Origin of the sequence: Planococcus lenghuensis (assembly GCF_001999905.1) — a bacterium.
GTDB lineage: Bacteria > Bacillota > Bacilli > Bacillales_A > Planococcaceae > Indiicoccus > Indiicoccus lenghuensis.
In genome coordinates, this window is sequence record NZ_CP019640.1 from 208,587 (window position 1) to 262,531 (window position 53,945).

General features: G+C 48.4%; 65 protein-coding genes, 1 pseudogene and 1 riboswitch (2 of these 67 cut by a window edge). Of the genes and pseudogenes, 42 read left to right on the forward strand and 24 right to left on the reverse strand.

The window, feature by feature from the left end; translation table 11 throughout:
* From B0X71_RS01165 to B0X71_RS01175, 3 genes are all read left to right on the forward strand, one after another.
* Positions 1-125: the final stretch of a TraR/DksA C4-type zinc finger protein gene (locus B0X71_RS01165; RefSeq protein WP_077587734.1), read on the forward strand. 418 nt of this gene lie to the left of the window's left edge; 125 of the gene's 543 nt are visible here — the last part of the coding sequence; the start codon falls outside the window, past its left edge; the stop codon is at positions 123-125.
* 36 nt (positions 126-161) lie between these two features.
* Positions 162-506, forward strand: coding sequence for a nuclear transport factor 2 family protein (locus B0X71_RS01170; RefSeq protein WP_077587735.1), 345 nt, complete (start codon positions 162-164; stop codon positions 504-506).
* Between the two features lie 69 nt (positions 507-575).
* A complete protein-coding gene (locus B0X71_RS01175) occupies positions 576-974 on the forward strand; it encodes a thiol-disulfide oxidoreductase DCC family protein (protein WP_077587736.1) in 399 nt (132 codons plus the stop codon).
* Positions 975-1,101: 127 nt separating this feature from the next.
* Here the strand turns inward: B0X71_RS01175 and B0X71_RS01180 are convergent, their stop codons facing one another.
* Positions 1,102-2,304, reverse strand: coding sequence for a DUF3238 domain-containing protein (locus B0X71_RS01180; RefSeq protein ID WP_077587737.1), 1,203 nt, complete (start codon positions 2,302-2,304; stop codon positions 1,102-1,104).
* A gap of 142 nt (positions 2,305-2,446) precedes the next feature.
* Here B0X71_RS01180 and B0X71_RS01185 point away from each other — a divergent pair, with 142 nt between their 5' ends.
* Complete coding sequence (locus B0X71_RS01185) at positions 2,447-2,794, forward strand: hypothetical protein (RefSeq protein WP_077587738.1); 348 nt, start codon at positions 2,447-2,449, stop codon at positions 2,792-2,794.
* A gap of 15 nt (positions 2,795-2,809) precedes the next feature.
* Positions 2,810-3,028, forward strand: coding sequence for a hypothetical protein (locus B0X71_RS01190; protein WP_077587739.1), 219 nt, complete (start codon positions 2,810-2,812; stop codon positions 3,026-3,028).
* Between the two features lie 59 nt (positions 3,029-3,087).
* Here B0X71_RS01190 and B0X71_RS01195 read toward each other — a convergent pair whose 3' ends face one another.
* Entirely contained in the window at positions 3,088-3,585 is a 498-nt protein-coding gene (locus tag B0X71_RS01195; RefSeq protein ID WP_077587740.1) for a metallophosphoesterase family protein, read from the reverse strand.
* Between the two features lie 11 nt (positions 3,586-3,596).
* A complete protein-coding gene (locus tag B0X71_RS01200) occupies positions 3,597-5,660 on the reverse strand; it encodes a penicillin-binding transpeptidase domain-containing protein (RefSeq protein WP_077587741.1) in 2,064 nt (687 codons plus the stop codon).
* Between the two features lie 147 nt (positions 5,661-5,807).
* Here B0X71_RS01200 and B0X71_RS01205 point away from each other — a divergent pair, with 147 nt between their 5' ends.
* A complete protein-coding gene (locus B0X71_RS01205; RefSeq protein WP_077587742.1) occupies positions 5,808-6,095 on the forward strand; it encodes a hypothetical protein in 288 nt (95 codons plus the stop codon).
* A gap of 43 nt (positions 6,096-6,138) precedes the next feature.
* On the opposite strand, the gene B0X71_RS01210 is transcribed toward B0X71_RS01205, so the two are convergent.
* Complete coding sequence (locus B0X71_RS01210; protein ID WP_077587743.1) at positions 6,139-8,505, reverse strand: M14 family zinc carboxypeptidase; 2,367 nt, start codon at positions 8,503-8,505, stop codon at positions 6,139-6,141.
* A gap of 237 nt (positions 8,506-8,742) precedes the next feature.
* On the opposite strand from B0X71_RS01210, the gene B0X71_RS01215 reads away from it, so the two are divergent.
* Positions 8,743-9,183, forward strand: a complete 441-nt coding sequence (locus B0X71_RS01215) for a DUF2269 family protein (protein ID WP_077590850.1) — start codon at positions 8,743-8,745, stop codon at positions 9,181-9,183.
* A 50-nt stretch (positions 9,184-9,233) separates the two neighbouring features.
* Here B0X71_RS01215 and B0X71_RS01220 read toward each other — a convergent pair whose 3' ends face one another.
* On the reverse strand, positions 9,234-10,088 hold the full coding sequence (locus B0X71_RS01220) for a dimethylarginine dimethylaminohydrolase family protein (protein WP_077587744.1): 855 nt from the start codon (positions 10,086-10,088) through the stop codon (positions 9,234-9,236).
* Positions 10,089-10,206: 118 nt separating this feature from the next.
* Between B0X71_RS01220 and B0X71_RS01225 the strand changes: the two genes are divergently transcribed.
* Together B0X71_RS01225 and B0X71_RS01230 are read left to right on the forward strand one after the other, a co-directional pair.
* Entirely contained in the window at positions 10,207-10,638 is a 432-nt protein-coding gene (locus B0X71_RS01225) for a GNAT family N-acetyltransferase (protein ID WP_077587745.1), read from the forward strand.
* Positions 10,635-11,332, forward strand: a pseudogene (locus B0X71_RS01230) (Type 1 glutamine amidotransferase-like domain-containing protein). The gene B0X71_RS01225 and the pseudogene B0X71_RS01230 overlap by 4 nt, the downstream one beginning before the upstream one ends.
* A 26-nt stretch (positions 11,333-11,358) precedes the next feature.
* On the opposite strand, the gene B0X71_RS01235 reads toward B0X71_RS01230, so the two are convergent.
* Positions 11,359-11,739 carry a nucleotide excision repair endonuclease gene (locus tag B0X71_RS01235; RefSeq protein WP_077587746.1) on the reverse strand — a complete coding sequence of 127 codons (381 nt, stop codon included), beginning with the start codon at positions 11,737-11,739 and terminating at the stop codon, positions 11,359-11,361.
* 91 nt (positions 11,740-11,830) lie between these two features.
* Here B0X71_RS01235 and B0X71_RS01240 point away from each other — a divergent pair, with 91 nt between their 5' ends.
* Together B0X71_RS01240 and B0X71_RS01245 are read left to right on the forward strand one after the other, a co-directional pair.
* Positions 11,831-12,109, forward strand: a complete 279-nt coding sequence (locus B0X71_RS01240; protein ID WP_077587747.1) for a DUF6509 family protein — start codon at positions 11,831-11,833, stop codon at positions 12,107-12,109.
* Between the two features lie 143 nt (positions 12,110-12,252).
* Complete coding sequence (locus B0X71_RS01245; protein WP_077587748.1) at positions 12,253-12,495, forward strand: hypothetical protein; 243 nt, start codon at positions 12,253-12,255, stop codon at positions 12,493-12,495.
* Between the two features lie 55 nt (positions 12,496-12,550).
* Here the strand turns inward: B0X71_RS01245 and B0X71_RS01250 are convergent, their stop codons facing one another.
* Positions 12,551-12,901 (reverse strand): hypothetical protein, encoded by a 351-nt coding sequence (locus B0X71_RS01250; RefSeq protein ID WP_077587749.1) that lies wholly within the window; start codon positions 12,899-12,901, stop codon positions 12,551-12,553.
* A 201-nt stretch (positions 12,902-13,102) separates the two neighbouring features.
* Between B0X71_RS01250 and B0X71_RS21710 the strand changes: the two genes are divergently transcribed.
* A complete protein-coding gene (locus B0X71_RS21710) occupies positions 13,103-13,264 on the forward strand; it encodes a phosphotransferase-like protein (RefSeq protein ID WP_156889767.1) in 162 nt (53 codons plus the stop codon).
* 5 nt (positions 13,265-13,269) lie between these two features.
* Here the strand turns inward: B0X71_RS21710 and B0X71_RS01255 are convergent, their stop codons facing one another.
* Positions 13,270-14,268: an LLM class flavin-dependent oxidoreductase gene (locus B0X71_RS01255; protein ID WP_077587750.1), complete on the reverse strand. Its 999-nt coding sequence runs from the start codon at positions 14,266-14,268 to the stop codon at positions 13,270-13,272.
* Positions 14,269-14,493: 225 nt separating this feature from the next.
* Here B0X71_RS01255 and B0X71_RS01260 point away from each other — a divergent pair, with 225 nt between their 5' ends.
* Together B0X71_RS01260 and B0X71_RS01265 are read left to right on the forward strand one after the other, a co-directional pair.
* Positions 14,494-14,715 (forward strand): hypothetical protein, encoded by a 222-nt coding sequence (locus B0X71_RS01260; RefSeq protein WP_156889768.1) that lies wholly within the window; start codon positions 14,494-14,496, stop codon positions 14,713-14,715.
* Positions 14,716-14,845: 130 nt separating this feature from the next.
* A complete protein-coding gene (locus B0X71_RS01265) occupies positions 14,846-15,754 on the forward strand; it encodes an NAD(P)/FAD-dependent oxidoreductase (protein WP_077587752.1) in 909 nt (302 codons plus the stop codon).
* 76 nt (positions 15,755-15,830) lie between these two features.
* Here the strand turns inward: B0X71_RS01265 and B0X71_RS01270 are convergent, their stop codons facing one another.
* The gene (locus tag B0X71_RS01270) at positions 15,831-16,553 is read right to left on the reverse strand and encodes a YwaF family protein (RefSeq protein WP_077587753.1); all 723 of its coding nucleotides are present in this window, start codon (positions 16,551-16,553) and stop codon (positions 15,831-15,833) included.
* Between the two features lie 66 nt (positions 16,554-16,619).
* A complete protein-coding gene (locus tag B0X71_RS01275) occupies positions 16,620-17,390 on the reverse strand; it encodes a YwaF family protein (protein ID WP_077587754.1) in 771 nt (256 codons plus the stop codon).
* 174 nt (positions 17,391-17,564) lie between these two features.
* Between B0X71_RS01275 and B0X71_RS01280 the strand changes: the two genes are divergently transcribed.
* The gene (locus tag B0X71_RS01280) at positions 17,565-17,861 is read left to right on the forward strand and encodes a hypothetical protein (protein ID WP_077587755.1); all 297 of its coding nucleotides are present in this window, start codon (positions 17,565-17,567) and stop codon (positions 17,859-17,861) included.
* A gap of 45 nt (positions 17,862-17,906) precedes the next feature.
* Here B0X71_RS01280 and B0X71_RS01285 read toward each other — a convergent pair whose 3' ends face one another.
* The 3 genes from B0X71_RS01285 to B0X71_RS01295 all read right to left on the reverse strand — a co-directional run bounded on the left by B0X71_RS01285 (position 17,907) and on the right by B0X71_RS01295 (position 20,397).
* The gene (locus B0X71_RS01285) at positions 17,907-18,470 is read right to left on the reverse strand and encodes a 5' nucleotidase, NT5C type (RefSeq protein WP_077587756.1); all 564 of its coding nucleotides are present in this window, start codon (positions 18,468-18,470) and stop codon (positions 17,907-17,909) included.
* A 14-nt stretch (positions 18,471-18,484) separates the two neighbouring features.
* Entirely contained in the window at positions 18,485-19,246 is a 762-nt protein-coding gene (locus B0X71_RS01290; protein WP_077587757.1) for a GTP cyclohydrolase II, read from the reverse strand.
* A gap of 95 nt (positions 19,247-19,341) precedes the next feature.
* Complete coding sequence (locus B0X71_RS01295; RefSeq protein WP_156889769.1) at positions 19,342-20,397, reverse strand: saccharopine dehydrogenase family protein; 1,056 nt, start codon at positions 20,395-20,397, stop codon at positions 19,342-19,344.
* Between the two features lie 123 nt (positions 20,398-20,520).
* Here B0X71_RS01295 and B0X71_RS01300 point away from each other — a divergent pair, with 123 nt between their 5' ends.
* Together B0X71_RS01300 and B0X71_RS01305 are read left to right on the forward strand one after the other, a co-directional pair.
* Positions 20,521-21,090: a GNAT family N-acetyltransferase gene (locus tag B0X71_RS01300; protein ID WP_077587759.1), complete on the forward strand. Its 570-nt coding sequence runs from the start codon at positions 20,521-20,523 to the stop codon at positions 21,088-21,090.
* 120 nt (positions 21,091-21,210) lie between these two features.
* Complete coding sequence (locus B0X71_RS01305) at positions 21,211-21,564, forward strand: GNAT family N-acetyltransferase (RefSeq protein WP_077587760.1); 354 nt, start codon at positions 21,211-21,213, stop codon at positions 21,562-21,564.
* On the opposite strand, the gene B0X71_RS01310 is transcribed toward B0X71_RS01305, so the two are convergent.
* Complete coding sequence (locus B0X71_RS01310; protein WP_077587761.1) at positions 21,557-22,243, reverse strand: hypothetical protein; 687 nt, start codon at positions 22,241-22,243, stop codon at positions 21,557-21,559. The two genes, B0X71_RS01305 and B0X71_RS01310, sit on opposite strands and share 8 nt — an antisense overlap.
* 313 nt (positions 22,244-22,556) lie before the next feature.
* Between B0X71_RS01310 and B0X71_RS01315 the strand changes: the two genes are divergently transcribed.
* Both B0X71_RS01315 and B0X71_RS01320 read left to right on the forward strand, forming a co-directional pair.
* Positions 22,557-24,227 carry an ABC transporter substrate-binding protein gene (locus tag B0X71_RS01315; RefSeq protein WP_077587762.1) on the forward strand — a complete coding sequence of 557 codons (1,671 nt, stop codon included), beginning with the start codon at positions 22,557-22,559 and terminating at the stop codon, positions 24,225-24,227.
* A 17-nt stretch (positions 24,228-24,244) separates the two neighbouring features.
* Positions 24,245-25,324, forward strand: a complete 1,080-nt coding sequence (locus tag B0X71_RS01320; RefSeq protein WP_077587763.1) for a M42 family metallopeptidase — start codon at positions 24,245-24,247, stop codon at positions 25,322-25,324.
* 244 nt (positions 25,325-25,568) lie between these two features.
* Here the strand turns inward: B0X71_RS01320 and B0X71_RS01325 are convergent, their stop codons facing one another.
* The gene (locus B0X71_RS01325; protein ID WP_077587764.1) at positions 25,569-26,393 is read right to left on the reverse strand and encodes an aldo/keto reductase; all 825 of its coding nucleotides are present in this window, start codon (positions 26,391-26,393) and stop codon (positions 25,569-25,571) included.
* A gap of 112 nt (positions 26,394-26,505) precedes the next feature.
* Between B0X71_RS01325 and B0X71_RS01330 the strand changes: the two genes are divergently transcribed.
* Together B0X71_RS01330 and B0X71_RS01335 are read left to right on the forward strand one after the other, a co-directional pair.
* Positions 26,506-27,915 (forward strand): protoporphyrinogen oxidase, encoded by a 1,410-nt coding sequence (locus B0X71_RS01330; RefSeq protein WP_077587765.1) that lies wholly within the window; start codon positions 26,506-26,508, stop codon positions 27,913-27,915.
* Between the two features lie 98 nt (positions 27,916-28,013).
* On the forward strand, positions 28,014-28,406 hold the full coding sequence (locus B0X71_RS01335) for a hotdog fold thioesterase (protein ID WP_077587766.1): 393 nt from the start codon (positions 28,014-28,016) through the stop codon (positions 28,404-28,406).
* Positions 28,407-28,533: 127 nt separating this feature from the next.
* Here the strand turns inward: B0X71_RS01335 and B0X71_RS01340 are convergent, their stop codons facing one another.
* Positions 28,534-28,968, reverse strand: a complete 435-nt coding sequence (locus B0X71_RS01340) for a gamma carbonic anhydrase family protein (RefSeq protein ID WP_232336751.1) — start codon at positions 28,966-28,968, stop codon at positions 28,534-28,536.
* Between the two features lie 297 nt (positions 28,969-29,265).
* Between B0X71_RS01340 and B0X71_RS01345 the strand changes: the two genes are divergently transcribed.
* Entirely contained in the window at positions 29,266-30,930 is a 1,665-nt protein-coding gene (locus tag B0X71_RS01345) for a formate--tetrahydrofolate ligase (protein WP_077590851.1), read from the forward strand.
* Between the two features lie 72 nt (positions 30,931-31,002).
* Here the strand turns inward: B0X71_RS01345 and B0X71_RS01350 are convergent, their stop codons facing one another.
* Positions 31,003-31,866 (reverse strand): GAF domain-containing protein, encoded by an 864-nt coding sequence (locus tag B0X71_RS01350; RefSeq protein WP_077587768.1) that lies wholly within the window; start codon positions 31,864-31,866, stop codon positions 31,003-31,005.
* Between the two features lie 170 nt (positions 31,867-32,036).
* Between B0X71_RS01350 and B0X71_RS01355 the strand changes: the two genes are divergently transcribed.
* The 7 genes from B0X71_RS01355 (at position 32,037) to B0X71_RS01385 (ending at position 37,474) form a co-directional block, all read left to right on the forward strand.
* A complete protein-coding gene (locus B0X71_RS01355) occupies positions 32,037-32,417 on the forward strand; it encodes a CidA/LrgA family protein (RefSeq protein ID WP_077587769.1) in 381 nt (126 codons plus the stop codon).
* Complete coding sequence (locus B0X71_RS01360; protein ID WP_232336752.1) at positions 32,414-33,112, forward strand: LrgB family protein; 699 nt, start codon at positions 32,414-32,416, stop codon at positions 33,110-33,112. Before B0X71_RS01355 ends, B0X71_RS01360 begins: the two co-directional genes overlap by 4 nt.
* Before the next feature lie 24 nt (positions 33,113-33,136).
* Complete coding sequence (locus B0X71_RS01365; RefSeq protein WP_077587770.1) at positions 33,137-34,135, forward strand: LLM class flavin-dependent oxidoreductase; 999 nt, start codon at positions 33,137-33,139, stop codon at positions 34,133-34,135.
* 140 nt (positions 34,136-34,275) lie between these two features.
* Positions 34,276-34,848 (forward strand): GNAT family N-acetyltransferase, encoded by a 573-nt coding sequence (locus tag B0X71_RS01370; RefSeq protein ID WP_077587771.1) that lies wholly within the window; start codon positions 34,276-34,278, stop codon positions 34,846-34,848.
* Between the two features lie 6 nt (positions 34,849-34,854).
* The gene (locus B0X71_RS01375) at positions 34,855-35,436 is read left to right on the forward strand and encodes a protein-L-isoaspartate(D-aspartate) O-methyltransferase (RefSeq protein ID WP_077587772.1); all 582 of its coding nucleotides are present in this window, start codon (positions 34,855-34,857) and stop codon (positions 35,434-35,436) included.
* A 209-nt stretch (positions 35,437-35,645) separates the two neighbouring features.
* Positions 35,646-36,854: an acyl-CoA dehydrogenase family protein gene (locus B0X71_RS01380; protein ID WP_077587773.1), complete on the forward strand. Its 1,209-nt coding sequence runs from the start codon at positions 35,646-35,648 to the stop codon at positions 36,852-36,854.
* A 35-nt stretch (positions 36,855-36,889) separates the two neighbouring features.
* A complete protein-coding gene (locus tag B0X71_RS01385) occupies positions 36,890-37,474 on the forward strand; it encodes a TetR/AcrR family transcriptional regulator (protein WP_077587774.1) in 585 nt (194 codons plus the stop codon).
* Between the two features lie 48 nt (positions 37,475-37,522).
* Here the strand turns inward: B0X71_RS01385 and B0X71_RS01390 are convergent, their stop codons facing one another.
* Positions 37,523-38,554 carry a threonine aldolase family protein gene (locus B0X71_RS01390; protein WP_077587775.1) on the reverse strand — a complete coding sequence of 344 codons (1,032 nt, stop codon included), beginning with the start codon at positions 38,552-38,554 and terminating at the stop codon, positions 37,523-37,525.
* Between the two features lie 176 nt (positions 38,555-38,730).
* Between B0X71_RS01390 and B0X71_RS01395 the strand changes: the two genes are divergently transcribed.
* From B0X71_RS01395 to B0X71_RS01420, 6 genes are all read left to right on the forward strand, one after another.
* The gene (locus tag B0X71_RS01395; protein WP_077587776.1) at positions 38,731-39,894 is read left to right on the forward strand and encodes a lactate 2-monooxygenase; all 1,164 of its coding nucleotides are present in this window, start codon (positions 38,731-38,733) and stop codon (positions 39,892-39,894) included.
* Between the two features lie 13 nt (positions 39,895-39,907).
* A complete protein-coding gene (locus B0X71_RS01400; protein WP_077587777.1) occupies positions 39,908-40,330 on the forward strand; it encodes an acyl-CoA thioesterase in 423 nt (140 codons plus the stop codon).
* A 325-nt stretch (positions 40,331-40,655) separates the two neighbouring features.
* Positions 40,656-42,017, forward strand: coding sequence for a D-serine ammonia-lyase (locus B0X71_RS01405; RefSeq protein ID WP_077587778.1), 1,362 nt, complete (start codon positions 40,656-40,658; stop codon positions 42,015-42,017).
* 50 nt (positions 42,018-42,067) lie between these two features.
* A complete protein-coding gene (locus tag B0X71_RS01410) occupies positions 42,068-42,292 on the forward strand; it encodes a hypothetical protein (protein WP_077587779.1) in 225 nt (74 codons plus the stop codon).
* A 138-nt stretch (positions 42,293-42,430) separates the two neighbouring features.
* A riboswitch (purine riboswitch) is annotated at positions 42,431-42,532 on the forward strand.
* Positions 42,533-42,678: 146 nt separating this feature from the next.
* A complete protein-coding gene (locus B0X71_RS01415; RefSeq protein WP_077587780.1) occupies positions 42,679-43,266 on the forward strand; it encodes a xanthine phosphoribosyltransferase in 588 nt (195 codons plus the stop codon).
* Positions 43,263-44,594, forward strand: coding sequence for a nucleobase:cation symporter-2 family protein (locus B0X71_RS01420; RefSeq protein ID WP_077587781.1), 1,332 nt, complete (start codon positions 43,263-43,265; stop codon positions 44,592-44,594). The genes B0X71_RS01415 and B0X71_RS01420 overlap by 4 nt, the downstream gene beginning before the upstream one ends.
* Before the next feature lie 46 nt (positions 44,595-44,640).
* Here B0X71_RS01420 and B0X71_RS01425 read toward each other — a convergent pair whose 3' ends face one another.
* Both B0X71_RS01425 and B0X71_RS01430 read right to left on the reverse strand, forming a co-directional pair.
* Positions 44,641-45,789, reverse strand: a complete 1,149-nt coding sequence (locus B0X71_RS01425; protein ID WP_077587782.1) for an acyl-CoA dehydrogenase family protein — start codon at positions 45,787-45,789, stop codon at positions 44,641-44,643.
* A 104-nt stretch (positions 45,790-45,893) separates the two neighbouring features.
* Positions 45,894-46,364, reverse strand: coding sequence for a flavodoxin domain-containing protein (locus B0X71_RS01430; protein ID WP_198038664.1), 471 nt, complete (start codon positions 46,362-46,364; stop codon positions 45,894-45,896).
* Positions 46,365-46,739: 375 nt separating this feature from the next.
* On the opposite strand from B0X71_RS01430, the gene B0X71_RS01435 reads away from it, so the two are divergent.
* Complete coding sequence (locus B0X71_RS01435) at positions 46,740-47,075, forward strand: hypothetical protein (RefSeq protein WP_077587784.1); 336 nt, start codon at positions 46,740-46,742, stop codon at positions 47,073-47,075.
* 183 nt (positions 47,076-47,258) lie between these two features.
* Here the strand turns inward: B0X71_RS01435 and B0X71_RS01440 are convergent, their stop codons facing one another.
* The 4 genes from B0X71_RS01440 to B0X71_RS01455 form a co-directional block, all read right to left on the reverse strand.
* Positions 47,259-47,807 (reverse strand): cysteine hydrolase family protein, encoded by a 549-nt coding sequence (locus B0X71_RS01440; protein WP_077587785.1) that lies wholly within the window; start codon positions 47,805-47,807, stop codon positions 47,259-47,261.
* 108 nt (positions 47,808-47,915) lie between these two features.
* Positions 47,916-48,236, reverse strand: a complete 321-nt coding sequence (locus tag B0X71_RS01445; RefSeq protein WP_077587786.1) for a YflT domain-containing protein — start codon at positions 48,234-48,236, stop codon at positions 47,916-47,918.
* A 140-nt stretch (positions 48,237-48,376) separates the two neighbouring features.
* Positions 48,377-48,697 carry a YflT domain-containing protein gene (locus tag B0X71_RS01450; protein WP_077587787.1) on the reverse strand — a complete coding sequence of 107 codons (321 nt, stop codon included), beginning with the start codon at positions 48,695-48,697 and terminating at the stop codon, positions 48,377-48,379.
* 143 nt (positions 48,698-48,840) lie between these two features.
* Positions 48,841-49,158 (reverse strand): YflT domain-containing protein, encoded by a 318-nt coding sequence (locus B0X71_RS01455; RefSeq protein ID WP_077587788.1) that lies wholly within the window; start codon positions 49,156-49,158, stop codon positions 48,841-48,843.
* A gap of 158 nt (positions 49,159-49,316) precedes the next feature.
* On the opposite strand from B0X71_RS01455, the gene B0X71_RS01460 reads away from it, so the two are divergent.
* The 6 genes from B0X71_RS01460 to B0X71_RS20790 all read left to right on the forward strand — a co-directional run.
* Complete coding sequence (locus B0X71_RS01460) at positions 49,317-50,744, forward strand: PQQ-dependent sugar dehydrogenase (protein ID WP_077587789.1); 1,428 nt, start codon at positions 49,317-49,319, stop codon at positions 50,742-50,744.
* 14 nt (positions 50,745-50,758) lie between these two features.
* Positions 50,759-51,313, forward strand: coding sequence for a hypothetical protein (locus B0X71_RS01465; protein ID WP_156889771.1), 555 nt, complete (start codon positions 50,759-50,761; stop codon positions 51,311-51,313).
* 41 nt (positions 51,314-51,354) lie between these two features.
* Positions 51,355-51,912, forward strand: a complete 558-nt coding sequence (locus B0X71_RS01470; protein ID WP_077587791.1) for a hypothetical protein — start codon at positions 51,355-51,357, stop codon at positions 51,910-51,912.
* A gap of 107 nt (positions 51,913-52,019) precedes the next feature.
* Positions 52,020-52,994 carry a cation diffusion facilitator family transporter gene (locus B0X71_RS01475; RefSeq protein WP_077587792.1) on the forward strand — a complete coding sequence of 325 codons (975 nt, stop codon included), beginning with the start codon at positions 52,020-52,022 and terminating at the stop codon, positions 52,992-52,994.
* 2 nt (positions 52,995-52,996) lie between these two features.
* Positions 52,997-53,746: an MBL fold metallo-hydrolase gene (locus B0X71_RS01480; RefSeq protein WP_077587793.1), complete on the forward strand. Its 750-nt coding sequence runs from the start codon at positions 52,997-52,999 to the stop codon at positions 53,744-53,746.
* A 179-nt stretch (positions 53,747-53,925) separates the two neighbouring features.
* A protein-coding gene (locus tag B0X71_RS20790; protein ID WP_156889772.1) for a hypothetical protein crosses the window boundary here: on the forward strand, positions 53,926-53,945 show its 5' portion. Its footprint extends 151 nt past the window's final position; the window shows 20 of its 171 coding nt (coding positions 1-20); the start codon lies at positions 53,926-53,928; its stop codon lies off the right edge, out of view.

Genomic DNA, 53,945 nt, shown 5'->3' on the forward strand with positions numbered 1-53,945 from the left:
TTCGTGACTTCAATAACAGTTTTGAAGAAGTGGAAGATTTCGGTTCGTCGGATACACCGCAGGATCAGCCGAATGAAGATCAAGAGAACTTCTATGATGATAATGACACAAATCGCGATCAGTAATGCAGGAACAACAAGCAATTGACAAGGGTGGATAATATGGAATTGGAACAAGAGCTGTATGAATTGGAATGCAGTCATATTCATCCGGATATCCGGATCTCTTCTCAAAAACTGAACGAAGTGTTGGATGAAGCATTCTTTGAATTCGGCAGTTCAGGAAAGGTTTGGAAACGGGCGGATTACGAAGGCGATCATGCCTTGGAACCGGATGACATGGAAATCTCCGAATTTCAAGTGCATGCGTTAGGACCGGATGGCGCATTGACCACCTATCGCCTGTTCAATAAAACCAGCAGCCGTCACTCCCTGCGAAGTTCCATATGGCGCAGACGGGGAAACGGGTGGAAACTGTATTTCCACCAGGGAACCCCTGCGGAGTGAAAAGGTTTTGCCGGACGTGAAAACGGTTATTTATAAGGATAGGATCCTTTGGGAAAAGGAGGGGTAAGATTGAAAAATGCAGTTGTATTATTCGATGGGGATTGCAATTTCTGTGATTCCAGTGTTCAATTCATCATAAATCATGACCCGGTCGGTTATTTTAACTTCGCCTCACTGCAGAGCGAAATCGGGGAAGAGCTGTCAGAGAAATATAATATACCGGATGACGTGGATAGCCTCGTACTGATACAGGATGACCAAGCCTATGTGAAAACAGATGGGGCGCTGCGGATTGCGAATCACCTGACGGGACTGTGGAAGCTTGCTTACTACTTGAAGTCGTTTCCGCGTCCGCTGCGCGATGCCGCATACGATACATTTGCCAGAAACCGGTACAAGATTTTTGGTCAATTGCAGGCTTGTATGCTGCCACCGCCGCATGTGCGAAAGCGATTCCTGGATAAGTAATCGAGAAAAACCGCCTCTTGCAGGCGGTTTTTTATGTTGCATTGAAATCCTGGCGCAGATACAGCTTTATTGATTTTTACTTTATGAAGCGGGAGCTGCCCAACCGGCAGGCTCCCGCTGATTACTCTTATTCAAAATTCGAATACCGCCAGTATTGATTGGCAATTGTACCGGCCATGTATGCGAGCCCTTTGCTTTCAGCCCGGTGCAGCGGCATCCATTCTTCTTGCCCGCTGCGATTTAAGTAGACTTCGTGATTCGGTGCCTGATCATGTACACCCACAATGTCAAAATGTCCATTGCGGTAAAAGGTTGCCGATATATCGTAATCGATGGCAGGGGAAGCGGTGAGCGGATTGCCGACACTGTGTGTAATCGCCACCACCGCTTTCTGATCGTCTTCATCCACTTGCTCGACACCGACTTTTTCGGCTGAACCGACGCCTGCTTTCCGGAATTTCTTCCGCCAATTATAGGCAATGGATGTGCCGACGTCTTTTTTGAAGTTGTCGACCGTTGCTTCTTTGTCCAATCGGATTGTAAACTCAACCAATGTCCGGTAACGTTTACTGTGCGGATCAAATCCGCGGCCATCTCCTTTGAAAAAACGATTGGGGGAAGTCAGATTCGGATTAGCCAGTATTTCTTCCGATAGAAAAGTCTTATACCGGAAATTCCAGATCGGATATTGAATTTCCCCTTTTGGTTTTTCAGGCATATTCAGGAGCGTATCAAGCTTACCGAGCCGCTTGGTCAGCCAAAATGATTCTTCTGATGCTTCCTGCTCGGTGGAATTAGGATTTAACATACCAAACACCGATGCAACCAGCGATTTTTCCGAGCTGAACAACTCTTCTGCTGACCGTTCAAGCGGTCGTTTTGCATGGATCGTATATACATATTCGCTATGCATATCCACCGATGTATCGGTGAACTGACTTTCCTGTACAGCGTCCAGTAGCTCATTATTCCGGAAAATTTCATATGCATTAATTCCTTGGATATCACCCCAAGCAAGTGTCACTTCTCCATCTGCTATGATTGCTGTAAGTACAATTTGCCGGAGCTGGTTTTCTGTCTCTGATCCTCTTTCTTCTGTGCCAGTCTGCATTTTCAGCCGTTCAACCGGTTCTCCAGCCTCGTTAAGCCGCTCAATCGTATAAATATAGAGTTCACCTTTGCGCAGCTGGTCGTCTCTAAAAACTGTTTCTCTGCCTTCATAGAGTACGCGCTCCTCCCGGGTTATCCGGCATACGCTCCCGGTATCCGTCCATGAAAATTCAATGACGCTGTCTGACTGCTCCAATGATTCAACCTTCAACTTTTTCACTGTGAGTACCTCCGCCTTTTTTATTCTAATACCCTTTCCTTACAAGAAAATTCCGTAATATTTGTAATGAACTTAATATAAATTTCACGGGAAGCGACGAATCCTTTCTGTATAATTAAAGAGACAACTGGAGGTGTTGAAGATGGCTCATCCGTCTCAATTACTGGATCAATTAAAAAAAGAGAAACCGGAACTGGAAGTCCAACATTGGGTGTACGGCATTTTTAACACGAACTACGCCGAACCTGCAAGCGGGATTAAGGGCATCCTTACCGCGACGGGTTCTGAACTGGTCTTTTTGGGTCATGACGCATCAGGGGAAGGAAAGACAGCAATCATTCCGTTTACCGACATCCGTCGTGTAACTGCTGTGTTAAGCGGAGCTGCACAAATCACGTGTCAGACCGATGCCGGCAATCTGGAGATTTCCTACATTTCACGCGGGGATGCTGCTGCCCTGGTTGCACATTTGGAGACGCATTGCGGATAAGGGAGCAGTGAACACATGCTGAAAAAAGGGCTGTCCCGACAGGTCATGGATATGACTTATCGGACAGCCCTTCTTTGGTTTTACAGCTCGCCTTCTGTTCAGTCCGCCGGAAGCTTTACGGAAACATGCCAAGGCGCACATCAAATCCGGGCGTATTGCCCGGACCGGTTTTCTCCGGATATTTTCAAGGGAAATCCACGTTCGAAAAAGCAGGGAGAGAACACCGAATGGTGATTCTCTCCCTGCCTTTGATTCAAAGAGGAGCTTTTTGAACAGCTCCTGTTGACTAGAGTTTAATCTTTTTCATCGAAGTAGACATGCTTCAATTCCCATGTATCACCAATCTCGAGTACGCCGAATGAATAATGAGGCTGCCGCCGTTTATCAGTCGGTGAGCCAGGATTGAAGAGAAGCACATCCTTCTCTTTTCGCATAAGCGGAATGTGGGAATGACCGAACACGATGATATCCACTTCATCATCTGCGAACGCATCCAGTGCCCGCTGTTCTGTCGTCTTCTGAGTGCCATCGCCGTGAATGACGCCGACTCTCACTTGAGCGAATGTGAGTACTTTTTTTCGGCCGAATTTATCAGCTATTTCCCATGGATCCACATTGCCGGCGACGCCGTCTGTTTCAGCATAGGCCGCCAGTTCGTGATAGACATCCAGCTGTTGCCAGTCACCGGCATGAACGATGAAGTCAGCATCCTGGAGCATGACAGTCAGCGCATGGGGCAGTTTTTTTGCCCGCATCGGAATATGCGTATCCGATAGAATAACTACTTTCATGTGATCGCCTCCTAATTTGCCGTCTGTTCGAGTACATCCGTCACCAGTCCGGCCGGATAGACGCTGCCATCATTATCTTCCACTTCCTCGATCATCATGCCGATGATCGGGGAAGGCTGGTCTGCGTTATAACCGATGAAAAAACCGTTTTGCTGGCCTTCCGTCTGCAATTGGACTGTGCCGGTTTTACCTGCCACAGGCACAGCCGCCGCTTTAACGGCATCCAAAGGGCCTTCTTCCACCACATTGCGGAGACTCGTGCGGATCCGTTCTGCATTCTCTGCACTCACCAAGTTCTCTTTCCACACTTCCGGTTCTTCTTCCGCGAATAACATCGGTTCATAAATCGTTCCGTCATTGATGAACGCTTCATAAAGCGACGTCAAGTGGACAATATTCGCGAGCATTTCACCTTGCCCATAGGAGGTGTCTGCCAGCTGAATCTCTGAATCGATGGTTCCGTCATTGGTAATCTGAGAAGCCGCCAGATTCATCGGAAATGGAATCTCTTCCCCGAAACCGAAACTCGTTAAGCCTTCTGTCAACTTCTCTTCTCCCAATGCAAGTCCTTGCTGAGCAAAATAGATGTTATCAGAATAAACGAGTGCTTTATTCAAATCGATCGGATTCGGCACTTCCGGATGCACACGGGCGACTTCGTAATTGCCCCAGGAGCGATCGCGTTGCCATGTCTTGCTGTTGATCTCCACCCCTGCAGCAGGGTCGAGTGTACCGGCTTCCAGACCAATGGCTGCTGTAATCGGTTTTATAGTGGAGCCGGGAGCGTACCGGGCGGTAAACCGGTTAAACAGCGGATTCTTCGGGTTATCCTGCAATTCCTGAAAGCGGGATGATTTCATGCCGAGCACAAATTCATTCGGATCAAAGCCGGGTGAGCTGACAAGGGCCAGCGTTTCCCCGGTGGCAGGATCGATCGCTGTGCTTGCGCCTGCTTCACCGTTCATGGTGTCGTAAATGGTTTTCTGCAATTCTGCATCAATGGTCAGCTTAACTGTTTCACCATCAGCAGCGGGCTGTTCAGCGACAACAATAGTTTCTGTTTCTGCGCCAAACGTTTTTTCAATGGTGATCCGGGCTCCGGCTTCACCGCTCAGCTGTTCTTCTAGCTGAAGCTCCAGTCCTTTACGCCCGACAATATCGCTTTCGATATAACCTTCATCCGCCATTTCTGCCAGCTGCTCGGCTGTGATGCGTCCGACGTAGCCTGTCACATGGGAAAGGGCTTCACCGTAAGGATAATAACGCACGGCCGTTTCATCGAGCCCGACTCCTGGAATGGCATCAGCATCTTGAGCCTGCTGAGCCTGGGCTGCAGGCAGGGTGGTGAGCGGCACAAAAAAGTTCGGCTGAACCCAGCTTTGGTTCAGCTGTTTATCAATGTAGCTGACCGTCACGTCAAGCAATTCAGCGAGTTCTGATTTCCGGGAAGGATCCGTAAATTTCTCGGGAACGATGCCGACTTCATAGCCTGTTGAATTGGTTGCGAGCGGCTGTCCGTTCCGGTCGATGATCTCACCCCGGGCTGCTGCTTCAAGTATATCGATTTCCACGTTATCGCCTGTTTCAAGGTTCGGCAGAACAAGAGAAGGGCCCCAATCCGTGAACCAGTTTTCTTCCCCGTTCTGCTCTTCATAAAGAAGTGTGAGGGTTTCTTCAAATTCTATCGGACCGGCAAGCGTTTCCATGCTGATTTGTACCGGGAAATCCGCCAGTTCATTCTCATCCCATTCCGTACCTTCAGGCGGTTCCGTGTAAGTGATATTTATATCATGAATACCTAGATCCTCGACTAACTGCTGCTGATATTCAATGAACGTTTCTTCCCCGAATGCCTCTTTCGCATCTGCAGATAAAAATTCCTCATATAAATGCGTAAAGTCCGCTTCATTCCAATAAGTAATATATTCTGCCAGTCTTTCTTCCGGTGTCTGTCCGGCATCTGCCACGGGTTCTTCCGGTGCCGGCTGCTCTTCCGGTACAGGTTCTTCAGTCTGCTCCTGGCAACCCGCAAGAAGGAAGAGGAGCGGCGCAATGCCTGCTACACTTTTTTTCATATATACAATTCCCCCGTTCTTTTCTTTATATTGTACCCGTTCACTGGCAGTCGTAAAAATGAAATGGTTATTTTTGAGGAAAAAAGGGAAAAGAAAACTATCGAAACGATTAGCCAGAAGTTTTATCTACAGACAGGAGGAGTTATCATGAACGAAAAGTCAAATCAGGACGTTTCCAAGAACAAAAAAAAGGTGATAAAAGATGGAAAGGAAATCTGGGTGTACGAAGATCACGACATGCATAATAGCGTGAAAGCAGATCAAAAAGAAGCGCCGGATGCTGATAAAGTGGAAGGCAAAGAAGGCCTGACCGAGCTGGATGCTACGTATTACGATGAGTGGCAGTCGATGGAATACCCCCGGACGAACAAAGAAATCGACGGGCTGGACGAACTCGCAGACGATGATGAGGATATGAAAGATAAAAAGAAATAAGTGAACGGAAAAGGAGAAGCCCGCGAGCTTCTCCTTTTTTATATTACTTTGTATAAAGTGTATTCGAAATGAGACGGAACAGGTAATCTGTGTGATCGCGGAATGCCGGCTCCAGGCCGATTAATGTTACATCTTTATCGCTTTCGCGCACGATGACGGGCTGTCCGGCAGCTGTTTCATTGCCTTTCCAATGACCAGCGACGAAGAAGTCACCATCGTCGAATGACGCAAGCACTTCCGTCTCTTCTGCGCCATCATACCAAGTCGGGCGGTAGACGAATCCGATATCGTCTTGGCCGAAGCTTGCAGTTGTGCCGGAGGCTTCATAATCGACCGTCACGATGCCGTTGCTGTTCCAACCGCCAGTATTCACTGTGACATCCGTCAGGCCAAGCGCCTTCGCTGCTTGAGAACCGCCGGCGCCCGCTGCGAGGAACTTGCCGCCATTCGCGACAAAATCAGTGACGTTCTGTTTGAAGGCATCAAACTGGCCTGTATTCTGGAATCCGAATTCCTTGTTTGCAGTACTTAGGCGTGTTGAAATTAAGTTGGCTGTGCCGTTATAGATAAACGCATCATAGCCATTCAGACCAGCTTCCGCCACTTCAACTGGAGACAATTCTGTCACATCGAATCCGAGGCGCTCAAGCGCGAGTTTCATGCCGGCGTGCGACTGGACTTTACCCATACCGCCGTCTTCCAGCAATGCCACTTTAAGTGCGTTCAATGGCGTTGTGTCTGCCGGTACTTTGCCGCTTGCGATCTGGAGGCCGGATGCCTTCACAGCAGCAGAGACGGCGTTAGCCGGTGCATCCGTGTAAAACGTACCATCTGTACCGCGTGTGACTTTCACGCCTTGTGCGAGAAGGGTATTCACCAATTCCACCGCTTTTACAGAAGAATTCGGGATAACGAATGGCCCTTTTCCGGAAATGGCTCCCTGGCTGCCCGCTTCATTCACTTTCGCGGAAGGAACGGTCACTTTGCTGTTGACTGCATTGGCTTCAAAGCCCCACAATTCCGGCAGGCTCCAGGCAGAGATATCATACATAGAAGACGTATCATCAGTAATATCTTCACCATCCCATAGCATGGTGTTTGCAAGTCCCGCTTTCGCCTGATCCATATTCACGACATAAGAGCCTTTTGCATAACTGACGCCATCCACTTTGAAGGATTTGGATGCACGCACGACTTCAATGTCATTGGCCAGCAAGTGATTGACCGCTTTTTCCGTCACGGTCGGATCTTCTTCATTCACCGGCAGTACGTACGCTTCCGGGAAGAAGCCGGCTTCATGGTACGGGTGATCAAAATTGATACCGCGCTTGAAGATCTCGATCTGGTCAGCGATCATTTCTTCTTTGTTTTCCGTCGCATACTCCAATGCACCCATGATGGCGTTGTACATCCACGCTACGCCGCTTTCGTCATTCGTCGGCGCTTCAAGTGTGTGGCCGTATGCACCGTGGTACATGGCATACATTGGCGTGAAGATCGGCGGGTAATCATCCCAGCCAGCAGCGTCGTCGCGCGCCGGAATGTAAGTGCCTGTCATGCCTTCATATATCGTACCTTCATAAGCTGCTGCGTTTTCCATGATTTCGTTTTCCATTGCCTGAGCCTGTCCAAGCGCCCATTTATTATACAAATCATACTCATAGTTTGGATTATGCGGTGGGGTACAAGGCTCAATGAGGCCTTGTTTATTTGGTGCATAGTTCTTCACGTAGCCATGTGTGTCAAGGAACACCATCGGATTCCATTCCGTGATCAGGTCGACCGTCTGCTGCGTTTCCGGCTGGGATTGCGTGATGAAATCGCGGTTCAAGTCGATGCCTTCACCATTGAAGCGGGTGGCGGCAATGCGTCCGTCCGGATTCGCGTTCACATTGAAAATCAGGATATTGTTTTCAAGAATGGAAGTGGTGGTTTCGTCCGTTTGTGTTGCAAAGCGCTCGATCAATTGAAGAAGCGCATCACTTCCGATGAATTCCGTCCCGTGAATCGAACCGTTGATCATAATCGGCACTTTAAAGTCAGGGTTGTTCTGCACCCAGTCCTGAGCTTTTCCCGGGTTTTTGAACATTTGTTTTCGCAGCGCCTGAATCTTGCCGAATTTGCCGCCAGTTTCAGGGTCAGCAATCGTGACGACATAAAGTGGATGGCCGTCTGCCGAATAGCCGGTCACTTCCACTTTCACCCGGTTCGAGGACTTCGCGATTTCCTCAAGTTTCGGACCGATTGCCGAGAACTTTGCAAAATCGTAGTTTTCACTGTTAAATAAGCTGCCGTCCTGTTCCTCGAGCGCATTTATGTAATTGACTTTCGGGGACTCCGCGAGTACAGATGACCAAGGGGTAGAAGCCAGCATGCTGACTGCCAATAAACCACTTACCGTTTTCTTCATTCAGCGTTCCTCCAAAATTGTATTTTTGCATAAATATCAAGCCTATTAAATATTAATGTATATGTATGCAGGTTTCTATCATCCCATATAGCTATTTTTGTCTATTGAAGAGTAGGCTAAAAGGAATGAAAATGATTGAGCTATTATCAATTTTTGCAGAAATCGTCATATTTCTGTACCGGAGAAGGCGTGAAACTGAAGTATAATGGAGGAAAAATAGGAAAGGTTTTGCCTATTATGAACTTTCTCTACACGTTGCTGTTGTTTTTACATATTTTAAGTGCTGTATTGTCCATCGGCCCCTTTTTTGTCCTTTTTCCGGTAATCCGGCAGATGAAGACAGCGGAAAGGGAGGTGCTTGCTGGCCATCTCACTACTTTTAGGGGAGCAGTTCGTCTTGTAAAGCACGCGGGTCACATACTGGTGACGACTGGTATGCTGCTTGTATGGCTCAGTGCATGGCCATGGTACACTTCCTGGGTGGTGCTGACGCTTGCTGTGATGGTCGGTTCTGTGTTTTTCCTGGCTAATGCGTTTAAGCCGGTCCTGAAAAAATTTGAAGTGCCGGATGCAGATCAACCGGCATTGACAGCAAAGCTGACCCGGTCGGTCTGGCTGTATATCAGCCTCCTGCTGGTGATGCTGTGGCTCATGGTGGATAAACCGATGCTGTGGTAACACATAGGAAAACCGCAAGCTCTCAGTGCGCGAGAGGCTTGCGGTTTTTGTTATCCACGGATAATCGGCATTGTGCAACAGCGGAAGGACCCGCCGGATTTAATAATCTCAGAAAAATCCACTTCGATCACCTGGTAACCGTGCTGCCGTAGCCGCGCGTTGACCTCTTGGTTCTGCGGCAGGCTGAAGACACGTTTACTGCCGATTGACAGCACGTTCGTTCCGAGGGAAAACTGCTCTTTTGGGTTCACTCGGATCAGGCGGTAGCGAGCTGCCAGGAGCTGAACCATCTCCTTCGATAAGGCTTCCGGAAAAATCAGCGCCTCTTCCTCGGACAGAATGTTAAAGACACAGTCGAGATGCAAGTACTTTTCATCGAATGGGACAGGAATAATTTCATAATTTGGCAATTCATTCTGCAGCTTCCGGATCGCTTCTTTGCCTGTCCGGCTGCTGACGCCAATAAAAACAGTTCCCCGATCGACGATGACATCTCCGCCCTCTACAGGTTTTCCTGCCATGTTATGATAAATCATATTTTCTTCCTGCAGTTTTTTCTGCAATTCCTGTTCTTCGCCTTTTCGGACCATGCAAGCCATCTCACTGACAAAGACTTCACTGCCGATGGTAAACCCGATATCACGGGTAAAAACTTGTTCAGGCATGTCCGGCTGCGGCTCGAGCAGTATGGTTTCCGTACCTTGTTCCTGCAGAGCCTTAACGAAAGCCGCATGCTGCTTCATGGCCCGCTGTGTATTGATATTCTCTGCTGCGTATTTTTTTTGAACATCATTGATCACATCTGTAATTTTCATATAGCGGGGCGGACATAAAATAACGCGTTTTAAGGGGTCGTACTCGCTCCTGCAACCTGCACTTCCCGATTCTTTCATTGTTGAAGTCATAGTAACTCCTCCGGGTGTTAAGTTATTTTCTGGTACTATTCCCTTTTTGATGCTTTACTGAAACATGCCGAACAAGTAAATCGTCACAAAAGAAACAAAGATGAGTGGGGGAGATTCTATGGAAATCAGCAAGCAAGAAAATCGGCAGGATCGGGAATTTATCCGGAGTAAGGTGATCGACTATAATGCTGCAAAGTTGCCGGAGAGCATAAAGGGACCGGTTGAGGAAGTCAGTTTCATAACAAGAAATGAAGAAGGGGAAATTATAGGCGGCATCACGGGAACTGCTTTCTGGCAGCATTTGCATATCGATTTTTTATGGGTCAACCCTGAAATGCGCGGCAGGCAGATCGGTGAGAAACTGATCAGTCGAATGGAAGAGCATGCGCTGGAAAAAGGGTACCGCCTGATGGTCGTGGATACATTCAGTTTTCAGGCCCCCGGGTTCTACCGGAAGCAGGGGTTCCGGGAATTCGGCGTAATTGAGGACCATCCCGCAGGGCACAGCCAGCATTTTTTTGAAAAACGGCTGACCGAGGAGCGATTATGAAGCAGATTATCACGTTAGGAGGTGGCGGCTTTTCGATGGAGCCGGATAACCTGCTGCTCGATCGGTATATCTTAAGCCAGTCGGCTAAAATAACTCCCGAAATCTGTTTCGTGCCGACGGCGAGCGGTGATTCAGATACCTATATTTCCCGGTTTTACGAATCATTCGGGAACCTGTCTTGCAAACCTTCTCATTTGTCGCTGTTTAAGCCGCCTGTACGGGATGTGGCTTCATTCGTTCTGGAAAAAGACATTATTTATGTAGGCGGAGCAATACCAAGAACTTACTGGCCTTATGGCGGGAATGGAAACTGGACAAAGTAATGTGGCAAGCATGGGAAAAAGGGATTGTGCTGGCTGGAATCAGTGCCGGCTCGCTTTGCTGGTACGAAGCGGGAGTGACAGATTCCTATGGTGATGAACTTGATCCGCTTCAGGCACTAGGCTTTCTCCCTGGCAGTAATTGTCCGCATTATGACGGGGAGGAGTTGCGCCGGCCTCGTTACCATGAACTGATCCGGACCGGAGTGATTCAAGGAGGCATCGCAGCGGATGGCGGGGTGGCGGTCCATTATATCGGCACGGATATCCACCGGATTGTCAGTTCCCGCCCCGGCGCGAGTGCCTATGCCGTCCAGCTGGTCGATGGGCGTGTTGAAGAAGAGGCAGTGAAAACAGAGTACTTGGGCAAATAAAAAAAGACACGGGACATTCCCGCGCCTTACTGCTGCTTGTAATAGACCTTGTCGATGTTGTACTTTGCCTGTTTAGTGTTGATCAGGTAGGTTTCATAAATGTCCCGTTCCATAGCGTCATCTACGAATGAAACAGCAATGCGGTGAATTTCCTCCCGGTGATTCCGAAGCGGAGAGACATTGTCCTGTAAATGTTTTTTCACGCGCTGGCGAAGTTTTCGGGCTTTGCCGACAAACAGTAACTCGCCGCTGTGGTTGAAAAATTGAATAATGCCGCCCTTATCCCGTGGGATTTCATGAAGATCGATGAATCCTTCAATCGGCTTAATGGCAACTTCACCTTCCTGCAGGTCCTGCTTGCGCCGCATGATGGTCACATCTGCTTTTGGTGGCTGAATAGTAATCATTAATATCACGTCCTTCTAATCGTAAAGAATATGGTACCATATACAAATAATATATGCAATTTCAGGACAAATGAGAATGGAGGCGGTAATGATGGAAATTATAAATCATGAGATGACAGAATTGCGGGACCCGACAGGGATTATCGGAGACAGGTATGAATTTCTGCTGGACATTGAAGTGGATGAAGAAGATGAGCTGTATACAGATCAGGGACTGATGTTGCGGGTCATCATAGCATCGGACGGGCAAGGAGTGCGGATAATCCAGTATTTCTTTGTCGAAAAGCAAAGCGGCACAGTGCTGGGTTTTGCGCTTGAAGACGAGGAAGAACAGCAAGTGCTCACATACTGCAATCAGCAGCTGGGCTGACTGAACCATCCTTCATAAGAAATTTGAACCGTTCTATATTTTACCGTTTGAAGCATGGAAAGAATACATTACCATGGTTATCACCTAACCCGTCTTGAAGCACTATCTACTAATGGTCTGTGCCAATGAAAGGAAGAAGTGGAATGGCAGATAAAAAATGGGAAGAAAAAATGTATGAAAGCCGGGAAGAACGGGAGCAGATTGGCCGTCAGACGAATGCCCGTTCCGCGCAGGGAGAGAAGTCGGAATCAGCAGGCGGATCGGAACGCGTTCTGACTGCTTCGATAGAGCTGGAGTTATCAGATGAAGAAATCCGTAAGCGGGTCGGTTCAGGAAATTTCGACTCTGCTAAGGATGACCGGCAGTCAAACTCCATTAATAGCTGAATGCAAATGCCGGCACCGGGTAATGAAGGGGCTGGCATTTGCATTCATTTAAGATTCAGCAGCTCTCACAAGCGACATATTCGGGAGTCATGTGGAAAAGCTCCTCGGGAGACGAGGCAGCCAGCCGGACAAGTTCTGAAAACACGGCTTCTGATACGCTGAATTTAACCATATGTTCAGGCAACATTACAACTGATTCTGCTGCCTCCCGGGCTGTAACCTCCCGGATATCCACCCAGACGGATTCGGATCGCTCATAGGAACGATCGCGGCCCGAATAGCTGTATTCTTTCGTGAGCCGTACAAATGATGTAATTCGTACGGTCCCTTCTTCTTCATGTGTGCGTTTAGCGCGAGTGAAACAGTAATTGGTGTGTTCCGATACGAAAAATTCGTTTATCAGCATTCGTTCATCTCCTTGTCAATTGATAGTTACTAATGACAGATCACTGATGTGATACTAAAGAAGTGCGACTAAAAAACTATACCCGCTCTTTGGATCGTGAAACATCAATTTGGAGAAGAATGGCGAGGGGAAACAAACCGTTCAACGCGTATACAGATTTCTTGCCGCAGGAATGTCTGAGGACACACAGCCAGTGGGGAGATGTCGTATTGCCCGGCAGAAGAGCTGATACGCCGGGAGGAGGCCCGGGGAGACAGGCGGGCAGGTCTGGCTCTCACGCAGCTGGCGTTTATCTACCAGCAGCAAGAGCTTTACCATATAGCAGTAGATACTTTTTACAGCGTGTGCCCGACAAATCGTTAAAGCGCTCAGGCAAGATGAAACGCATCTGCAAGTAACCTGATGGCGGTTTTCCGATTTTCAAAGCCGGCAATGTGCGGCATGATCAATACTTCATCCGCGTTATACTGATTGATCAGCTTATCCAGCTGCGTCTTTACTGATAATGCATCACCGATCAGCACCCGGCTGCGGTTCCGGATCATTTTTTCCCGTTCCCGTTCGCTTGTCCCGCGCTGGCTGGCTGTTTCAGCTGATGGGTAATAGGGCGGAGAACTGAGTGATTCGACAAAATAGAGCCAGAGGTCGAACGCTTTTGCCAATTCTTCAGCCCGTTCATTCGTCTCTGCCACTACAACAAATACCGCGATCATGACCCGGGGTTTTGAACAGAAAGCGGAAGGGATGAAGGATTCCCGGTACTGTCCGGCAGTCTCGGGACCGATGCCCGGCCGGGCGAAATGAGCAAACGTCAATGCGGTCCCAAACTCTGCGGCCATTTCCGTGCTTGTTCCGCCAGCTCCAAGGAGCCAGATGTCAGGCACAGCGTCGATATTGGGAGAAACAATCAAGTTGCTGTATGGATGTTCTGGAGGCAATGTGCCTGATAAATAGCCGATTAAATCTGCTGTTTGCTCTCTGTGATCCGTCCGTGGCTTGCCTGCCTGCAATGCTTTGGTGGCAATCCGGTTAGCCCCGGTTCCGCTGCCGATGCCAAGATCAATCCGTCCGGGGTAGAGAGCTTGCAGCACCCGGATATTTTCAGCCACTTTGTACGGACTGTAATTCGGGAGTAAGATACCGCCGGAACCAATTCGGATCTTTGTGGTGTTTGCAGCAAGGTGCATCATAAGCATCTGCGGTGAGCTCCCGGCAACGGAGGGAATATGGTGGTGTTCCGAGACCCAAAAACGCTTATAACCGAGCGTGTCAGCAAGCTTGGCAAGCTGTGTGGTCTCGCGCAGCGCCTGATCAGGGGTGCTTTCTTCATCAATAGGCGAGTAATCCAAAATGCTGAGTGATGTCATGCTGATTCCTCCTTGCAGTTCGTTAATGGGAAGCTTATCATGATTTGCGTAAAAGTTCACCGCTGAGGTGGTTGGAGTGGAAAGACAGAAAGAGGACATACCGTTTATCCGGCAGGCTTCTGATATCAAAGAGAGCTTGAAAGGTTTTTCAGATGACAAGAAATACGAGCAGACGGCAAGTACTTGGTGCAGGTATTCAATGGACAGGAAGTGCAGAGGAGAAAAGTGGAATTTGAAACACTGAAGCAGCTTTCCTGCCTTTCTCAGTATGTCCCGCAGCCACTGGAATTCGGGGACACGTTCATGGTTTTCAGCTATTTGCCGGACAAGGACGCGGAAGAGGCGTTAAATCAGCTATCAATGGATGTACTTCAGGATCATAAGCACTTTACGGAAATCGTTCCGTCCTGGTATCCGAAAAATTACACAATCGATGCGATCAACTGATGGATCACGCCAATTGAATTTTTATTCAGCTGCGGCACTGGCGGAGCTAGAAGAAAAGGGATTTCCTGCGTTTACCAGAGACAGGCAGGCGGGAATAGCACATACATGTCGATAAAAAAGGAATGATTTTATGATATATGATTGTGCAATTATCGGCGGAGGACCTGCCGGCCTGAATGCAGCGTTAGTGCTGGGGCGATCCCGCCGGAATGTCGTGCTGTTCGATGGAGATAACGGCCGGAACCTGGTGACGCGGGAAGCCCATGGGTTTTTGACCCGGGATGGGATAAAACCGGAGGAATTGAAGCGGATTGCATCGGAGGAAATCGATAAATACGACTCAGTCAACCAAGTGAAGAAGCGGGTTGCTGCTATCAAGCGGATTTCCGATACGGATTATGAATTGATAACAGAAGATGGAGAGGTCTTTCACAGCATTAAACTGCTGTTGGCAACCGGGCTTCAGGAAGAACTGCCGGATGTGCCGAAGATTTGGGATTTCTACGGCAAGAGCCTGTACAGCTGCCCTTATTGTGATGGCTGGGAAGTGCGCGATCAGCCGCTGGCAGTCATTGCAGATAAAAGTGTATTCACAGTGGCGAAAAAATTATATACGTGGAGTCGCGATATTGTGATTTGCACCAACGGAGAAGGCGATATATCCGAAGAGGACCGGACAAGGCTGGCTGAAAAAGAGATTCGCATTATTGAACAGCCGATTGCGGATTTACAGGGCGCAGATGGCCAGCTGGAGAAAATCGTATTTGCGGATGGCACTTCGATTGATCGGCGATACGGCTTCATTACGCCATACATGAAACCGGCTTCCAATTTCGGCGAGCAGCTTGGCTGCGAAGTAAATGCGCATGGTGGAATTGTAACGGACAAGTACCGGCGGACAAGTGTATGGAATATCTATGCCGCGGGGGATGCATCTCATATTGTGCCGTCGCAGCTCATTATCGCAGCAGGTGAAGGCAGTGCTGCTGCCCTTGGAATCGACGGCGATTTGACAAACGAATACTTTGACAACGAATAACCATGAGGACAATTCCTCATGGTTATTTTTAATGATTTTCCACCTTTTGCTGGTATCCTGTGTCAGTGATAATTTTTCAGTCCGCTTTTTTAATAAACAGCCGCCAGACGCCATACTGCCCGAGAAATAAGACCAACGCTGCGGCGCTTAAATTGATATAATACCAGATTCCTGAACCGAAAAAACGTAAGGGCGTAGCAGCGGTCGGAAGCTGGGATAAATATAAATAATTGGCCTCGAACCGCGGATTGATAAAAAAGCCGATGATTGCCGCATACACCAGCAGAAATGCAAAGACGGCGAATACAGAGCGGAACGTAATGAATGAAGGTTTGCTTAATGCCAGGAAAAGACAGGCCCATGGGATGGCTGTGTGGTGTACAAAAAACTTCCAGAACCGGTAATGTTCATAGCCGTATGGGAGTTCCGGAGTGATCAGTGCCAGAAATGCCGGGATGACGCCAAAGTAAAAAGCGGCCTGCACCAGCGGCCGGCTCCAAGTGAGCAGGGCCAAAATGGCGATAACGGATGCAATTCCGCATAAGTGAAGAGGCACATGCCCGGAAAAACTCCAGATACCCACTGCTGCTGTCCAGCTCTGATAAGAGATTTCAGACACGACCAGAAGGATGAGAAGTGTCCAGCGCAGCCACTGGAATTTATGCGGTTCATTTTTAAGCCGGTTCTTCAGCAGAAAAAGGAAAACAATGCCTGCTCCTGCCACAGCCAGCACGGTTAGATGACTGGCGGAAAATGGGATGAATTCATGATCGGATGTAGCTGCCAGCCACGCTTGCATACTGTCTCCCCCGTTTTTATTTTAATGTACCATAATCATCGCGAAACAACAGAGTGGATTTGGTGGTCAGGAGACAAGAACCCGACGAAAAAAGACAGGCAGTGTTAAGCCTGTCTTTTTTGGTATTTGAGTAATGAACTTCCAGCAGCAGTACTGGCCGAGGAACATGGCCATCACGGCAATGGCGAGATTGATGGTGTACGTCCGGCCGCTGCCAAGAAAATCGAGCGGCGTGGCGGCGTTCGGCGTCTGAGACAGATACAGGTAATTCGCGCCGGTCGCCGGATTAAAACCCTTTCCAATAAAGAGCGCATAGATCGCGAGCAGGCCATATACCTTAAAGGCTGCCCGCAATGTAATGGTATGCGGCTTTGCAGTTGCCAGGAACAGCGCAGACCAAGGGATGCTCATATGATGCAGGAAGAACTTCCAGAACCGGTAATGCCGGTACCCGTATGGCACTTCGGGTGTGATAACGGCAATCAGCGGCGGAATGACTCCTGTAAAGAATGCGAATTGGATCAGTGTTTCGTTCCAAGTGACGAGCGCAACAACAGCCGCTAGAGAAGCGACGGCGCATAAATGCAGCGGTAAATGTCCGGCGACGCTCCAGACACCTGCTGAGACTGTCCACGCCTGGTATGAAACTTCTGAAGCCAGCAGAAGGGCAAGTAAAGCCACCCGGAGCCATTTGAATTTCTCCAGCTGCCGGACCAGTTTATCTTTCAGGGAAGTTATAAACGCTACACCGGCCGCTGCAACCCCCATCATTCCGATGTGGCTCGGTGAAAATTGTTCAAATAAATGTTCAGATGTTTTTGCCCACCATTCTTTCATGCTGTTTCCTCCATTCAGTCAATTGCAACAATAAATCCAGCATAGCATAAGCAGCCGGGCGCGTAAGTAGTAAATAATTGCGCTGCGGAATCGGCATTGCTTGCGCTGTTCCTGCTCTTTCTATAGCATGAGAAAGAACCAGCTATTAAACATTCCAGTACCAGGAGGGTTGTTATGAAGAATCCGCAGCCTGTCGCTTCCGTGACGTATATTAAAGTGGAACGCGAAGTCGGATATGAGGAAATGGAGATCACCCGTCACCAGCATACCTTGCAGTTATTTGAAGATGCACTTACCACCCCGGACACCAGCTATCCGCTGGCGGATGTTTGGGATGTTTCCTGGAAGTCGTTTTCTGACCACTCCGGTCTGCTGTATATTCACACAAATCAAGGTGTGTCTGCCTATAAAATCGAAGCCGCTCCCCAATCATTCATTAATGCCTTCCGCCAGTTAAAAGGAAAAGTATAGTCTGCACAGCCGCTTGGATGCAGCCGCGTTTCCATTTTTTGTACTCTACCCTTTCGTCAAGCTCTTAAACGCTGCCCAATCCAGCAGTCGGGGCAAATCCAAATGCCGGTTGTATGTCTGATCTTTCAGAAGCACGTGGATCGGATCTTCTTTCAGTGTATTAACAACGGCGGGCTTATCGTCCACATAGCAGTCCAGCTGTAATTCCCTGATGATTTCCACCTTTTCTTCATCTTTCACGCCACAGAAAAATCGGTCATCCCGTATCGGAAAACCCTGAGCCGCCATCCATTTTTTTGTGCGTTCGCCATGTTCACCTGGACGGGCGGTAATGTAATAAATCTCATGGCCATTTTCTTCAAGTTCCAGCAGCGTATCGACTGCATTTGGATAGGGAGGACAGGACGTATAGTAAATTTCTTCAAGAGACGCGCTCCACATCTCTTTCCCTTGTGTATCTGTCAAACCGAACGGCTCATGAATCTCAACCCGGTCCAGTGCATGAAAAACACTGATCGGTACATCCTGCTGCAGTTTCTCCCGGTAAATATGAAAAGCATGCTCACGCAAGTTGATGAGTGTGTCATCAATATCAAAACCGAACTTCATAAACGTTCCCTCTTTTATTCGTGATTTTCATCATTGCCTCGCTCATCCTGCAGATGGCCGGAACGATTGATTTTCGTCTGCAGATAGCGTTCGTTATGCTCGGAAATGTCCCCCCAAAGGGAAACCCGCCGGATATTTTCAAGACCGGCCTGCTCGAGTGCCTGCAGTTTTCTTGGGTTATTGGTCAGCAATGTGATCGGTTTTGTGCGCAACGTTTTCAATACCCGGATGGCATCATCGTAATTCCTGGCATCATCTGCGAAACCGAGTTCTTCATTGGCCTCAACCGTGTCATAACCCTCTTCCTGCAGCACATAAGCCATCGCTTTGCTGAATAGTCCGATGCCCCTGCCTTCATGATTCGCCAAATAGAACAAGGCACCTGCCCCGTAGTCAGCAATCTGCTGCATGGACTCTTTCAGCTGATAACCGCAATCACAGCGTTTGCTGCCGAAGATGTCACCGGTGTGGCAGATCGAGTGCATGCGGATCAGCGCATCTTCCGCTTCTTTAAAATCTCCATATACCAATACACTCGATTGCTGATACTCAGCCAGATTCGCTGAAGACAGCTGACTGATAATGCTTTCATAATCCTCTGTCACTTCACAGCGGTTCAGCCAACAATACCATTGGAATTCCACCGTATTGCCATATAAATTAACAGGCAGCCGAACAGGGCCCACCAAATAAGTAGCGCCTTCGTCAGTCGGAATTAACCGGATTTTTTCTTTTAGAACAGCCAATGCTTCCGGCTGGAGTGAAATCTGTTTCATCGTCTTCCCCCTTTTCTTTTAACATATGCTTTTTTTATCAGCGGAATCAACTGAAACGTCTCAGTCCAAAGAGAACGGAAGGTGGTTGTTCATGTTTATGTCCAGAAAACCTGAAATGAGCCGGAGCCGGGTAATTGCTCGATAAATGATGAGCCGAACAGCAGGGCGGGTGTATAACTGCCGCCAGTGAATTCGTGCTGCCGAAGCCGGGCTGTCATTTCCAGTGCACCGAATACCGTGACATCGTAGACATTCGCCGTCCGGATGCGGACAATCAGTGCCGTACCGGCGCTGTTGACTGCTTCTCCCCAGATGAAAGCCGGATTTTGCATTCGGGAAGTCTCGCTTGGACCTGTCACTTTACGCTCGATCAGTTTCTGCAACCGGTGTTTTACAAACGAGGAATTTAAAAGCGGCCGTGCGACAGATGCCAGCCGGGCTCCTCTTACTCGGTTTTTGGGCATCGGAATCCATGTGGAAATGTTCGGGATGCCGGTTGTGAAAAAAGCGGTGGAGACATCTCCCCATGGAATGCCCATCGCTGACTTGAAGCCGCGCCCAAAATCGATGGTGCGCGCCTGACTGCCGAGCGGCACAGGGATGAGCTGGCCGTCCCGCCGTTCAGCGCTTCCGCTGCCTAGCCCGGAAATCATGGTTTTCAGCGTGCCGCGGGAAGCGCCGGAATCTGAATCGAACCCCAACGCCAATTGCGTCGCTTCCGGCAGCAGCTCTTTCAGGCGAAGTGCAGTACAGTCAGTGGGAATCACATCAAAACCGGCCCCTGAACATAGGACAATTCCTGCCGCTGCTGCCCGTTCATGCTGAGCATGGGTATGCTCAAAGACGGAAATTTCTCCTGTGATATCCAGGTAATGAGCACTTGCTGCAAGGCAACCTTCAATCATTGGCGCGCTCGTCTTCTGAAACGGACCGGCGCAATGCAGAACGAGGCGGATGCCGGCAAGGTGGCTGCTGACATTCTGGTCCAAGGAAAACACCCGTGATTCGAGGTTTAACTCACGGGCCAATGCCTGAACTTTTTCTTCGCTTCTGCCGGCGAGAATCGGCGTCATTCCCTGTTTTACCGCTTCCCGGGCAATCAATTCGCCTGTATAGCCATTCGCGCCGTAAATCATCCATGAGCCAGTCATATGCATCACTCCTCTTCTATATTTATTCATACCCTAAAAGCGGAAGTGTGAAAAGAACAGATTGCACAGCGGATCAGGAAGCAGTAAAGTGAAATTATTAGAGAATAGCAGGAGGCAAAGAGCATGATTAGCCAATACAGCAAGGGATTTTTGACAGGTGAATCGGTGCTGCTTCGCAGTATTACTGAAGCGGACCATGCAGCTATATTTGCAGTGGAAAATGTGATGGAAAGCCGGCTGCTGATGGATGACAGCATCCCGTTTCCAGCAACAGATGCAGATCATGCGGCTTTTCTGGCTAGAGCCAATGATAGCGAAAAAGGGAATCATTTATTCGCAATTGAGCTGGTGGGTGACAAGACTGTAATTGGAACGACCGGCGTCTATGGCGTGGATTGGAAAAAAGGGACAGGTCAAGTCGGAATTTCCATCGGCCCCGATTTTCAAGGGAAAGGGCATGGCACGGATGCAATGCGTGTGCTCATCGATTTCGTCTTTACATACATGCGGCTGAATAAGATTAAATTGGAAGTTTACAGCTTTAATCCACAAGCTGTGGCTTCATATGAAAAATGCGGATTTAAAGTGGAAGGAACGCTCCGGGAAGAGTTATTCCGCTTTGGGGCGTATCATGATTCCCACCTAATGGGGCTGTTGCGCCGGGAATGGGAAACGCAAAAGACAGGCCAATGAGCCTGTCTTTTATCATGAGGAGGAAAAGGAAAATGAGAGAAATTATGCTTGAAGCGGAACTTCCGGCTATTCAGGAACTGCTGGCGCTAGCTGCATCAGCTGACCGAGTGGCGGGGGGAATTGCAGGATTATCTCCACAAACCTGAGCGAAATCTTTATGTGATGGAACAAGAAGGCGTTATAGCGGGCTGCATCGGCATTGAACTCACGGAGAACATGCGGGGGCAAATCCGGCATATCGCTGTTTCTCCGAAAATGCGCGGCCGGCAGATGGGCCGGAACATGATTACTGAAATTCATCGTTTACATGGATTACTGCAGCTCCACGCCGAAACAGATTGTGATGCAGCCGGCTTTTACCGGCGCTGCGGTTTCAACATCAGCAGCCTGGGCGAGAAGTATCCGGGTGTAGAGCGGTTTTTATGTGTGAAACGCTGGGAGGTGAGAATAGCTCCAAGTTCTCCTGTTACCTAAGTGACTGGTATTCATAAGAGATCGAGCCATCTAGATGCAATTTATATGGAATATCTTCCGATTCGAAAATATGAGCCAGCACTTCCTGCTTCCGGGAAGTGTTTTTCTCGATTTCTATGAAAACGTACTGCAGTTCAATCGGTATATAAGAAGCATCAGATAATTGCAGTGCATCCGTCACCTGATAGGCGAGCGAAAACTGGTCATCATAATAAGACTGGAGAGCTGCCAGGCGGATATCGGAAGTTTGGGTGACTTCCTGTAGAATCGGCAGTCCTTTCTGGACGTCTGTTACAGTCTTATTCGTCAATGTGCCTTGCTCAAACTGCTGCATCAGTTCATTAAGCTGGCGGCTTAGAGAACTCTCGGCTTCACCGCTTTCTTGTATGTATGCATGGATATTCTGCTGCTTGATGACCTGACTGGTTTCAACGGTGTCCGGCTGTGCAGTATGCCAGGGAGGCAGATACGTGGAGAGCGCATAAATATTCCAAGTGAGTATGACAATTCCCGCTGCACTACCAATCTGGAAAGCTGGGCGTTTGTAAAAGACTCTTTTTTTCTCGCTGTCATACTTTTTATGACTATAGCTGTAAGTATCAGCCCGATTAAGCTGAGGCTGTTGCTTTTGAATATCCGCCATTTGTTTTCGAAAGTGACGCTGTCGTTTGTTGAGCATCTGGCCCTCCTGTAATATCTTTTTTATTGATATTATAGCAATTAGTGGATAAGCAAGGAATGCTGAGGCGGAAAATGTTTAGAATAATAAATTCAGCAAGATGGTTAGCAGAATCGAAATAATAATGGAAATGATGATACTGCCTAAGCACGAAAAACGCATAGTCCACCCACCTTTCTCTTAATTAATAGGTAAGTTGTAGACTTATACCCTGTTCTCTCTTTTAACATTCCTAAAACAGATAATAATAAGGATTCCTAAATTGTTATCAAAATATTTGCGAAAATGATTGTGTAAGGCTTCTTTGTTTTATATGCTTATACTATTCATCTTAGGGAGGCGAAAGATTTTGGAGAAAAAAAGGCATGGACTATTTTATTTGTTACTTTCACTGGTGCTTTTTCTGGCGGCGTGTTCAGGAGGAAATGAAGCAAGCAATACAGAAGGTGAGGACAATGTAACACAAGAAACAAAAGAAGGAGGTACACTTGTATATGGTCGGGGAGCAGACTCTGTTAGCCTGGACCCTATAAATGTGACAGACGGGGAATCAATCCGAATAACGCATAATGTTTTTGAAACATTATTGGAGTACGATCATAACTTGGAGCTGCAGCCGAAACTTGCGACTGAGTGGGAATCAAGCGAAGATGGCTTAACTTGGACATTTCAACTTCGGGAAGGCGTGAAATTCCATGATGGCACGGATTTTAACGCAGAAGCTGTCGTGTTCAACTGGGAGCGGTGGATGGATCCCGAAAACCCTTACCATGTTGGAGAGTTCCCTTATTACCCGTTCTTGTATGGCGGGTTTAAAGGCGATGAAAATCATTTGATCGAATCAGTCACAGCAACAGGCGAACATGAACTTGAAATCGTATTGAAACGAAAAACTGCACCATTTTTAAGCTACCTGGCCATTTCGATGTTCGGTATCGCCAGTCCTGCTGCAATTGAAGAATATGGTACTGCATTGAACGAAAACCCGGTTGGTACAGGTCCATTCATGTTCGAGGAATGGAGCCGTAATAACTCCATCATGCTGACAAAGAACCCGGATTATTGGATGGAAGGAAAGCCGTATCTCGATCAAGTCATTTACCGGGTAATTCCGGATAACTCTGCCCGTCTAACAGCCTTGCAGGCAGGGGAAATCGATATCATAGATGGCATGAATACGAGTGATTTGCCAATCGTTGAAGAATCGGAGCAGCTAGAACTGATCAAGCGGCCGAGCTTTAATATTAGCTATCTTGCTTTTAACATGGAAAAAGAACCGTTTGATGACGTTCGTGTTAGAAAAGCGATCAATATGGCGATCAATAAAGAAGAAATCGTTGGTGCATTCTATAACGGATTAGCAGACGTTGCGACCAATCCGATTCCTCCGTCGCTATGGGGGTTTGATGAATCCATAGAAGGCTATGAGTACGATGTGGAAGCAGCGAAAGAGCTACTGACAGAAGCAGGGTATGAGGATGGATTTAAGACGACGATTTACGCAATGAGCAATCCGCGTCCGTATTTGCCGGAACCAATGAAAATTGCAGAAGCGGTTCAGGCAGATTTAGCCGAAGTGGGAATTGAAGCGGAGATCATCACGATGGAATGGGCAACATACCTGGACGATACAAGCAACGGCGCACACGATATGGCCTTTTACGGTTGGACGGGTGTTATGGCTGATCCAGATAACTTCCTATATCCGAATTTAAGTCAGACTAATATCACAAAACCGGCCCAGAATATTGCTTTTTATGATAGTGACGAATTCACAGCGTTAATCACAGAAGCCAGGGAAACAATCGATCAGGAAAAACGGATTGAACTTTACCAGCAGGCACAGCAATTGTTCCATGAAGATGCACCTTGGGTGATGCTTGCTTACACGACGCCTCCACTTGCGCAGGCCGATTATGTGGAAGGCTATGAAGCACATCCGATGAGCAATGATTTACTGACAGATGTTTATTTGACAAATTAAAGGCATGAGGTGGAAGTGTGTATCAATTACTGAAGGAATTATGTGATTTAGTAGGTCCAAGTGGATTTGAGCAGGATGTTCAGCGGTTCATTTTCAACAAGGTGAAAGATGTAGGGGATGAAGTTAAGGTAGATGGATTGGGTAACCTTATTGTAAAGGTGGATGCAACAGACCCTAATATGCCTTCCATCCTGCTGGCTGCCCATTCGGATGAAATTGGATTCATCGTGAAGAAAATAGAAAAGAACGGAACACTTCGATTTGAACAACTGGGTGGTTTTGATAACCGGGTGTTATTAGCACAATCAGTTACGATTAAAGGTGCAAATGGGTACGTTAATGGCGTAATCGGTACGCTGTCTGCTCACTATGTGAAGTGGGATGATCCGAAACGGACTGCGTCGCACCGGGAGATGTATATCGATATCGGCGCGGCTTCAGCAGAAGAAGTCGCGGAAATGGGGGTAAAAGTCGGTCAGCCGATCAGCTATGGAAGCGAGCTAAAGCTGGTGGGAGATCAGAAACGCAACCGAGTTGTCGGAAAAGGGCTCGATGACCGAGCGGGTTCAGCACTCCTTGTTCAACTTCTCACTAAGTTGAAGTCACAGCTCGACCGCAGGCATGGCGATGTTTACTTGGCCTTCACAGTTCAGGAAGAAGTGGGGTTACGAGGTGCTTCCGTACTTTCTGACGGCATCCGGCCGGATTTTGCGTTAGCTATTGATACGACACCAACAAGTGATACGTATGATGTGCTGATGACTGGAACTCGTTCTCTTGGATTAGGCCCTTGTATTAAAATTGCAGATAAGTCACTCGTTGCTCATCCACTTGTCATACAACTTCTGGAAAAAGTTGCTCTGGAAAAAAATATTCCCTATCAGAACGAAGTGTTTATGGGCATCGGAACAGATGCAGGAGCGATTCATATGACTGCTTCAGGTGTGTCGTCCGGCGTAATTTCGATTCCTTCGCGCTACACGCATTCACCGACTGAAATTGTGGATTTGAGCGATTTGGAAAACAGCTTGAGATTGGCTGAAGAATTTATTTATCATGCCGCAGAGTTAAAAGATAAAACATTTTTGGACACGTAATTAAGGAAAAGGCAAGAATTAGACGGATTGCTTTCCGGATTGCCAGCATCGTTTCAACTTAAGAATAAGTTCCGCAGGCCTGACTGTAGGTCTGTATGTAGTAAAATTGCTGCCCAGCTGACACTTGTTAGCCGGTGAACTTTGGATGTAACACCTTTTGACTTCACCCGGCAAAATAGCCCGGAGAGTATCAGAACACAAAAAGAAGCAAGCGCATGCGCCTGCTTCTTTTCTGTGTTTTGCTTTACCGGACGTTCATGTCGCTTGGTTTCGGGCCTTTACGCTCGTTGCGGTCGAGTGCATCAATCGCTGCCATTTCATCAGCCGACAGACCGAAATCGAAGACATTGAAGTTTTCTTCGATGCGTGAAGGTGTGACGGACTTTGGAATGACGATGCTGCCGCGCTGCAGGTGCCAGCGGATGACGACCTGTGCCGGTGTTTTGCCATGCGCTTCTGCGATTTTGACAACCGCTTCATTCTTCAGCACTTCACCGCCTTGCTGCAGCGGGCTCCAGGCCTCTAGATAAATGTTGTGTTTAGTGCAGAACTCTTTCAAGTCGCGCTGTGCCAGGTACGGATGGTTTTCAACCTGGTTCAGGACGGGGACCACTTCTGTTTCTGCAAGCAGTTTTTCAAGATGCTCAATTTCGAAGTTGCAGACGCCGATCGCTTTGACGCGGCCGTCTTTGTATAATTTCTCAAGCGCTTTGTATGTATCGACATACTCATCGAACTCAGGCGTCGGCCAGTGGATCAAATACAGGTCTACATAGTCGAGGCCAAGGCGTTCCAGGCTTTCATCGAATGCGCGCAGTGTATTCTCATACCCCTGATCGCTGTTCCACACTTTTGTCGTGATAAACAATTCTTCCCGCGGCACACCAGATTCTTTAATTGCGCGGCCTACGCCTTCTTCGTTCTTGTAGATCATGGCTGTATCAATCGAACGGTATCCTGTCTCGATTGCTTTTTTCACAGCAACTGCCGCTTCATCGTTTCCAACCTGCCATACCCCAAAGCCAAGCTGTGGCATTTCTAAACCATTATTCAGTGTGACGAATTCCATCAGACAACTCTCCTTTTTCTCCAAGTAATTGGTATTTTACCGGACCCGCATTAAGCTGTCCATTTGCGTGCACCTGCAGTAAAATAAAGACAGAAGATTGGAGTGAGTCAAATTGACGGAAGTTGCAGTAATAGGCGGAGGGATTACAGGCCTTTCCGCATTGCATTATTTACAGAAACTGAACGATGCACAGCAGCTGGATCTAAAGTTGACATTGCTTGAACAAGACGAACAATTAGGTGGGAAAATCCACACGGTCAGAGACAGCGGCTTTATTATGGAAAGCGGCGCAGATTCGATTGTCGCCCGCCATCAGAGTGTCTCGACTCTTATTGAAGAATTGAATTTGCAGAATAAAGCGGTTGATAATGCGACGGGCGTCTCGTATTTGTATACGAATGACGAACTGCATGCCATTCCGGAAGATACGATCTTTGGCATCCCGATGACTGAAGAAGCGCTGTTCCGTTCAACGCTCGTCTCGGAAGAAGGAAAGCGGGAAGCGCTGAACGATTTAACATCAGTGAATGAAACGTTCACTCATAGCAGTTCGGTCGGTGAGTTCCTGGAAGCGTTCCTCGGCAAGGAATTGACAGAAAATCAGATCGCGCCGATGCTATCAGGGGTCTATTCCGGAAAGCTGAATGAGCTGACCCTTGCTTCAACGTTGCCGTATCTGCTGGACTATAAAAATGAATACGGAAGCATTATTAAAGGGTTGGCAGCGAATAAGGAGAAGTTCCAGGCGGCGGCCAATAAAAAGTTCCTGTCATTCGATGGCGGTCTTTCTGTCCTCATTGATCGGCTCGAAGAGGTGCTGACGGATGTACGAATCTTGAAAAGCTGCAATCCGGAGAACGTTGCAAAAAAAGAAAATGGTTATTCCATCAGGCTCTCGGACGGCACGGAAATAGCAGCGGATGCTGTGGTGCTTGCCATTCCGCATGAGGCAGCGCAAAGGCTGCTTGCTGACTCAGAGTTGGATGAAGAGTTCGGAAAACTGGAAAATTCTTCTTTGACCAGTATTTATCTTGGCTTTTCCATTCCGGATGCAGCACTGCCGGCAGACGGTACGGGGTTCATTGTGTCGGATAATAGCGATATTCGCTGCAATGCCTGCACGTGGACGAGCAGGAAATGGCCGCATACCTCTAAAGAACGGGAACTGCTTGTCCGGTTGTTTTACAAGAGTTCAAATCCTGGCTATGCAGAACTGGAACAGATGACAGAACGCGAACTGGCAGCTGTGGCGCTTGAAGATATCCGGAAAAGTCTTGGGATTGAAGCGGAACCGACCGCCGTTGAAGTGGCCAAATGGAACGGGCTGATGCCAAATTACAGCCTGCAGCATAAAACGGCGGTGACCGGACTGGAAGAGAAAGTGGCAGAACGACTGCCGGGCATATATTTGGCCGGGGCTTCCTATTACGGAGTCGGCATCGGGGCCTGCATTGAAAATGGAAAGAAAACTGCAGAGGCGATTGCCCGCCAGGCCGCTGAAAGAAAAGTGAATCACTTGTAGAAGATTCAATGCCTGCATCTGTTTTAACGGATGCAGGCATTTGCGGTTCTCCTGATGTATGGTATGTTTGAATTATCTGGAAAAAGGAGTGAGGGATAATGCAGATGAAATCATTGGATCAGACCATTATTGGGGTGTTGGGAATCGAATTTCAGGAAACGTCGGATGAGCGGGTCGTAGCGACAATGCCAGTCAATGCGAAAACCCACCAGCCGTTCGGGCTTCTGCATGGCGGAGCTTCCGTTGTACTGGCTGAATCCGTTGCAAGTATCGGCACATGGAATTTAATCGATCAGGAGACTGAACTCGCCGCCGGTCTCGAAATCAATGCAAATCATCTTCGGGGTAAGCGGGACGGTATCGTTACCGCAACCGGTACACCGGTACATAAAGGCAGAACCACTATGGTATGGGATATTCGAATTACAGACGAAGAAGAGAAGTTGGTCTGCATTTCCCGCTGCACAGTAGCCATTATGAAAAAACAGTAAAACCGGCTCTTAATCTATTTTACCAGCACGCAATTGCCAAAAAGCCTTGGCATTCTTAAAGGGACAATTCCGACCGAACACACAAGCAGGACTGCTTCCACTTTTGCGGAAGCAGTCCTGTTGCTGTTTAATCCATCGGGTCAAACGTTTCCAGGTACACTTTAGCGTTCAGTACGTAATGTTTAGCGCCATCCAACAGTTTTTTTCGTTCTTCGTCGGTCAGTTTCCGGATGACTTTTGCTGGTATACCGGCTACGAGGGTGCCTGGTTCGACAACTTGTCCTTCCCGAACAACCGATCCGGCTGCAACAAGTGATTCAGGACCGACTACTGCTCCGTTCAGGATGGTGCATCCCATGCCGATTAACGAGCGGTCTTTAATCGTACATCCATGAACAGTCGCGTTATGTCCGATTGTTACATCTTCACCTACTGTTACGGCAAAGCCGGGATCGGTATGGACAGCACAGCCATCCTGAACATTCGAGCCGCGTCCGATATGGATTTTCTCATGATCGCCGCGGAGTACAGCGTTGAACCAAATGGAACTGCCGGCTTCCATTTCCACATTTCCAATAATACGGGTTCCGGGAGCAGTGTAAGCGGTATCGTGGACGATAGGTTCCTTCCCATTAAAGTGATAATAGATGGTCCTCACCTCGCTCAAAGTAGACATAAATGTAAAACTATCTTAATTATACAATGAAAGCGGCTAAATTAATTAAATTTTCAGTAAAAAATTTCTCTTTTTTGAATCATTGAAAGAGGATTCAAGATTTTTGATAACTAATTAAGGTGCAACTTCAATGATTTAAAAGACTAAGTTATAATGGAGAAAAATCTGAAAGTAGGCCGATACATGACTCTTACTGATCTCTCAATTGCTGCCAACGCCAAGATGTTGCCAATCCAGGAAGTGGCGGATCGAGCAGGCATTCCGGAAGAGGCTTTGGAAACCTACGGGAAGTACAAAGCGAAAATAGATATCGCTTCGCTCCCGCCTGCAGTGAAGCAAGGGCAGGTAGTGTTGGTTACCGCCATCAGCCCGACACCTGCAGGGGAAGGGAAGTCTACAGTTACAGTAGGGCTGGCTGATGCTTTTAAACAGCTTGGTGAATCAGTGATGGTAGCGCTTCGTGAACCATCGCTCGGTCCGGTCATGGGCGTCAAAGGCGGAGCGACCGGTGGCGGGTTTGCGCAGGTGCTGCCGATGGAAGACATCAATCTCCATTTCACCGGCGACATCCATGCAATCACCACAGCGAATAATGCACTTTCTGCATTGATTGATAACCACTTGCATCAAGGGAATGAGCTGGAGCTGGATCCGCGGCGCATCACATGGAAACGGGTCCTTGATATGAATGACCGGGCGCTGCGGAATGTCACGGTTGGACTTGGAGGTCCCTCGCAAGGTGTCCCGCGCGAAGATGGCTTTGATATTACCGTTGCTTCCGAAATTATGGCTGTACTCTGTCTGGCCGAATCACTGGATGACTTAAAAGAGAGGTTGGCCCAGATGCTGGTTGGCTACACGTATGACCGGGAGCCGGTCACGGTCCGTGACTTAGGGGCGGCGGGCGCACTGACACTGCTCTTAAAGGATGCGTTTAAACCGAATCTTGTACAGACGATTGAAGGGACACCTGCCATTATCCATGGCGGTCCGTTTGCGAATATCGCCCACGGCTGCAATTCATTGATGGCAACGAAGGCGGCTCGCCGCCTTGCGGATGTTGTTGTGACAGAAGCGGGCTTCGGTGCAGATCTTGGTGCTGAAAAGTTTATGCATATTAAATCGCGACAAGGCGGATTCGATCCGGATGCCGTTGTGATTGTGGCGACAGTCCGTGCATTGAAGATGCATGGCGGCGTGGATAAGAACGCGTTGAAAGAAGCGGATGCGGATGCAGTCCGCCGCGGAATGGTCAATCTCGCCAAGCATGTCGACACTATCCGCCAATTCGGTATCGAACCAGTTGTGGCGTTGAACCGTTTTGTGACGGATACTGAAGCGGAACTGGCGGAAGTTATGGAGTGGGCGAAAGCGGAAGATGTCGCGATTGCGCTGACGGATGTCTGGGAGAAGGGTGGAACCGGCGGATTGGAATTAGCGAAACTCGTTCAGCAGGAGCTGGAGAAACCGAAAAATTTCAGCCGGTTATACGAACCGACAGATTCAGTCGAAGAAAAGCTGCGTGTCATTGTACAGCGCGTCTATGGCGGTGCAGACGTGCAGCTGACAGACAAAGCGAAAAAGCAATTGGCGGAAATTCAAAAATTCGGCTGGGATGCACTGCCGCTCTGTATGGCGAAAACGCAATACTCATTATCCGATCAGCCAAAACTGCTCGGCCGCCCGGAAGGATTCACCGTAACAATCCGGGAAATCATTCCAAAGCTCGGTGCCGGTTTTCTTGTCTGTCTGACAGGGGACATCATGACCATGCCGGGCCTGCCGAAACAACCGGCTGCGCTGAATATGGATATCAGTGATAATGGTAATGCAGTCGGCCTGTTCTGATTGTTTTGCGTTTCTACAGTCAGCTGAAAAGCAAGTAAAAAAGCAGTTCCGGTTTTGACCGGAACTGCTTTTTTACATTTTGCGTTTCTCGAGAACCACTCCAATTTTATTGAGTGCACGTTCCAGGTTGGCTTCCGTTTGGATGTTCTGCAGGTCTTCACCTACATCGATGGCTTTCATGGCCGTCTGCGGATGGAAACCGGTGAGAATCGGTGTGACTCCAACGAGTTCAAGCAGTTTTACGATCCGAAGGAGAGAAGCGACCACAAATTGATTGATCTGAGAGATACCTGATAAATCGATGATCAGGTATTCAAGGGATAATTCCTGGCTTTTCGTCAGGGCGAGAAGGATGATGTGTTCTGCCCGTTCTTCGCTGATGACGCCGATAACCGGCAGGATCGCAATGCCTTTTGTAATGGGAACGAATGGTGCAGACAAGGTCTGAATCTGCTGATAGGCCTCATCGAGCTCCAGCACATAGGTAAGGAGCGAAGCCATCGTTTCAAACAACTCGACGTGTTCTTTGCTGAATTCAAACGGATGTGTATCCAATCCGCAGATAGTCCCGTAATTCTCGCCGTTTTCATAATAGATCGGGATGCCGACGAAACTGCCGCCGCCCAGTTCCTCCGTGACATTCAGTGACATCGTCAAGTTGCTTTGTTTAAGATCCGGAATGATTACCACTTGCCGGCCGGCATCAACGCTCACTTTACAGAGTGTTTCTTCAAATGGAGAAGCTTTACCCTCATCCACGAGCACATCATCCCGGTTCACTGCTTTCATGATCTGATTGGTCCGCTCATCATTTTTGGCAATGAATAATGTATTGATTTCAATAAACTGGCTCATCATGCGCAGGATGTTATCAGCAGCTTCATCGAAATTCCTGAATGTTTTTACGTTTTCTCCGATAAAGTAAGGGTTTGTCATAGAATGTTCCTCTCAAAATTAACATAGTTATTTCTCCTATACCCTTTTTTAGTAAGGAGTATTCAAGCGGTTCAGAGAAACTCAGTATAGCCGGGTGCGGATTGTCTCCAATGGACAGGTTAAAAAAGGAGGCGTAAAATGACACATAGCTTACTTGAGGAGACAGGTACATGGCCATCAGAAAACTGATCCAAATAGTTGTACAGGCATTTTTATTATACTTGATTTTCCTGCTTGGAGAAGCAGTGGCCAACATTTTCAAGCTGATTATTCCAGGCAGTATTGTCGGACTGCTGATTCTGCTTGCCGGGCTGCTGACAAGAATAGTGCCAGTTGTGGTAATCGAAGACGGAGCGAAAGCGTTTTTGCTATTCCTGCCGCTGTTCTTCGTTCCAGCGACTGTCGGCATTATCCAATATCCTGAATTTTTGTCCCTGCAGGGCGCTTTGCTGATTTTCATGGTGGTGCTCAGCACCTGTATTTCATTAGTCGCGGCCGGATGGGCCAGCCAGCTCTTTGAGAATCGCAAAAAGGGGCGGCAGGAAATATGAGTGCGGAAATGCTGATTGCGATTGCTTCACTTATCGGAACAATCCTTATTTATCTGGCATGCAGCCGGCTGTATATGAAAATTCCGTTGCCTATCCTCCATCCGGTTCTGTCTTCGGTGGCAGTACTGGTCCTGCTGTTGATTGGGCTGGATGTTCCATATGAGACCTATATGGCCGGCGCACGCTGGATCGATGCGTTGCTGGGTCCTGCCGTTGTCGCACTTGCTTATCCGCTATATACACAGCGCAAACTTTTGGTGCGGTACTGGAAATCGGTACTCAGTGCTGTTTTTGCAAGTCTGCTCGCCGGACTGGGATCTATTTATGTATTTGCTGTGTTCGCAGGAATTGAGCAGCAGGTGCTGATGTCGCTATTTCCAAAATCCATCACTACGCCGGTTGCTATCCAAGTGAGCGCAACATTGGAAGGGATTCCTTCCATGACAGTTGCTTTTGTCATGACTGCCGGTTTCACAGGCGCGATTATCGGCCCGGCTGTCCTGCAGGTTGCCCGGGTCCGGAGTGAAGCAAGCAAAGGCCTGGCTCTCGGCAGTGCCTCGCACGGAGTGGGGTTGACGAAAGCGGCTGAACTCGGAGATCGGCCGCTGTCCATGGGTTCTGTTGCCATGACCTTAAGCGCCATATTCGGTGCAGGTGTGATTCCATTCATCATCTATTTATTTACAGCAAGTTAACCAGAACAAGGAGTGAATGATATAATGACAAAACGGTTTAAGGGAATTCCGCTGTCTGTCCTGGACTTGGCATCCATTAATGCGGGCAGCAATGCAAGTGAATCATTTAAGAGAAGCGCTGAACTGGCGCGCCGCACAGAACAGCTGGGCTTTCATCGGTATTGGGTGGCTGAACATCATAATATGCCGGGAATCGCAAGTTCAGCGACATCTGTGCTGATCGGCCATATTGCCGGTGCGACAAGCCATATCCGCGTCGGATCAGGCGGCATTATGTTGCCGAATCATGCTCCGCTGGTGATCGCAGAGCAATTCGGCACCTTGGAAGCCATGTATCCGGGCCGCATCGATCTTGGACTGGGCCGGGCACCGGGGAGTGATCAGGCAACCGCATATGCGCTTCGCCGGACGCTGCATAGCAGCGCTGACCAATTTCCGGAACAAGTGGAAGAACTGGAAGGCTATTTCGCCGGGACGGAGCGTGTTCATGCTTTCCCGGGTGAAGGAGCGAACGTGCCAATCTGGCTTCTTGGCTCGAGCGGCTTCAGTGCACAGCTGGCGGCAGTAAAAGGGCTGCCGTTTGCATTTGCCAGCCATTTCTCGCCGGATTATACGATGCAGGCCCTGCAGTTGTATCGTCAGAATTTTAAACCATCTGACATGCTTCAGGAACCATACGCCATGGTCGGGGTGAATGCGATTGCATCGGAGACTGAAGAACGGGCCCAAGTGCTCGCCACCTCCCAGCAGCAGCAGATGTTCTCCCTGATGCGCGGCATGCCGGCACAGTTCCAGCCGCCGATTGAGGATATCCAAGCAACCTGGACGGACCGGGAACTGGCGATTTTCCGGCAGACATTAAATTCGGAAGCCACACTGGTCGGCACACCGGATCAGGTTGAACAGAAACTCAGCAATTTCCTGGCAAAGACAGAGGCGGATGAAGTCATCGTAAACTCTGCTGTCTTTCATCAGGAGGAACGTCTCCAATCATATGAATATATCGCTGAAATGATGGATTAACAGACGGCCCTGTGCATACTGCACGGGGCTTTTTATGTTTAGCCTCCGTAGAGGGCGGCCATTTGTATTTTCTGGTTAACACCAGGGGATGAAACGGGTAAAGGAGAGTAGAACGGAAAGAGAGAAAGGAGATTGATAGTATGGTCAGACTGGAACGGTTTGAGCGCGCGGATATCCCGCAGTTGCTCGAATGGATAAATTCCGAGAAACTTCTGCGCCAGTGGGGTGGCCCCGGGTTCACTTATCCACTGGACAAACAACAGCTGGATGGGTATGTAATGAAGACGGAAAAGAAAAGCACGGATACCCTTGCTTATAAGGTCATCCGGGAAGCGGACGGAAAAGTAATCGGTCATATTTCGCTTGCCCGGATTAATAACAGTCACCATTCAGCCCGCATCGGCCGGGTGCTGGTCGGAGATCCTGAAGTAAGAGGGCAGGGAACCGGCGAACAGATGATGCGGGAAATATTGCGTATTGCGTTTGATGAAATGGCCATGCATCGCGTCAGCCTGGGTGTGTTCGACTTTAATTCTCCAGCCATTGCCTGTTATGAGAAAGTGGGATTCATCAAAGAAGGATTGCTGCGGGACACCCTTTTTGTGGAAGGGGAGTATTGGAGTGCCTGGGAAATGAGCATGCTGGAAAATGAGTGGCGGGATAGGTATTCTAAAGTAATGCATCCAGCCGCGGAGAGCGGCATTAAGGAGTGAACGGATATGACGAATCGAAATGAAGAGATTGCCGCATATTTCCGGAATATGGACCGCAGTTTTTTTATGGATACGGATAAAGAGCTTGCACGTTTTGATGAAGCAATCCCGATCGGACACGGACAAACGATTTCACAGCCTTCACTCGTGCTGAAGATGACGCAGCTGCTGGATATAAAGCCGGATGCAAAGGTCCTGGAGATCGGTACCGGATCCGGATTTCAGACGGCTCTTTTAGCTGCTTTTTCAAAGCAAGTCTATACAGTCGAACGCGTGGAACCGCTGTATGAACGAGTGCAGGAGCGGCTCCGGGCAGCCGGATATGACAATATCCGCTTCAGACTCGGAGACGGAACGGATGGATGGGAAGACCATGCACCGTATGACAGGATTATGGTTACTGCTGCCGCTTCAATTGTTCCGCCTGCACTGATTCATCAGCTCGATGCCGGCGGGAAGATGCTGATTCCGGTTGGAAGCCGGTTCATGCAGGAACTGCAGCTGATTGAAAAGGACAGGCAAGGAAATGTCCAGACGACCGTGTATGATCTTGTGCGGTTTGTGCCGCTCCGCGGCCAATATGAGTAAGGACGGACCAAAGAGTGATTGTTATCAACACATCCAACCGGGAATACCTTATCATTGCATGAGACTGCGTTTAAGCAGTCTTTTTTTACTCCATAAAAATTCTGTAAATAGATTGAAAGTTAACTTGTAATTCAAAAAAAGAACATCTATACTTTTTTTATAAAGATGTTTAAATTTTCACGAATCTTTTTAGCTGAGGAGGAAAATCTATGTTAAAAGAGTTATCACCAAAAGCGGAAGAGCTTCAGCATAAATTGATCCGATTTATGGAAGCGTACATTTATCCGAACGAGCGCATTGTTGAAGAGCAGTTAAATGCTGCCGGAAACCGGTGGACCATTCCGCCGATCATTGAAGAATTGAAAGAGAAAGCCCGGGCAGAGGGGCTGTGGAATTTGTTTTTGGACAATCCGGCTTACGGGCCGGGTTTATCCAATTATGATTATGCGCATCTCTGTGAAATCATGGGTCGCTCACTGATTGCACCTGAAATTTTCAATTGCAATGCTCCGGACACAGGCAATATGGAAGTGCTTGTGAAATACGGGACAGCCGAACAGAAAGAACGCTGGCTCGAGCCGCTGCTCCAAGGGGAAATCCGTTCTTGTTTTTCGATGACAGAACCTGATGTTGCTTCATCCGATGCCACGAATATTCAGGGAAGTATTGTCCGTGATGGAGATGAATACATAATTAATGCAAAAAAATGGTGGACTTCCGGCGCAATGGACCCGCGCTGTGAAATTGCGATCGTCATGGGTAAGACAAACCCGGATGCGCCGAAGCACCAGCAGCAGTCGATGATCCTGGTTCCATTCGATACGCCCGGCGTTGAAGTGAAACGGCATTTGCCGGTTTTCGGGTATGATCATGCGCCGCATGGCCATGCGGAAGTACATTATACGGATGTGCGTGTGCCTGTATCAAATATGTTGCTGGGTGAAGGCAGGGGCTTTGAAATTGCTCAAGGACGGCTGGGACCAGGAAGAATTCATCATTGCATGCGGGCGATCGGAGCAGCGGAACGCGCACTTGAGCTAATGTGCAGCCGGGCTGAAGAACGGTATGCATTCGGTTCTTCGCTGGCGGAAAAAGGTGTCATCCGTGAAACAATCGCTGAAAGCCGGATTGAGATTGAACAAGCCCGGCTCCTGACATTGCATGCAGCTCATGCAATCGATACCGTCGGTGCGAAAGCTGCCCGGAAAGAAATTGCGATGATTAAAATCGCAGCACCCCGGGTATCGCTGAACGTATTGGACCGGGCAATTCAAGTGTTTGGTGGAGCAGGCGTATCAGAAGACTTTCCGCTTGCAGCCCATTGGGTCAATGCCCGGACGCTGCGGTTAGCGGATGGACCTGATCAGGTCCATTTGCGGGATATCGGCCGGCTCGAGCTGAAGGAGCAGCAGAAGTGACGAGAAAATTAAGCATGACAAGGTGGGACAACGGGATGAGTCTGAGAGAAAAGAAAGTAGCCAAAAGGCGGGAAGATATTCTTCGGTCAGCCAGTCTTGTCATCGCTAAGCGGGGATTCCAGCATGCCACGATGGAAGATATCGCAGGGGAATTGCTGATGACGAAGGGCTCACTTTATTATTATTTTAAAAATAAGCAGGACCTCTTGTTTCATTGCCATAATCTGATTCTGTCCAAAGCTCTCCAGATGATGGAAGAGATCAAGACGGAGGATATTTCCGCAAAAGAGAAAGTCGAAAAAGCGATCAGAGGACATGTGGCAATTGCAATTGAAGAGAAAGAAATTTTTAACCTGATCATCCGACCGGAACAAATCTTCTCAGAAGAGCATATCGAGCTGATCATCGAAAAACGGAATCGTTATACCGATTATTTTGACCAGTTTATCGAAGAAGGAATCCAAAACGGAGAATTTACGCTGAAACAGAAAAAAATGGCCCGTATGATGATTCTTGGGGCCGTCAATTGGACGCAAGTCTGGTATTCCGATTCCGGTGAGTTTGATAAAGAAGAGCTGCAGAATATTTATGCTGACAGCTTAACCCGCATTTTACTTTAAAAGACCGCTGTTCCAGGCAGGAACAGCGGTTTCATTTTTTGCTGTGGATCACAGCTGCTGAAAAGCTGATTTGACTGCTCCGAGAAATTGTTCGATATCTGTTTCTGTTGTATCAAACGATGTAACAAGCCGGATGGTATGCTGATCTGCATCCCACAGGGCAAAGGCGTATTGCTGCTGCAGGTAGGCAATCACAGGCTCAGGAAGTGAAACGAAAACAGCGTTAGACTCGACGGGTTGTGAAAAGCGGGCTTGCGGATACTGCTCCAGTCCTTCGGCCAGCAGTGCTGCCATCCGATTTGCCTGGCGGGCATTGCGGAGCCAAAGGCCATCTGTCAGCAGCCGGTCAAACTGCGCGGCGATGAAGCGCAGTTTTGAGCCCAGCTGCATGCTCTGTTTCCGGATATACTTTAATTCGGTATATAATTCTTCCCGGAAGCAGACGATTGCTTCACCGATCATCAGGCCATTTTTAGTTCCGCCGAATGACAGCATATCCACGCCGGCATCAGCTGTCATCTCCTGCAGGCTGCAGTTTAAATGGGCCGCAGCGTTGCTGATGCGAGCCCCGTCCACATGGACATACAAACCGTGCCGGTGGCAGAATGATGTGATTTCTTTGATCTCATTAATCGAATAGACGGTTCCGAGTTCCGTACATTGGGAAATCGTCACAGCTTTCGGCTGACTCCGGTGCTGTGAGCCAATATGCCGCAATTGCTGCCGGATTTGGGCAACAGTCAATTTACCATCGGCTGAAGGAACTGTGAGAAGTTTCCCGCCGATCAGCCCTTCTGCAGCTCCGCCTTCGTCCATATGTACATGAGCACCTTCTGTGCAGATGATCGCTTGGTGTGAACGGACCATCGCTTTAAGTGCCACGACGTTTGCTCCGGTGCCGTTGAAAACGAAAAGTGGTTTACTGTCCGCGCCGAAATGCTCGTTGAATCGCCAGGCAGCCTGCTCAGTCAGCTGATCATCGCCATATGCGGGCGCATGCCCTGCGTTAGCGGCCTGGATTGCTTCCAGTATCGCCGGGTGAATGCCGGAATTATTATCGCTTGCAAACATTTTTTTCATCGGTTCCCCTCCTCTTATATTCATTGTAAGCGAACAACATTTTCGATAGGGCAATAAAGGGCAGAATTTCCCGGAAATTTTCTGATTTATACAGAAAATATTCAGAAAAATCTTACTCCGGTGGCAGGAAATGATAAAATAAGTGCGAAGATAGCAATGGAGAGGGAGGGGAATGTATGACGAATTTCGGGAACCAAGTCCAGTTCGAGATTTACCGGACCATGACAAACCCGGCGCCGGAACGCCTGCCGGTCAGTTACGAAGAGTGGGAACGGCGGGCCCGGGGCATATTAGAGGACGGACCGTATTATTATATCGCCGGAGGAGCTGGCAGCGGTCAGACAATGAACAAGAACCGGGCAGCTTTCGACTGCCGGAGCCTGATTCCCCGAATGCTGAAAAACGTGGAAGACCGGGACTTAAGCATTGAGCTGTTCGGTCAGCGATATGAATTTCCGGTACTACAAGCACCAGTGGGCGTCCAGTCTATCATCCACCAGGACGGAGAACTAGCATCAGCGCGAGCATGTGCAGCATTGAAGGTGCCTTATATCACAAGTTCGGCTTCATCCGTACCTATGGAAGCGGTTGGGGAAGCGATGGGAAATGCACCGAGATGGTTTCAATTGTATTGGAGTAAGGATCCTGATATTACAGCCAGTTTTCTGCAAAGAGCAGAAGCGTCCGGTCATTCTGCCATCGTAGTGACACTTGATACACCAATGATGGCATGGCGGGAATACGATCTGAAAAATGTTTATTTGCCTTTCTTAGTGGGAGAAGGGGTAGGGAATTACTTAACAGATCCGGCCTTTCTTGCAAAGCTTGAAAAATCGCCCCAGGAAGACCCACAAGCAGCGATCATGCATTGGACGCAGGTTTTCGGCAATGCCGGACTGACATGGGAAGATTTGGCGTTTTTACGCAAGCATACCAAATTGCCGATTTTACTGAAAGGAATTCTGCACCCGGATGATGCCCGACTTGCAATAGAGCATGGGGCTGACGGTATCATCGTCTCCAATCATGGCGGCAGGCAAGTGGACGGTGCAACCGGTGCGCTGGATGCCCTGCCAGTAGTTTGTGAAGCGGTCAAAGGAGAAGTGCCTGTTCTGATGGACAGCGGAATCCGCCGGGGAGCGGATGTCATTAAAGCGCTGGCTCTCGGTGCAAAGGCCGTGCTGGTCGGCCGACCGACAATGTATGGACTGGCGGTAGCCGGAGAAGAAGGGGTCAGGGAAGTGCTCCGGAATCTAATCGCAGATACGGATATCACACTGGCCCTGACAGGGGAATGCGCAGTGCGGCAACTTTCCCGGTCGGTGCTGTCAGGAAAATAAGGAGGATTGTTTTTTGTATAAGACAGTAATTACACCAAGAGTATCAGAGACTGATGGAGTCGGGCATATTAACAACACGGTTCTGCCGGTCTGGTTCGAGGCAGGCCGGAACCCGATTTTCAGTCTCTTTACACCGGACCACGATTTCAGCCGTTGGAAAATGGTGATCGTAAAAACAACGCTTGAATTCATGAAACAAATTTATTTCGGACAAGACGTGGAAATCCAAATAACTGTTAAGAAAATCGGTAACAGCAGTCTGGAACTCTATGAAGAGCTTTATCAGCAAGGAATATTATGTGCAAGGAACTCGGCAGTATACGTTAATTATGACTTGGCTAAACAGGCGGCCGAACGCATACCGGATCATATTCGGGCAGCGCTGTCTGCGCATTTATGCAAGGAATCTGCCATGGAAAAAGAGAAACTGAGCTGAACATGGATGAAAAAATGAGAAATTGGAAAAGGGATATTCGCATAGCGCGAATACCCCTTTATGAACTAAGATAACAAATTCTTATTGAAACATGTTGTTCACCCCGAATATGGGGAATAATTTCCTTTGAAAGTGTGGACTTTCAATGCCGCGGTCATTGTCCACTGGATGTATTCTAACTTAAGCAACGCAAACCCTGCCTGCTTTTGCGTCCTTGCGGCCCTTTAGCCGCGCCAGTGTGAATAAGTGTCTTCAAAAACATATAGCAGATGCCAGAATTTCAACGTTCATCTGTTACCTCAATAAGTTAGAATTATAACACTTGATGCAAAAACATGCAATCGAAAAGGAGCAGGAGGAAGTGAGAAAAACAGAACTGGAACAGTATATGCAACAAAATCCACTAGTAGCCGATTTGATGGAATTGAATGAAGTCAACTGGCTGAACCCTAACCGAAAGCTAACAGCAGAAGCGGGACCATTTGCAGTGAGCAGGGAAGATATGCAAAAAGCGGAAGCGGTATGGCGGCGATTTGCGCCATACTTTAAAAAAGCGTTTCCTGAAACAGCTTCAACAGATGGAATCATTGAATCGCCGCTGCGTGAAATTCCGCAAATGAAAGCAGAACTGGAAAGGTATGCAGGAGAGACATTTGAGGGACGGTATTACCTGAAGTGTGATCATGACCTGCCGGTTGCCGGATCGATTAAAGCGCGGGGCGGAGTTTATGAAGTATTATGTCATGCAGAGCAATTGGCGCTTGAAGCCGGATTGCTGGCAGAAGAGGATACCTATGAAAAATTCACCTCGTCTGAATTTCGGGAGTTTTTCAGCAATCATGCCATTGGTGTAGGTTCAACCGGTAATCTGGGTTTAAGCATTGGTATAATCAGTGCGGCGCTCGGTTTTCATGTAACAGTTTATATGTCTGCAGATGCTAAAGAGTGGAAAAAAGAACTGCTTCGGAAGAAAGGTGCGGAGGTTATCGAGTTTGAAGGCGATTTTGGAGAGGCGATTAAAGAAGGAAGAAATCGCACACTTGCAGATGACAAGGCATATTTTGTCGACGATGAGAAATCCCGGAAATTGTTTCTCGGCTATAGTACGGCCGCTTTTCGCCTACAGCAGCAACTTGAGTCAGAACATATCCGTGTTAGTGCAGATCAGCCGTTGTTTGTCTATTTGCCGTGCGGTGTAGGAGGTTCTCCGGGCGGCATTACATTCGGCTTGAAACAATTGTTCGGAGACGCTGTTCATTGCTTTTTCGTTGAACCGACGCATTCCCCAGCCATGCTCATCGGCCTTGCAACCGGAAAGATGAATGAGGTCAGTGTACAGGATTTCGGAATCGATAATAAGACAGAGGCTGATGGATTAGCCGTCGGCCGGCCATCAGCTCTCGCTTCCCCAATATGCAAAGATTTAATCAGCGGCATTTGGACAATCGCTGACGCTGAATTGTACCGGCTCCTGGCGCTTTTGGCTGATAGTGAAGATCTATTCATAGAGCCATCAGCAGCATCAGGATTGGCGGGTCCCTTAAAAGTGAAGGCGGCCGGTTATGCGGAACAGCTCCAGCTGAGTATGGAAAATGCAGTCCACATTGTCTGGGCAACAGGCGGTTCTTTTGTGCCGGAAGATGAAATGTCGGCTTTTTATGCAAAAGGAAAAGCACTGCTGGGATAAGTGGGCTGCTGCACATCAGGAAATAAGACTTGAAAGGAGGAGAAAAGAACGTGCGGGAATTTAAAATCACCTATTTTTTTGATGAGAATCACTATATCCGCCGTTTTATCTTTACGGAATCACCGGAAGAAGCAGAAGCGCTTGTCCGCAGTGAGCGGGACGGATGGATCAATTTTTATGACAGCCGCGGAATCTATCATGAGCTGCATGCCGGAAAAGTGCGGGTGACACAAATATCGGAGTATTTCAGAAAAGACAAAGGGAAAGAGAAGTAACGGTATGCAAGGGAATGTAATGAGTTGACAGAAGAATAATGAAGGGCGCTTATTTTCTGTGTTTCTTTTTAGTTGTCAGAACAATGCAACTTCAATTTTCGGTCTTGTTATTTTCCTTGCATATACTATATACTAAGAACCAACTTAATCGCACCGCCTCATATAATCGCAGGGATATGGCCTGCAAGTATCTACCGGTCTGCCGTAAACGGACTGACTATGAGCAGCAACGGAACAGGATATCTATGCCTTTTCAGGCATGATTTTTTGTGTTTCCTTTCGACGTTAACAGCCCGAAGGCCATTGCTCCGCTCATTTTGATGGACGGATGCAGAGGTCTGAGGGCTGTTTTTTGCTGTTCTCAATCATGAAAGGGGACGTTATACATGGAAGCACTGCAAGACAAAATTATGAAAGAGGGGACTGTGCTATCAGACAGAGTGCTGAAAGTGGACTCCTTTTTAAATCACCAAGTGGATCCGGAGCTGATGCAAAAAATCGGCAAAGAATTCGCTTCCCGGTTTCAGGAAGCGAACATCACAAAAATCCTGACGATTGAATCTTCGGGTATTGCCCCGGCTGTCATGGCTGGCTTGTACCTGGGTGTCCCGGTTGTGTTTGCACGAAAGCGGAGATCACTGACGCTTACGAACCATTTGTATACGTCACAAGTCCGTTCATTTACGAAAAACGAAACAAACGATATTTCGATCTCAAAAGACTTTATTTCATCGGAAGATATGCTGCTCATCATCGATGATTTTCTGGCAGAAGGTCAGGCGCTTCTGGGCCTTTTGAATATTGCGGAGCAGGCAGGTGCTGAAGTGGCTGGTGCAGGCATCGTCATTGAAAAAGGGTTTCAGCAGGGCGGCCGAATTATCCGGGAGCAGGGCGTGCGTGTGGAATCACTCGCCCGGATTTCCTCATTGGAGAATGGGACAGTTCAATTTACAGAGGAGGTTCTGAACGGATGAAAAATTCACTTCAGTCATTTACATTAGGCATCCAGCATGTGCTGGCAATGTATGCAGGTGCGATTCTGGTGCCGCTGATTGTCGGCGGCGCACTCGGTTTGAATTCTGAGCAACTTACGTATCTCGTAGCAATTGATATCTTCATGTGCGGAATCGCAACGATCCTGCAGATCATGAATAACCGCTTTTTCGGAATCGGTCTTCCCGTCGTCCTCGGCTGTACATTTACCGCCGTCGGTCCAATGATTGCCATCGGCGGACAATACGGCGTCTCTGCCATCTATGGCGCCATCATCGCCTCAGGGCTGATTGTAATCATCATCAGCCAGTTTTTTGGTCAGCTCGTCCGGTTCTTTCCGCCGGTCGTCACAGGTTCTGTCGTTACCATCATTGGGATCACGCTGATTCCGGTTGCCATCAATAATATGGGTGGCGGCCAGGGGGCAAGTGATTTTGGCTCCATTCCGAACATATCGCTCGCTTTCGGAACGTTATTGTTCATCATTCTGGTCTATAAATTTGCCAACGGGTTTATCCGTGCAATCTCCATTTTGCTTGGTCTTGTCGCCGGTACATTCACGGCAATGGCGATGGGAAAAGTGAATGCGACGCCTGTTGCAGAAGCAGAATTTTTCCACATGGTCCAGCCTTTCTATTTTGGACTGCCGACGTTTGAATGGTCAGCCATTTTAACCATGACTCTCGTAGCGATGGTATCGCTCGTCGAATCGACAGGTGTATACTTTGCTTTGAGTGATATCACGAAAAAGGAAGTGTCCAAAACAGATTTATCCAAAGGGTACCGGGCGGAAGGCATTGCGGTTCTGCTTGGCGGGATTTTCAATGCGTTTCCGTACACAACATTCTCACAGAATGTCGGGCTCATCCAAATGTCCGGCGTGCGTTCACGAAAAATCATTCTGATTACCGGTCTTATGCTCATGACACTCGGACTCGTGCCGAAAATTGCTGCCCTGACAACCATTATTCCGACGCCGGTCCTTGGTGGTGCAATGATCGCCATGTTCGGGATGGTCATCGCCCAAGGTATCAAAATGCTCAGCCCGGTCATCGGGGAGTCCCAGGACAATGCCATGGTCATCGCTTGCTCGATCGGTATCGGCCTTGGCGTTACGGTCGTACCTGAACTGTTTACCGCCCTGCCGTCGGGTGTGCAAATCTTGACGAGCAACGGCATTGTAGCAGGAAGTGTGACTGCAATCGCTTTGAATATCGTATTTAACATGCTGCCGCAGCGGAAAGCGAAAATTTCCCTGACGGCGAGAAACACAGCGAACACAACAGAAAGCATTCCAAGCAATCAATAAAAAAACCTGTCCCACATGCTGATTCCACGCATGCAGGGCAGGTTTTTCATTTGTCTTGGAATCGTTCAATTGCCGCTGTGGCAAATTGTCCTTTAATCATATCTTCCATCGGTGGGTTATAGAGGCCCGCGCGGACGTTCAAGTAATGCCGGTGCATCGGGTTCGAAGCAGATAAGGCGCGGGAACCGACGATATTCATCGCTTTATCGACCACACCGATAGCGGCTTGGGTTACGGCGATTTTCGTAACACTCAATGCCTCGCCCATTTCAGCTTTATCCCTGCTGTTCTCATAGCGCTCGACAGTGCCATACAGCAGATGTCGCGCGGTGGCCAGTTCGAGTTCCATCTCACCGATGGTTTGGCGGATGTTGGGGGCTTCCGCAATCGGCTTGCCAAGTGAAGCCGGAATATAATTGGCGGCAAATTCAGCTGCATAAGCGCTGGCAGCCGCTGCGATACCGATGTAGCAGGCGGGAATATGCAGAAGCCAACCCTGCGCACCGGCCCGGCCGGCAATGTCCTTGAGAATATGCGAGGCAGGAACCCGGACATCATCGAGTATTAGCGTGTGGCTTGCCGTTCCGCGCATTGACAGGCTGTCCCATGTTTCATCGATTGAGACACCGGGGCTTTCACGCGGGACGATCACCATCACGACTTCTTTCTGCTCAGTCGTGGCCGTAACGAAAATATAATCAAGGACGGGCGCCATGGACGTATACGTTTTTTCTCCATTTAGAATCAAGTCATTGCCATCCCGCACAGCGGTTGTCCTTGGCAATGCGCCGCGCGTCGGACTGCCCGCATTGCTTTCAGTTGCAGCGCTATTGATCAACGCGCCGTTTTTTACCTTCTCCAGAATCCAGCGGGCCGGTTCATCCCGCCAATGCCGGTTTTCCGCATATTCCAGCACGATGCCGGCATGCCAGCCGATTGATAGGCCGGTTTCACCCGATCCGCGGGAAATCGCTTCCTGGGCGAGTATATACTCATACAATCCCATGCCTTGGCCGCCAAATTCGGTCGGCAGCGTTAATGTATGGTACTGAATGCGTTTCAAGTCTTTGATATTTTGAAAAGGGAACGAATTTGGCTGGTCCAGTTTCTGCTCCCGGGCGAGGAACTGCGGCTGCAGTTCCTTAATTTTATCGATCAATTTCTGCTGTTCCGCTGTTTTGATAAACGATTCCATCCTTTCAGCACTCCTTCTCTGACAAACTGATTCAAGCGTATCACAGAGAGAAAATGATGGGTACGGAGAATGCTTGCTGTCCGTGTTTACGGCGAGCCCACTGGTTATCGGGAGCTCGCCGTAACGGAATTGATGGCATCGAAAAGCGCATTGACCAGCAAGCTGCAAGGGTCTTCGTCTTTCGGCTGCGGGTCCAGCTCGATTTTCACAACCGGCTCAACGACATGGGCACCAAGATTCTGAAAGCGTGCAGCCATCTCGTCCAATGCCCCGCAGAACTGATCATAGGAGCGGTCACCGGATCCGAAAAGACCGACCGCTTTGCCGTGGAGAGCCGCCGCTGTCAGATCGTCTGCAAAATCTTCCGTTTCAAAAGGCAGCTCGCCATCGCCGTACGTATAGGTGCCGAACAGAATGGCTGTACATGAATCCAGCTCTTCTGGTTTTACTTGTTCACGCGAAATGTTTTTCTTCAAGATTTCTATGTCGTGTTTCTGGAGCTGCACTTCAAGCAAGTCAGCGATTTCTTCTGTATTTCCGGTCATGCTTGTGAAAATCAGACAGATTTTGGCCATCATACTTACCTCCTTATATAAATTGAATTAAAGAGCTGAACATTTACAAACCGTTTCGGCCGCTCAGGGTATGCTTTTCATAATGAGCCGGAAAGAGCGTTCGTCTCCTTGATACGTCAACTATAGAAACGCCGGCACTTCACAGGATGCAGGTGAATCAGCGAACGCTGCTTTTCTGTTGGTTAGTTCGGCGCTAGCCCACAGGAAAGCGCGGCTGTGGGGCGGAATATTGACAAGTGAAAATCATTATTTTAACTTACATGATCAAATTTATTTTATAAGAGGGTGAGAACTGAAACCTTGATGCCCGTCAAGGCTGGGAAGGGGGGAGGTGGCTATAATGATGATAAAGTCCATTAAGAAAGGAAGAGAGGCATGCAAACTTTTCTTGCTGCTCCCGTTGCGCTCGACAAAACATCTCTGTTTGTCCATGGTCACGAATGGCTGCTGATACTGGCAATTCTCACGCTCGCTTTTTCAGTTCTGCTGCGCAGTCGGCTTGTGTTCGGTCTGCAATTCCTGTTCCTGGCTGCTGTCTTCACCGTCTTCATAACAGGAGAAGAAGCGGTCGGCGGACCAGTTCCGGTCATGCTTTATGCCAGTCTGCTCGGTGTCCAAGTGCTGCTGTCACTTTATACCGCTTATAAAATGAAAAAACTGCTCGATGAAAGCTATACCCGGGTGCTCCGGAAAATCCATAAATTGCCGTAGAACAAATAATCGAAAAAGCCGCTGTACACATAATGTGCATAGCGGCTTTTTTGTTTGGAAAACTGATGCATGGCAATATCGGAAAATTTAACAGGGGTTAAGAAAAATACTAGTTTGTCGGGAATCATGCATAGTTGTATTGATGGTGCGCCCGCTTATGAAAGGATTGTTCGGCAGAGTGTTTTACCGAACATCAGCACCAAGAGAAGTCCGGAAGTGATTGAGTGCCACAACATGGCCGTCGGGATTGAAGCTGGCCACTGCCAATTCAGGCACAACGATTTTAAAACCTTTATTGTAGGCGTCCACAGCTGTGTGTAAGATGCAGATATCCGTACAGACACCGACAAGCCATAGTTCTTCAATTCCCCGTTCCCGGAGTTTCATCTCCAGGTTTGTGCCGGCGAACGCACTATATCTTGTCTTATCCATCCAGTATACGTCCGGATTCTGCCGGTGCCTTTCATACCAGTCTTTTAATGAACCGTATAATTCCCGGCCGGCTGTGCCGTTAATGTTATGCGGCGGAAAAAGAGAGTTCTCAGGGTGAAAATTATCCTCTTCGTCATGGCCGTCAACTGCAAAGACGATGTAATCCCCGTTTCGCTGAAATTCATCGGTCAGCCTGACGATCTCCCCTTCGATTGCCTGTCCCGGCTTCCCGCATGTCAGTTTTCCGTCATCCGCTACAAAATCATACGTATAATCAATATTGAGAAGCGATTTTTTCATGTGAATTCCTCCTGAAAATTATACGAGCTACCCCTAGTTTACTTTAATTGGATGGCTGAGAACACAAATAAGGCAGACTGCACTGAGTCTGCCCCATCCATTTTCGTTTTATTTTTTTGCCAGAAGCACAAGCTTGCCGGTATCCAGTATTTCTTCATACTCGGCCGCTTCTTTTTGGCTGATGCCGACTGCTTCCATTTCGCTGCGCAATTCATCGCCGCGCTTATTGACCACGTTTTTCATGCTGCCGAATAAGCCCTGTTCTCCGACACCGGCTGTTTCCGTATCGAATGTGTCGGCCAGGTTCTTTTCTACATCTTTGTCATGGGCAAAAAGATAAATCTCATCCCGGTCATAGCCTTGGGATTCCAACCGTTCAATTTCCTGTTTTGCCTGCATGGCGTTATCAGCAACTTTTACTAATGTCACGATATATCCCTCCAGTCAAAAATATGGTGCTACGTATTGTTTACCACTGATTTTTCATATTAAACGAATAATGGAAGAAGATCTGTTTGCGGCAACAAAAGAGACAGACCTTTAAGGCCTGTCTCAGAATGTCTGATTCATTATTTCTTTGCTACGATTACAAGTTTTCCTGTATCCAGGACTTCTTCGTATTCGGCCGCTTCTTCTTTGCTCAGGCCGGTGGCAGCCAGTTCTGTGCGAAGCTCATCGCCGCGTTTGCTCACGACATTTTTCATGCTTGAGAATAAGCCTTTTTCACCGACGCCGACGGATTCCGTATCCAGCGCTTTTCCAATATCTTCTTCACGATCTTTATCATGTGCAAAGATATAAATGTTGTCGCGGGTGAATCCTTCTGTTTCCAGCCGTTCAATTTCACGTTTTGCATGGACGGCATTTTCAACTGATAATACTGTAGGCATTCAAAATCCCTCCGTTCAAGTTATGGTTACTTTCTTTGTTTACCACCTATCAATTCGAATTAAACGAACGGAATGATCCAATTGGACTTGTTTTCATAATAAAAAGGCGGACCCACATCGGATCCGCCGCCTGGATTCGTTTATTATTGAGCGACAAGCACTAACTTGCCCTCATCAAGCACTTCTTCGTATTCGTCAGCCTCCATTTTTGAAAGACCGATCGATTGCATTTCGTCCCGCAGTTCATCGCCGCGTTTACTTACAACATGTTTCATGCTTGAGAACATGCCTTTTTCTTTCATGCCAATCATTTCGGTGTCCAGTGCTTTCCCGATATCTTCTTCCCGATCTTTATCGTGAGCGAAAATATAAATCTCGTCCCGGGAAATTCCCTGCGTTTCCATCCGTTCGATTGCCTGTCTTGCATGGACGGCATTTTCAACTGTCATTACTGTAGCCATAGTAAATCCCTCCAGTAGTGTATCAGCCATTTTACAGCCACATTCTTACTTTACCCATATTTTTACCAATTAAACGGCAAACTCACCGGGTTTTGTTTATAATAATCAGATAATTTATGATATAGTCAAGTCAATTCAATTTATAGGGAGGGAAGAAGATGACAATAGGAATAAAAACAACAAAGGAACAGCTGTTGAGATTACCCACAACTGCCAGACCGGCTGTGGATGCAGAACAGCTCGAAGTGCCGGAAGGGTACCGGGCAGAAGCGGTGGCTGCAGGCCTGTCATTTCCGACAGGAATGGCATTTGACGACCAAGGCACTTTGTATATTAATGAAGGAGGAAGCACGTGGCCGACACGGCCTGCTATGACACCGAGAATTTTGAAATTGACGCCGGAAGGGGAACTGAGTGCCTTTGCCGAGGAAAACTTGGGTGGACCGCGGGGGCTTGCTTACCGGGATGGCTATCTCTATGTCACATTGAAAGGCGGTTATTTTGCACGCGTGGTGCGGTATGACACCGAAACGGGTGAAAGAGAAGTGCTGCACGATCAGATTCCAAGCGGCGGATGGCATGAGCCGGGTGGGCCTGTATTTAATCCGAAAGACGGTCTTTTGTATTTTGCACATGGCTCTGTCTCACAGAATGGAGTTGTACTGCCGCAAGGTTATACCGTGGACGTGGCGAAAAATCCGGAAGCGCACGATATTCCAGGGGAAGATGTCACGCTGACCGGCAATAATGTGTTCAGCCGGGACCCGCTCATGCCGTATCCATATTTGACGAAAACCGGTCCTTATAAACCGTTCGGCACACCAGCGGAAAAAGGGGAAGTGGTCAAAGGACAATTATGGTGCACAACAGGCGTTTGGCGATCCAAGCCGGACGGCACACAACCTGAATTGATTGCCTGGGGAATCCGCAATCCGTATGGTATGGCGTTCAATGAAGAAGGAGAACTTTATGTTTCTGATAATGATATGGAAGAAAAAGGAGAACGGGCCGTCGCCATGGACCCGGACCGGATCTGGCATATTAAAAATGCACGGAAGCCGCATGGAACAGTTGATAAACCGGAATGGTTTGGATTCCCGGATATTGCGGCTACCGGGCTTCCAGTCTGGCATGAAAAGCATTTGCCGGATAAGGGCAAGCCAGCAGAGCCGCTGCTGGAAAACCCGCCGGAATGGGCAGGACCCGCAGCTTATTTGGAAAAACCGCATTCCTGCATGACGAAAATGGATTTTTGCACAAGCGACACATTCGGACACCGGGGAAAGCTGTTTGCATGTGAATGGGGCACGATGGCACCGTTCAATTCACCGCGGGAAGAAGATCTCAGTCACGGATTCCGGGTCATGAAAATTGATACTGAAACAGGAGAAGGGGAACCATTCATTTATAATAAGATACTTGAAACGGGACCGCCTGCAGCGGGAATGGCCCGGCCGGTGGACTGCAAATTCAGTCCGGACGGTAAGAGCCTCTATGTCCTGGATTTCGGTGTCGCGCAAGTGGCGGAGGGCCACATGCTGGCTTATGCCCATACAGGTGTGCTCTGGAAGGTGACCAAATTATGAGCGGAGGTGGGAATATGGAAAAGCCGGTAACTCCTGTATTACTGGGAATCGATCCCGAAAGCTGGGACAACCAGCTGGATAATGTGGAGAAGTGGTTCGAACAGCTGCAGCTCATCCAGGCATCCTTTCGCCAGTTTGCGGAACAGACGGCAGAGAAAATTAAAGAAGAACATATTAAAGCCGAAGTGCTTTCAATAGCTAAGAAAGCAAAAGTGCACGAGCAAAAAATCGGGGAATTATATGAAGCGATCGGCCGCGCGACATCCAGTACATCCAAGATGGCTGGAGAGTTGGCCGGGAAGCTGAATAGTCCGCTTGCTGATTTGAAGGGACTGTTGGGCGGGGCGCACGGTTACTGGAAGGATTTGCATCAGCTAATGATCCTGAACCTGAATGCACTCAGCGCGTTTGCGATGGCTGAACAGCTTGGATTGGCTTTGGGAATCATGGAAATTCCCGAAATTGTTTTCCCGATCCTGAATGAAAAGCAGAAAAACCATTTGTTGCTTCAGGAATATTCACTCGAAACCGGTGCGGTCGCTGTTCTTTACAATAAAGATTTTGGCTAAGCGATCTTTATTATCCACTCAGCAGACAGGAGGGAGGTCTTATGAAACGAATCACTGATTATTGGCAAACATCAGCAGCTCAGCCGGCAGCTGCGGAGAATGGCAGAAAAAGCCGCACGCAGCTGCTGGTCACTGCTGCGCTTTTGGCAGCACTGGCGGCTATCCTTCAGTCGGCAGGCGGCCTCCTGCCGGGGATTGGATATGCCGTCAGCCCTTTGGCTACATTGCCGATTGCACTGGCAGCTTTGCTCACAGCGGGCAGCGGGATCAGTGCGTATGTTGTCACCATCGGTCTTTTAGTGCTATTACAGCCCGGTGAATTATTTATCTTCCCATTTACGACAGGTCTGCTTGGCTTGGCCATTGGTTTATCACTGTTAATGTTTAAGAAAAAGTGGGTAGCCATTTTTGTGGGAGGAAGTGCATTGTTTCTGGGGATTTTATTCTTGGTATCCGTGTTGCGGTTTCCACTTTTCGGGCCGGAAACTGTACCGGGAGTAATGCTGCTCGGTGGCTGTGCCGGTTTTGCGATTGTCTACAGCTGGATTTGGACGGAAGTTATCCTGTTCTTTCGGAAGCGTCTTCCTTTTTTTCGCTAAGCTGGCGACGGAATGTACCATTCTTTTCAATTTTCCTGTTTCTTACTGTGTCTAGCAGGGAAAATAAAAAAGCAGTCGGATAACGAAATTGGAAAGGAGAGGGCAGCATGAAGGAATACTTTAGATTGCTCAAGGGAGGAGCCACATCGGCACTCTGGGCGGCAATCGTCAATACAACACTTGGTATTATAAAGACAATTGCTTACTTGATCAGCGGTAATGTCGCCATGTTCGCTGAGATGTTACATAGTTACGGCGATGCAGCAAACCAGTTTTTCGTATTCATCGGTTCTGCATTGAGTAAAAAAGAACCGACCGAACGTTTTCCGGGCGGATTTGGACGACTTGTCAATCTGGTGCTTTTAGGAGCCGTGATTGTGGTCGGAGTCCTTGCTTATGAGACGATCATTGAAGGCTATCATCATATCCTGCATCCGGCAGCAGATGATGAATGGTTTTGGCTGAATGTCGGTGTATTAGCATTGGCAGTAGTGCTGGAAGCATTTGTTTTATGGAAAGCGATGAAAGAGGTATTACATGAAGTGCCGGATGTTCAGGCAAGCGGATTCGGAATTATTCCAGCCAGCATAAAAAACCTGAAATCGGCGAAACCGGCAACACGGCTGGTTTTTCTTGAAGATACAGTTGCAGTGTCGGGTGCATTGCTTGCATTGATTGCAGTGGTAATCGCGGCCTATACATCCTTCGACAGTGCTACCGGTTATGCATCGATTATCATCGGTGTCCTGCTCATCCTTGTCGTCGGCCGGATTTTCCTGGACAACGCAGCGGGCGCGTTGGGTGCAGCGGACTTGGAGCTTCAGCAGCGGGTCGGTGACCGAGTGATCACGCACCCGGATGTGCATGACGTTGCAGACTTGGATATTGTCACAGAAGGTGATCATCGACATGTCGAACTGAAAATCGAAGTGGATCCGAAGATGACCATTGCAGAAGCTGATGATCTCCGGGATTACTTGGAAGAACGAATTCGGGAAGTCAGAGGGGTCACGGATGTCATCATCGAATTTGACGAGGATGATAAAGTGCCGACATGGTCCGACCCTAAAGGGGAGAAGTAAAAATGAATAATGAGCTGACAACCGTAACGCCAGTGGGCATTTGGGGCGGCTATCCGGCAGCAAATGGAGCAACTTCTTCATTCCTGATCGAAAAAGCCGGATTTCGGTGTCTCATTGATTGCGGCAGCGGTGTACTGGCATCCGTCCAGAATCACTCGAAACTTGGTGAACTGGATGCAGTTACCATCAGTCATTATCACGCAGACCATATTGCGGATATTGGGCCGCTTCAGTTTGCCCGCATGATTGAAAAGCAGCTCGGCGGCAATGATTCAGTGCTGCCGGTATACGGGCACAGAGAAGATCAGGAGCAATTTGAAAAACTCTCGTACCAAGACGTGACTGAAGGACGCGAGATTAAAGAAGGAGCACCGGTTACAATCGGGCCATGGGATGTCACATTCTGCCGTACAAACCACCCCGTGTATTGCTTGGCATTGAAATTCTCCTCAAACGGGAAAAGCGTAGTCTTTACTGCTGATACCGGCTGGCATGATGAACTGACACGCTTCGCGGCCGGAGCTGATCTCCTTGTTGCTGAATCCAATTTATTTGAAGAGCATGTCGGCCGTGTGGAGGGTCATATGAGCGGACGACAGGCAGGCGAGCTTGCCGGAAAAGCGAAAGCAGGCTCCTTATTGCTGACCCACCTGCCGCAATACGGAGATCTGTCCCGGATCGAGGCGGACGCTCGGAAAGCATTTAATGGACCGGCTGAACTGGCAGTGGTCGGAAAAACTTACCGCGTATAATAACCGCTGCATAAGAATTGATGGTTCTTCGAAGGATGAAAAACGAGAAAGCAGTGGCATTTAGTCATCACTTTTATAACAAAAAAGGGTGAGTTTTGCGTCAAGACTTTCAGGGAAGAATTAAATAAGAATCAGACGTATGAAAACAGCAGCGGTAAGAACGGAAAAGGGGTGAAAACATGCAGCTGAAGTTATGGCA

What these genes read in the sequence shown, in the direction of transcription:
- B0X71_RS01170 (WP_077587735.1), top strand. Translation starts at nt 162, where the DNA reads ATGGAATTGGAACAAGAGCTGTATGAATTGGAATGCAGTCATATTCAT.
- B0X71_RS01185 (WP_077587738.1), top strand. Translation starts at nt 2,447, where the DNA reads ATGGCTCATCCGTCTCAATTACTGGATCAATTAAAAAAAGAGAAACCG.
- B0X71_RS01190 (WP_077587739.1), top strand. Translation starts at nt 2,810, where the DNA reads ATGCTGAAAAAAGGGCTGTCCCGACAGGTCATGGATATGACTTATCGG.
- B0X71_RS01195 (WP_077587740.1), bottom strand. Translation starts at nt 3,585, where the DNA reads ATGAAAGTAGTTATTCTATCGGATACGCATATTCCGATGCGGGCAAAA.
- B0X71_RS01200 (WP_077587741.1), bottom strand. Translation starts at nt 5,660, where the DNA reads ATGAAAAAAAGTGTAGCAGGCATTGCGCCGCTCCTCTTCCTTCTTGCG.
- B0X71_RS01205 (WP_077587742.1), top strand. Translation starts at nt 5,808, where the DNA reads ATGAACGAAAAGTCAAATCAGGACGTTTCCAAGAACAAAAAAAAGGTG.
- B0X71_RS01210 (WP_077587743.1), bottom strand. Translation starts at nt 8,505, where the DNA reads ATGAAGAAAACGGTAAGTGGTTTATTGGCAGTCAGCATGCTGGCTTCT.
- B0X71_RS01215 (WP_077590850.1), top strand. Translation starts at nt 8,743, where the DNA reads ATGAACTTTCTCTACACGTTGCTGTTGTTTTTACATATTTTAAGTGCT.
- B0X71_RS01220 (WP_077587744.1), bottom strand. Translation starts at nt 10,088, where the DNA reads ATGACTTCAACAATGAAAGAATCGGGAAGTGCAGGTTGCAGGAGCGAG.
- B0X71_RS01225 (WP_077587745.1), top strand. Translation starts at nt 10,207, where the DNA reads ATGGAAATCAGCAAGCAAGAAAATCGGCAGGATCGGGAATTTATCCGG.
- B0X71_RS01235 (WP_077587746.1), bottom strand. Translation starts at nt 11,739, where the DNA reads ATGATTACTATTCAGCCACCAAAAGCAGATGTGACCATCATGCGGCGC.
- B0X71_RS01240 (WP_077587747.1), top strand. Translation starts at nt 11,831, where the DNA reads ATGGAAATTATAAATCATGAGATGACAGAATTGCGGGACCCGACAGGG.
- B0X71_RS01245 (WP_077587748.1), top strand. Translation starts at nt 12,253, where the DNA reads ATGGCAGATAAAAAATGGGAAGAAAAAATGTATGAAAGCCGGGAAGAA.
- B0X71_RS01250 (WP_077587749.1), bottom strand. Translation starts at nt 12,901, where the DNA reads ATGCTGATAAACGAATTTTTCGTATCGGAACACACCAATTACTGTTTC.
- B0X71_RS21710 (WP_156889767.1), top strand. Translation starts at nt 13,103, where the DNA reads ATGTCGTATTGCCCGGCAGAAGAGCTGATACGCCGGGAGGAGGCCCGG.
- B0X71_RS01255 (WP_077587750.1), bottom strand. Translation starts at nt 14,268, where the DNA reads ATGACATCACTCAGCATTTTGGATTACTCGCCTATTGATGAAGAAAGC.
- B0X71_RS01265 (WP_077587752.1), top strand. Translation starts at nt 14,846, where the DNA reads ATGATATATGATTGTGCAATTATCGGCGGAGGACCTGCCGGCCTGAAT.
- B0X71_RS01270 (WP_077587753.1), bottom strand. Translation starts at nt 16,553, where the DNA reads ATGCAAGCGTGGCTGGCAGCTACATCCGATCATGAATTCATCCCATTT.
- B0X71_RS01275 (WP_077587754.1), bottom strand. Translation starts at nt 17,390, where the DNA reads ATGAAAGAATGGTGGGCAAAAACATCTGAACATTTATTTGAACAATTT.
- B0X71_RS01280 (WP_077587755.1), top strand. Translation starts at nt 17,565, where the DNA reads ATGAAGAATCCGCAGCCTGTCGCTTCCGTGACGTATATTAAAGTGGAA.
- B0X71_RS01285 (WP_077587756.1), bottom strand. Translation starts at nt 18,470, where the DNA reads ATGAAGTTCGGTTTTGATATTGATGACACACTCATCAACTTGCGTGAG.
- B0X71_RS01290 (WP_077587757.1), bottom strand. Translation starts at nt 19,246, where the DNA reads ATGAAACAGATTTCACTCCAGCCGGAAGCATTGGCTGTTCTAAAAGAA.
- B0X71_RS01295 (WP_156889769.1), bottom strand. Translation starts at nt 20,397, where the DNA reads ATGACTGGCTCATGGATGATTTACGGCGCGAATGGCTATACAGGCGAA.
- B0X71_RS01300 (WP_077587759.1), top strand. Translation starts at nt 20,521, where the DNA reads ATGATTAGCCAATACAGCAAGGGATTTTTGACAGGTGAATCGGTGCTG.
- B0X71_RS01310 (WP_077587761.1), bottom strand. Translation starts at nt 22,243, where the DNA reads ATGCTCAACAAACGACAGCGTCACTTTCGAAAACAAATGGCGGATATT.
- B0X71_RS01315 (WP_077587762.1), top strand. Translation starts at nt 22,557, where the DNA reads ATGCTTATACTATTCATCTTAGGGAGGCGAAAGATTTTGGAGAAAAAA.
- B0X71_RS01325 (WP_077587764.1), bottom strand. Translation starts at nt 26,393, where the DNA reads ATGGAATTCGTCACACTGAATAATGGTTTAGAAATGCCACAGCTTGGC.
- B0X71_RS01335 (WP_077587766.1), top strand. Translation starts at nt 28,014, where the DNA reads ATGCAGATGAAATCATTGGATCAGACCATTATTGGGGTGTTGGGAATC.
- B0X71_RS01340 (WP_232336751.1), bottom strand. Translation starts at nt 28,968, where the DNA reads ATGGAAGCCGGCAGTTCCATTTGGTTCAACGCTGTACTCCGCGGCGAT.
- B0X71_RS01345 (WP_077590851.1), top strand. Translation starts at nt 29,266, where the DNA reads ATGACTCTTACTGATCTCTCAATTGCTGCCAACGCCAAGATGTTGCCA.
- B0X71_RS01350 (WP_077587768.1), bottom strand. Translation starts at nt 31,866, where the DNA reads ATGACAAACCCTTACTTTATCGGAGAAAACGTAAAAACATTCAGGAAT.
- B0X71_RS01355 (WP_077587769.1), top strand. Translation starts at nt 32,037, where the DNA reads ATGGCCATCAGAAAACTGATCCAAATAGTTGTACAGGCATTTTTATTA.
- B0X71_RS01360 (WP_232336752.1), top strand. Translation starts at nt 32,414, where the DNA reads ATGAGTGCGGAAATGCTGATTGCGATTGCTTCACTTATCGGAACAATC.
- B0X71_RS01365 (WP_077587770.1), top strand. Translation starts at nt 33,137, where the DNA reads ATGACAAAACGGTTTAAGGGAATTCCGCTGTCTGTCCTGGACTTGGCA.
- B0X71_RS01370 (WP_077587771.1), top strand. Translation starts at nt 34,276, where the DNA reads ATGGTCAGACTGGAACGGTTTGAGCGCGCGGATATCCCGCAGTTGCTC.
- B0X71_RS01375 (WP_077587772.1), top strand. Translation starts at nt 34,855, where the DNA reads ATGACGAATCGAAATGAAGAGATTGCCGCATATTTCCGGAATATGGAC.
- B0X71_RS01380 (WP_077587773.1), top strand. Translation starts at nt 35,646, where the DNA reads ATGTTAAAAGAGTTATCACCAAAAGCGGAAGAGCTTCAGCATAAATTG.
- B0X71_RS01385 (WP_077587774.1), top strand. Translation starts at nt 36,890, where the DNA reads ATGAGTCTGAGAGAAAAGAAAGTAGCCAAAAGGCGGGAAGATATTCTT.
- B0X71_RS01390 (WP_077587775.1), bottom strand. Translation starts at nt 38,554, where the DNA reads ATGAAAAAAATGTTTGCAAGCGATAATAATTCCGGCATTCACCCGGCG.
- B0X71_RS01395 (WP_077587776.1), top strand. Translation starts at nt 38,731, where the DNA reads ATGACGAATTTCGGGAACCAAGTCCAGTTCGAGATTTACCGGACCATG.
- B0X71_RS01405 (WP_077587778.1), top strand. Translation starts at nt 40,656, where the DNA reads ATGCAAAAACATGCAATCGAAAAGGAGCAGGAGGAAGTGAGAAAAACA.
- B0X71_RS01415 (WP_077587780.1), top strand. Translation starts at nt 42,679, where the DNA reads ATGGAAGCACTGCAAGACAAAATTATGAAAGAGGGGACTGTGCTATCA.
- B0X71_RS01420 (WP_077587781.1), top strand. Translation starts at nt 43,263, where the DNA reads ATGAAAAATTCACTTCAGTCATTTACATTAGGCATCCAGCATGTGCTG.
- B0X71_RS01425 (WP_077587782.1), bottom strand. Translation starts at nt 45,789, where the DNA reads ATGGAATCGTTTATCAAAACAGCGGAACAGCAGAAATTGATCGATAAA.
- B0X71_RS01430 (WP_198038664.1), bottom strand. Translation starts at nt 46,364, where the DNA reads ATGGCCAAAATCTGTCTGATTTTCACAAGCATGACCGGAAATACAGAA.
- B0X71_RS01435 (WP_077587784.1), top strand. Translation starts at nt 46,740, where the DNA reads ATGCAAACTTTTCTTGCTGCTCCCGTTGCGCTCGACAAAACATCTCTG.
- B0X71_RS01440 (WP_077587785.1), bottom strand. Translation starts at nt 47,807, where the DNA reads ATGAAAAAATCGCTTCTCAATATTGATTATACGTATGATTTTGTAGCG.
- B0X71_RS01450 (WP_077587787.1), bottom strand. Translation starts at nt 48,697, where the DNA reads ATGCCTACAGTATTATCAGTTGAAAATGCCGTCCATGCAAAACGTGAA.
- B0X71_RS01455 (WP_077587788.1), bottom strand. Translation starts at nt 49,158, where the DNA reads ATGGCTACAGTAATGACAGTTGAAAATGCCGTCCATGCAAGACAGGCA.
- B0X71_RS01460 (WP_077587789.1), top strand. Translation starts at nt 49,317, where the DNA reads ATGACAATAGGAATAAAAACAACAAAGGAACAGCTGTTGAGATTACCC.
- B0X71_RS01465 (WP_156889771.1), top strand. Translation starts at nt 50,759, where the DNA reads ATGGAAAAGCCGGTAACTCCTGTATTACTGGGAATCGATCCCGAAAGC.
- B0X71_RS01470 (WP_077587791.1), top strand. Translation starts at nt 51,355, where the DNA reads ATGAAACGAATCACTGATTATTGGCAAACATCAGCAGCTCAGCCGGCA.
- B0X71_RS01475 (WP_077587792.1), top strand. Translation starts at nt 52,020, where the DNA reads ATGAAGGAATACTTTAGATTGCTCAAGGGAGGAGCCACATCGGCACTC.
- B0X71_RS01480 (WP_077587793.1), top strand. Translation starts at nt 52,997, where the DNA reads ATGAATAATGAGCTGACAACCGTAACGCCAGTGGGCATTTGGGGCGGC.